Source organism: Marininema halotolerans, assembly GCF_900116235.1.
GTDB classification, from domain to species: domain Bacteria; phylum Bacillota; class Bacilli; order Thermoactinomycetales; family DSM-45169; genus Marininema; species Marininema halotolerans.
In genome coordinates this window covers 173,015-230,685 of record NZ_FPAA01000004.1, presented here as the reverse complement: position 1 = coordinate 230,685, position 57,671 = coordinate 173,015, and the positions used below count along the sequence as shown (strand labels likewise).

Sequence of the window (57,671 nt, the reverse complement as noted above, 5' to 3'; positions counted from 1 at the left end):
GGAGATTCCTTGTTGTAAAAGGTAACTGCCTCCCCTCGTCCATTTCCCTAGTTTATTGACTACAAATGAACGAGTAAGAGCAAAACTTTTAGGGTGTCTTGATAAAGCAACATCAATTTTAGCTCCTCGCTGATTCATACGTCGAATACCCATTCCTAAACTCTTGTTACTCGGTTTTAAATACAGACTCGCATGACGAAGAAATAATTGATTCATCGCAGGGACCGTTGCCCGCGCAGTTTCTGGTAAGTGCATGCGCATGATTGGATCACTATGCAACCAACGATAGACGTCCCATTTATCCAATCGATTATCCGCATTAAACAGAGTAACCCCTGGTAAATTGCTTAATCGGTACCATTCACCCATATCTTTTGATCGGGGTTTGACCCGGTTATGAATCAACGACGGTAAGGGAACACGGCTGCGTTCATATCCGCCCGATCGTTTACTCACCACTCCACGCACCGTATGATCGCGATAAGAAATATCTCTCAGCGTGAAGAAAACGGGTTCAATTCCAGCCTGCCGAGCATAGGTGTTATAAAGATCGAAGGATTCATTTGTTTGATGCCCACGCAAACATTCTTTAAAAAATGTACGACAGAATAAAACACCTACTTCATACGCCATCCGAGTCCCTCCTCTCTGCTTCACTTTATGCAAAGAAAAGATAGGGATCTCGACATTTGACCCTCTTCAAATAAAAAATGGACGAGAGTTTACCCTCGCCCAATCGATCGTAAAAAAAACGAATGGGAGGTTCCTCCTATTCGTCGATTAATTACTTTGATTTACCCAATTATAAAAAGAAAAGGATTCGGCACTCTCATCCGCACTTTCTCCTCCATCACCGTTCGCCTGATAGAGAATACCTTTTTGACGAAACCGGCGGGAAAACTCAACCGCTTCCTCTGGTGTACGAATATGATTTCGCTGCCATTCTAATAGAATGCGATCAATATAACGGACGTTGGGCTTACCGACAAATACAGCCTCCCGTAGTGCTGCTACAATCAACGATTCATCATGCCCATCGACATCCAACCACTGGGTAAGGGTTTCACACTCGACAGGTGATAACGGCCGACCACATTCCCTTTCAAACAGCTGAAATAGATTATCGTATGCCTCTTCCAGCCCTTCAACGACTGACTCCCCTTCTCGGTCAAGGGATGAAGCTGCTAGTTGTTGCAATAGCGGGGCAGTTGAGTACCGTTCACTTCGCAATCCCTTTTCGTCGACAGACTCTTCAATTGCCAAGAACCCCCTCTGAACCAGGGTTTGAAGCCAACGGACAATCTCGTTTCCAGAAACACTCATCCGACTTTCCAATTGACTAATGGTAGGGAAAAATACCCCCTCTTTCTCTTGGAAGGCCATGATATGGATAAGTAACATTACCTGCCCCTCGGTTAAACCCAGATGCTTATACTCTGTAAACAACATCACTGGGATCGCCGTTGCACCTTTGCTCAAACCATGAACGAGAGCCGCGTGGGGTGATAGCTTTCGATCCATGTCCATCCACCTCTCCTCCCCACTATATCAACCGTTTCTCTGAAAATATAGACTTGAATTTAAAGAGAGCACCGGGTTTCCCCAATGCTCTCTTTACTCCATCATCCCTATCGCATCCTCTTAGGGGTAAAGACGATTTAACATGCGCGGGAAGGGTATGGTTTCTCTCACATGATCCAACCCACAAATCCAAGCAACTGTACGTTCTAACCCCAGACCAAACCCTGAATGGGGAACCGTACCATATTTTCTTAAATCAAGATACCAAGCATAGTCGTCTTGGGATAGTTGATGCTCATCAAATCGTTCGGACATCAAACTTGGATCATCAATCCGTTGACTCCCCCCGATAATTTCTCCATAGCCCTCAGGCGCAATTAAATCTGCACAGAGAGCAACTTCCGGGCGTTTGGGATCGGGCTTCATATAAAAAGCTTTAATTTCGGTTGGATAGTGAGTAATAAAGACTGGTTGATCAAAACTCTCAGCAATTTTCGTTTCATGGGGTGCGCCAAAATCTTCTCCCCATGTAAACTCCATTCCTTCACGATTCAGTAATTCAACCGCTTCATCATAAGTAATCCGTGGGAAAGAGCCTGTCACTTTTTCAAGTTTAGACGTATCCCTTTCCAAAATCGCTAGCTCACTTTTACAGTGATCCAACACATGTCGAACAACATGAGCAAGCATCGACTCTTGAATCCGCAAACTCTCTTCATGTTCAACAAAAGCCATTTCCGGTTCAATCATCCAAAATTCAATCAGATGACGACGCGTTTTCGATTTCTCCGCACGGAAAGTTGGGCCAAAGGAGTAGACGCGACCCAATGCCATTGCTGCCGCTTCCATATATAACTGACCACTTTGGGTCAGGTAAGCATCTTCATCAAAGTACTTCGTATGAAAAAGATTGGTAGTCCCCTCACAGGAAGAAGGGGTTAACACGGGAGGATCGACTAAGGTAAATCCTTCTCCATTCAGCCAATTTTGGATGGCAGAGATAATCTCCGAACGCACTCGTAGAATCGCTGCCTGACGACGAGAACGAATCCACAAATGGCGTTGGTCCATCAAAAACTCCACGCCATGTTCTTTCAAAGAGATGGGATACTCGTCGGCTTGTTGGATGACCTCAATTCCGGTGACATCCATCTCAAAACCACTCGGTGCACGGTCATCTGCACGAATGGTTCCTTCAACATATAACGAACTCTCTTGCGTCAGGTTCGTCGCTTGTTCCCACACCTCAGGACTTACTTGTTTCTTCAATAAAACTCCTTGTATGTACCCGGTTCCATCTCGCAATTGTAGGAATTGGATTTTTCCACTGGAACGTTTATTGTATAGCCATGCCCCTAGTCTCACAGACTCTCCGACATGGTCAGCTACTTTATTGATATGGGTTAGCACGTCGAATTCCTCCATCCCATTATTGACCTGTCCATTATATCCCTCTGCCCTATGACAGTCAATCAAGTTCGACAATTGATGAAAGGGTTTGTGGAAGTTTGTCGCAACAATTATTAAAAGGGTATACTCTAAAGAAGAATGTATTCTCTTTTGTATTAAGAAAGGGGAACCTCCGATGCAAGCGAAGAAGATACAAACAAGTGTCGTCCTTATCTTATTGTCACTGTTCCTATTAACAACCGGTTGCGCCCCTTTTACTGAAGTCGAGGGGATGGAAAACAACAACCAACCGACGACTAAACCCACTTCCAAACCCAAGGACAAAGCTACACCAAAACATCTTCGTTTAGCGATTGTTGGCGATCTCATGTTGCATGACTCACAAATTCGAGCCGGCAAAACTAAACAAGGGGACTATGATTATCACTCATTTTTCAGTGAAGTAACACCCTGGCTAGAGCAAGCGGATTGGGCCCTTGGTAATCTAGAGACGACCCTCCCTGGCGAAAAGCTCCCCTACTCAGGGTATCCTCGTTTTCATGCACCCGACGCTTTTGGAAAAGCCCTTGCGGATGCCGGTTTTGATTTTTTATCCACCGCCAATAATCATTCCATGGATGCGGGAGTCGCAGGGGTGCTACGTACTCATCGCAAATTAAAAGAGCTTGGGATTCAACCGATTGGGACCTCCATCACATCAAACCGACAAAAACCGGTCATTGCAGAGAAAAATGGAATGCGTGTCTCCTTCGCTTCCTACACCTATGGTACAAATGGGATTCCTGTACCTAAAGAAAACAAAAATATCCTCAATCAAATTGACCTCCATCACATACGACAAGATCTTCGCTATAGTCAATCCAAGGGGACTGATTTTAAGGTCGTTATCCTTCACTTTGGTCAAGAATACCAACGTTCCCCCAACCAACAACAAAGGGAACTGGTTCAAACTTTTTTAAAGAGTGGTGCGGACATCGTTCTGGGTAGTCACCCCCACGTCCTTCAACCGATGGAACGATTGCAACAAGACGGAGATGAGAAATTTGTCATCTATTCGCTTGGAAATTTTGTCTCCGATCAGTTGAAACCCTATACCAATGATGGACTTATCCTTTACCTTGACCTCTTAAAAGAGAAGAATAAGACCCAATTAGATCATGTTTCCTACATTCCAACCTATGTACATAAATATAATCAACATGGCATTCGACAGTTTAAAGTGCTACCGTTGCTAAAAGACCCTGCTAAATTCCCTCCCTCAGTCACACCTGCGCCTCCGACTAACAATCTCGTTCAATCCTGGAAAAACACACGTCAATTGATGAACTCAGAAGAAGATTTTCCAGTATTCTCAACGAAGGAATGACAAGCACAAAATCAACAGCTTACGATAAGAAAAAACGCCCTTCCCACACGGAATTCATAACCCGTCGTTTATCGATGGGTTCTTTTTTTTATATAATTAGTTTGTGTAACAAACTTGTTTACATTCAATTCTTCGGAGTTTTTCACAATGAAAAAGAGACGCTTTTGATTAAAGGCGTCCCCCTTTTTAACTACGCTTATGATTGATGATTCATTTCCTTCTTCTCACTACGTATTGGCAGTCGTTCTTGTATAGGTCGCCGTTACCTTAAGATAGGCTAATGCAGGAGCCTCTGCTCTCACAGGTGCATATACCGCCACAGTCCCCGTCTCTAATGTTTCCTGTCGAACAGATACCTTCCTTTGGCTAATCCCTGCTCCTGCTCCTCCTCCTATCGTGAATGCAACGGTTACGCCTGGGCGCAACATAAACTCTTGTTTTGCGGTTACTCCTCTCCTGCCGCCTTTTCTTTGCTGTTTTGCACTAGCTGCCCCTACTTGTGCAGCTGGTATGATGGTAAGGATTACAGGAACGACCCTATCCGTCGGATTATTAATGGTAAACATCGAATGATAAGTCCCTCGCCCCAATGCCCCAACAGGCGCCTCTACCGTTCCCGCATGATAAGGAGCAGAGTAAACAAATTGCGCCTTGGCCCCTCCAGCAGCCCCTAATCGTAATGGACTCACTGTTTCTACATCAATTGTCATCCTATCCTCTCCTTTCTTCTTTCAGGCTCTACACCCTATTCACCTGGATTCAAAGGGAAACGGCACGTTAGCATGCATCTCACCGCTGTCCCCTCAATTTTTATGGGTGAAACGTCCTACTTGACAGCCTCCTTTTAATTTGATAAATATCTAATTAGATTCATATCGAATTGTTAGACAGCAGATCCCCACCCTGCCATTGGAGGTCCTCCTTATGCAATTAAATCGATTAATTGATTTTCACAAAGCCTTGGCCGACCCTACCCGACTCCGTATCCTGATCTTGCTTTCCCACTCTCCCCTTCACGGGCAAGCTATCGCTGGAAAATTAGGACTAAAACCCCCTACCATCACTCACCACATGACGAAACTACGGGAAGCCGGATTGGTTAAGGAACGTCGCGAGGGAAATACCATCTACTTTCAACTCGAACGACGCGTGTTAGAACAAAAGTCCTTCGCCTTTTGCTCGCTACTCAAAGAGGAGGAAACGGATATGTCCAAAACAAAGGGCACCCTTAGAACAGAAGCCATTTGGCGCAACTTTTTCACCCCAGATAATCGCTTAAAAACGATCCCTGCCCAACGCAAAAAACGAATTGTTGTTCTGCATCGAATCGCCTCTTCCTTCAACCATGGTCAAAAATATGAAGAAAAAGAGATCAATCAAATCATTCAACGTTTTCATGATGATTTCGCTACACTGAGGCGAGAATTGATCATCCATCAGTTTATGTATCGTGAGAAAGGAATCTATGAGTTAAACCCAGCCGAGATGTGGCCGGCTTCCGAGGAGCGTGAAATCTAATGCCATTTGAAACCAGGCGCCTTCAGATTGATAAGGTGGACACTCCTGATCTAGTTACACTCCTCCCGATTTACCAGAGTAATCCCACCTATGTGAATTGGACAGAAGGATCTCTAGACGAGCATGGTCATCTAGCGATCCTTCAACGAGATTGGCAAATCGCTGCTTCCACATCAGGTCAACATCTAGCCGCCATCCGAGAGAAAAAAGAGGACAAGGTAATCGGTATATTAGAGTGGTATGATGAAAATCCAACCGATCATTACCCTTGGTTAGGCCTCTTAATCATCCATGGTGATGAGCAAAGAAAAGGACTGGGAAGAGAGGCAACAGAGGGGTTTATTTCTTATATCAAAGACACAACCACTTGGCGGGCTCTTCGCATTGGAGTATTAGAAGAAAACCATCTCGCTCAAACCTTCTGGCAATCCCTTGGGTTTATCCCCTTTGAGGTCGTTGAAAAGCAGTTTCCTGCTGGTTTAAAGCGTGTCATCAAGATGGAGCGGCAAATAATCAGCTAATCCGCGCACCCACTGCCTTTAGAGGACGACTTTTTCACATGGAGGCTTATGTATAGAAAAGAGAACTACTCAGGCGTGTTGTTTAACCTATTTTTGAAGTGCAAAGGAGCCTGTGAGGGGCAAGAAGAGCTTTGCCATTAACCTTGCGGAGGGTTTGATGAGGTTAACGTTCAGGGGCAATATTTATGATCAGGGGACTCACGAATAATTATAGAGAATGTATGTGATTAGGACTAATACAGGAATGGCTACTCCCACATAAATAGATACTTTCTTAATCAAAGTCTTTTTGTCGGTTTTTTTAGATGCTTGGTAAATGGATACACCCACAAAAAACAAAGGCATAATCACAAGCCAATATGCTTTCCAGAACTCCCACATATTAAATCCTCCTTCATTTGCTAAAGATCATCGCTTGTTCTATTGTAGGATACGAGCCACATTAAGCGCTTTATGGCATAAGTTCATCTCCCGTATACTTAATTATATACAGGGATCGTCAGCTAAAGAAAACTCCCCTCCATCACATGACCTGCTCGTCCTCAAATAATATGAAGCAGACAGTTCCCTCGCCATCGGTCTCTTGTGCTCACACGCGTCCTCCATCATCCAACTTAAGGATAATCAACACGCCTGAAATTATTTTTTGTTTTATTGAACTAATCTTCCTGTCGATTCCATAGTTTGTCGAAATAATCAAGATAATCAATTTTATTAACTGATTATCTTTATATTCACCATTAAATCGTTCATGTTGATACAGTATTTTTGTTTTTCGAAATCCACATTTTTCGTAACTTCGAATGGCTCTGATATTCCATGTTTGAGGGTCGATAAAAATCTCTTTTATCCCTTGCTCAAACAAATGCCGAAGGATGAGCTTAAGAGCCCCTGTTCCAATCCCCATATTCCAATATCTTGTCTCTCCTATAACTATATCCAGCCCATATGGTGGAAGTTCAAGCCTAGCACCGTATTTCTGAATTTCATCTTCTTGCAACAGATAAAACTGCAAATAACCAATCGGTGAATCATTATAGTTAACGATACAAGGAGTAACATAGTGCTTTCCTTTTGCTCTTGGTCCATATTTACTTACAATCTCCTCATAGGTATAACAGGAAGCCGGACCTTCAATGTAACTTAGGACTTCTTTATCATTAAACCACTTAAACAACAAAGAAAAGTCATTTTGACAATGAGTCATTTTCCTTATTGATATCGAGCCATTTGATATCATAAACTCCCTACTCCTTTAACATTTATTTCACTTGTCTTCAACGCCCCAATTATAGGATAACAATTGAACAGTCGCTCCGTTTTTGATGGTCATCTCTTCAGATTCACCGGAACGCATATCAACTACTATGAATAGTTATATAGCGTATTTTTAAACCGTATCGATAAGTCGAACATCCCATGGGTCGAACATGCGGAATCCAGACACTCCTCATGCCTGATGACACCAAGGTGTCTTCTGTTAAGCGCAGAGGATTCTTAAGAGATCCCGTTCATTGACAAAGGATATCTATAACAGAAGATTTCATCGTTTGCATAAGGCGAACTTAAGGAGAAGAAACGATGGAAAATCGATTCAAAAGACACTCCTTTATTAAACATAATAATAAAAAGAAAATACTAAATGAAGTACATGTGCACTGCGGTAGAATCTATACCCCTTCATTGCCGACTCATTTATCTAACACGGATCCACCAATTCCTTTAACGAGTGTTGAAATTCGATCACTCAAAAAAATCAAGAATCCAATTGTCAAGATAAACTATTCTTGCGTGATTCCGTTGACACAAAGAAGAAGGATCAAGCGATTTAAATTTATTTTCAGATTAGTACGAAAGGAAAAGAACAAAAACCCCGTCAACCTAAATGAATGGGAACTTAGTCAATTATTTATTGAAGTACTTAACTTAAATGAATATGTCCGTGTTCCCTTTGTTATTCAATATTGTGATGAAAGTCACACCTTTAATGACACAAAGGTAATCTATGAAATACAACTGGCCGAGGTTTCCCTACGTAATGCAAGCTACAAAATTATCGATAAAGGCTTCAGCGCCCTGGTATCTTCTAATGTGAATCACTTTTAATGGTTAGGAGAAGTGTCCCTTGAATGCATACAATCGTAACACGAAACATTCTTCCTTAAACTGCGGCACCCTATTTAAACCAAAACTACCCACGCTTTTAAAACCTTCTAACCCCCCCATTGTACTTGCAGAAGTTACAGTGCAAGCTGCCGCAGGAAAAGCTAGGGTTTTTATAAATTACTCAAGCATCATTGTATTGAGTCAAATGGGTTCTAATGTTCAATTTGCTAATCAATATCGATTAGTAAGAAAGGGGATCACCATTAAAATACTAAAAGGATGGACCGTTTCTCAATTCGTTTCTAGAGAATTACCCTTTGAAGGTATTGAAGTCAATTCTAGTAGTGTTCCTTTTGTCGTTCAATATTGTGATTCACTACGCATCGATAAAGAGAGACCCCTTATTTATCAATTGCAGTTAGTGAGAGTGCTTGTGAACAATACGAAGTACAAGATAACAAATAAGAATTTAACCGGTTTATACACTAGCAATCAAGTGTGTTGATAAGCGGGAAGATGTTGGGAGCGTGTGGGGATTCAAGCAGATTCTCGGTTGACCCAATGGCAGGTTCGCGATGGATAGCCCCTCCGATAGGAAAGGATCGATGAACATGACCGCTAAGAGTGTTCACTCAACCATTGCTTGTGGTCAAGTATTTAACCCTTCGTTGCCTGCCTCCCTTAGAAAAGTAGATCCTCCTATTCCATTAGCTGAGTTAATCATCCATCAAGATTATATGCCTAAAAAAAAACTATAAATTTACAATTCTCTTCCTTTATATTTTCAGAACGTTCGATATCCAAAGCAGGTACTGGAAATATCACCTTATGTTTTAGGTTAACTAAACGTTTTCTTTATACTAAACAGGTATATCATTTACAGAACTACTTTTTTAATCGCAGAGTTATAACCGATGCTCTCATCAATCCCCTTCGCCTGATCGTCAACGAACCCGTCGACTATCAATTTTGTGATATCGTAATGCCTCATAAAAATAAACCATGTCCCATTAAGTATTGCTTTGAATTAGCCCAAGTCAGGCTTATATCCGCTTCCTATACGATATCCAATAAAGCCTTTACTGCAATCGTGTCCAAGAGCTAAATCGTATCATTAACGCAAGAATCACACACCATCAACAGACAAACGTTACTAACCACTCGCCCTCCTCCCCTTCAACTTGCAGTAAAGTTCAACTTAACTATTCAATGATTGAACGAACGCTGTGTAGCGCTCATACCAAACTTTCCATTCTTCTTTGGGAAAATCCATCACACGCCCCTCCAGTACTTCATAAAAAAGATCAAGGCATACATGCCATCCCGCAAGATCTTTTGGCGTATGGTTACTGAGGCTAGGAATCAATTCGTTTAAGGTTAAGTAGCACCCTTCATCCTTTGGATGCAACTCAAACCTCACCCAGCCTTCACCCCATTCATACTGAAGGTATGAAAACGCTTTGTAATCCAATATTCTCAGATCAAAAGAGTTACCTGTACCATCATTCATATTAAATTGAATCCTTCCATCTGGCTGCAACGCTTTGATTTCAAGATTAGGCATCCAGTTTTTCAATTCTTCATTCTGGGTCAGTGTCGTCCAAACCTTTTCGACAGGGTGATTTAGCAAACGATCGTACTTGGCGATATAACCGCGATCGACTTTCTCTACGACTGCTAACATGGATGAATCCTCCTCATCGAATCCAGTCCTTTCGTTTTAACTAGCAGGAACAATTGGTACACTATGAGAACCTTAATTAATTCCTGACGTAGGTTATAATGAAGCTCATTCTGACCATGGCTTCACTATATCACAGTACAGATTACCGTTAACACCTTCTACAATGCTGGGGATCTCTTACTATTACACATAAGAAAGAACCCTCAACACCAAGGGTGTCAAGGGTTCTTCGTTATTAGTAGAGAGACATATATTGTTCACGTTCCCAAGGATGAACTTGTGTCCGGAACATATCCCATTCGATCTCTTTTGCTTCAATGAAGTGTTCAACAGCATGCTCACCAAGGGCTTCGCGAATCACTTTGTTTTTCGCTAGCTCTTCAAGGGCTTCTTTCAGTGAAGATGGCAAGCTCTCAATTCCTGCTGCTTCGCGCTCATCTTCGTCCATGACGTAAATGTTGCGATCCGTTTCCTTCGGTACATTCAGCTGGTTCTTGATTCCATCAAGACCCGCCTTCAACATCACTGCCAAAGCAAGGTAAGGGTTGGCTGCTGGGTCTGGACTGCGAACCTCAATCCGAGTGGATACCCCACGAGAAGCTGGAACACGAACCAATGGACTACGGTTTTTCGGGGACCAAGCCACATAACATGGTGCCTCGTAACCCGGTACCAAGCGCTTGTAGGAGTTCACAAGTGGGTTCGTCAAAGCAGTAAAGGCCTTAGCATGTTTCAAGATCCCGGCAAGATATTGACGAGCGGTTTCGGAAAGACCCAACTCATCATGATCATCAAAGAACGCATTTTCATTTCCCCGGAATAGCGATTGGTGACAGTGCATACCCGAACCGTTCACACCAAAGAGTGGCTTTGGCATAAAGGTCGCGTGCAAACCGTAACGGCGTGCAATGTTTTTCACCACTAATTTGAAGGTTTGAATGTTATCCGCAGCGGTTAGCGCATTGGCATACTTAAAGTCAATCTCATGTTGACCCGGTGCCACTTCGTGGTGAGAAGCTTCCATTTCAAAGCCCATCCGCTCAAGGGTAACCACGATATCACGGCGACAGTTTTCACCGAGATCGAGTGGCGCCAAATCAAAGTAGCCACCTTTATCATTTAAATCCAGGGTAGGCTCGCCCTGTGCATCGGTTTTAAAGAGGAAAAATTCCGGCTCAGGACCTACATTGAAAGAAGTAAAGCCCATCTCTTCTGCTTCTTTCAATACTTTTTTCAAGATGCCCCGAGGATCCCCTGCGAAGGGTTGACCATCCGTATCATAAACATCACAGATTAATCCAGCCACACGAGAATCCTCTGTCCCGCCCCAAGGATAAACAATCCAGCTGTCCAAGTCAGGGTAGAGATACATGTCTGATTCTTCGATCCGCACAAAACCTTCGATGGAGGATCCGTCAAACATCATCTTGTTGTCCAACGCTTTAGAGAGTTGACCCTTTGGAATCTCCACGTTTTTGATCGTACCAAGCAGATCGGTAAACTGCAGGCGGATATACTCTACATTTTGTTCTTCGACCTGTTTTAAGATGTCTTCTTTAGTGAATTTTGACATGGACTTCTATCTCCCTTCGAGTTCGTGCATTCCGCAGTTTTTCCCACCTACGTCATCAATGAAAGAAACGAGATAATTCCCCTCGTAGTAGGTGACTTTGATTAGGACGAGCAGATAACTCCGAGAGTTGGCGCTTTAGTAATTTGTGCAATTCCGCCTCTGAAATCTCTGGTTTTTTTACCGTTTGAGGTGGAGTTGCTTCTGTAACAACGCCTTCCTTCTGCTCTTCTTTTTGTAACATCTCTTTTACGCCAGCGATGTTAACACCCTTCTCCATCAAATTTTTGATATGGAGGAGACGATCAACATCGTTGAACGAAAACAGCCGCTGATTGCCGTTTGTGCGAGCAGGACGAATCAACCCTTGCTGTTCGTAATATCGGACTTGCCTTGGGGTGAGTTCAGTCAATTTCTGCACGGTGCCCATCGAAAAAAGAGGCATATTCCGGCGAGTATCATCACGCATCAGCAGTGCCTCCTTCATCCAATCACATTCACGTTCTGTCCTCATTGTATTCATGTCAGGTTTCATTGTCAACGGGTGTAAGGAAATTTGACAAAATAAATGATGCCACCTTATAGATATACCCTACCGAAAGCGTTTTCACACCAGCCATTGCCTTGTTGAATTCATCATGATCAAAAGAAAAAAGCCACCTTAACGGTGGCACATGAACCAATCTCTTACGAAAATCATGAGACATCCCCATGACAATCTATCTACAACACCAACACAAGGAACCAGATGATCAATCCGGTCATTAACACTCCTTTAAACAAGACGCCTCCTAAAAAGCCGATCAGGGTACCATAGCCAATTTTTAATGCTTCTTCTATGCTCTTTTTCTGTAGCAATTCGACAAGAACGACCGCTACAAAGGGACCAATAATCATACCGATCGGACCAATAACCAGCCCAACAATTGCACCCACAATCGCCGCCCAAGTAGCGGCACGAGATCCGCCATATTTCCGAGCGGCAATTCCCCCGGCTACATAATCGACCACCATGATTACCACGGTGATCACCCCTGCGGTAATCCAAAAGGACCAGGGGATCACCCCTTTCCCCAACACCACATCATAGAGAGCAAAGCCACCCAGTAATAACAATGCATCAGGAAGAATTGGCAAAAATAATCCCGCAAATCCTAAAACAAAAAGAAGGATGATCATCGACCACCATACAATATCCATTGAGATCTGTTCACCTACGCTTCATAAGAATGAGAACCAGATAGGGACTTTCGTCGTTCAACAACTCGATCTAAAGCGGTTAAGATTCCGATTTTTACATGAGAATAAGTCAATCCACCCTGCATATAAGCACGATAAGGTGAACGCAGAGGACCATCTGCGGATAATTCAATACTAGCGCCCTGGACAAAGGTTCCTGCCGCCATAATGACAGGATCTTCATAGCCCGGCATCTGAGAAGGCTCTGGGCGCACATGGGCATCGACAGGAGATGCCGCTTGAATCCCTTGGCAAAAGTCGATCAAAGGCTCAGGACGACCAAATTGAATTAATTGAATGATATCGGTACGAGGGTCTTCCCAACGGGGTGTACTCAAAAAGCCTGCCGCTTCCAACATCGCCGCTGCATAGACCGCCCCCTTTAATGCCTCACCGACCACATGGGGAGCAAGAAAAAATCCCTGATAAAAGTCACGTAAGTATCCATGACTGGCTCCACCTTCAGCAAGAATACCAGGCGCTACTAAACGCGATGCCGCTCGGTCCACCCAGTTCTTCTTTCCTGCAATATAACCGCCTGACTTCGCTAACCCTCCACCCGGATTTTTAATTAGCGAACCTGCGATAAGATCGGCACCTACATGTGTAGGCTCTCGATCCTCTACGAACTCTCCATAGCAATTATCAACAAAAATTGCAGCCTGTGGAGAAATCCTACGGGCCTGTGCAATCATCGCTTCAATTTGATCGATGGAAAAAGAAGCCCTCTCTGCATATCCCCGTGAACGTTGAATCGCTATACAACGTGTCCGAGGCGTCACCGCCTGTTGGACTGCAGGCCAATCTACCTCACCATTCGATGTAAGGGAAATCGCTTGATAGGAAATCCCATAATCCGCAAGCGATCCTGAACCATCAGACTCTTGACCGATCACTTGATGCAGCGTGTCATAAGGGGCCCCTGTTATGTAGAGAAGTTCATCTCCAGGTCGAAGGATACCAAATAAACTAGCGGCTATTGCATGCGTTCCAGATGTGATATGGGATCGAAATAAGCATGTTTCTGCTCCAAACACCTCTGCCACAATGGTCTCGAGCGCCTCTCGCCCAAGATCGTCATAACCATAACCTGTCGAAGCAGCCAAATGGGCTTCAGAAACCCCCGCCCGTCGATACGCGGAAAGTAGCCGCCATTGATGCTCATCGACTTGCCTTTCAATGCGACGGAGTATGGGTGCAATTTTCCGCTCCGCTTCTTCTCCCCATGGTTGCAAAACATCTTCGTTCTGAAAAAATCGATACACGTTGACAACACCATTTCTACGATTAGTTTTTCTCTCTTACTTCACGAATACAAGCCTTGATCTCCGGTGACATCCGTTCATATCTTTTGCGTGGAAGACGAAATTGAAGGGTCATCGTCAAATCATTCACTTCCGAATGAAGGACTTCAGCAACTTCGTAGAGTTGAGAAATCATTTCTCCTCTATCCACTGGAATTTCTGCAGATCCAGCAATTTGTGCATCATAGAGAACCTGTGAAATTTTCTCTTTCAGTTTGATTAAATCATTTTCCTCGAAGGCGGAAATATGAACGGTTTCACCTTCAGCAGTAAGAAGTTCCTTGCTTTCCCGATCTCGCTTATTAAACACAGTGACCATGGGAACTTGCTCTGCAGAGAGATCCTTCAATACTTGGTGAACAGCGGTCATTTGCGATGCCGCTTCGGGATGACTCTGATCCACCACATGCAAGAGTAAGTCGGCTTCTTGTACCTGTTCTAAGGTGGACCGAAAGGCTGCGACTAAATGATGGGGCAGGTTGCGAATAAAACCAACGGTATCGGTCAAGAGAATCTTCTCTCCAGATGGCAACTCTAAAAAACGCGAGGTAGGATCCAATGTAGCAAATAACTGATCCTCCTCAAGAACCTCTGATCCAGTCAACCGATTTAACAAGGTAGATTTACCGGCGTTGGTATATCCCACTAAGGCCACTTGCACAATCTCCATCTTGCGCCGTCGGGATTGATGAAGTTGACGATGCTTACGAACTTGTTCCAAATCCCTTTTCAAATCATGGATACGACCCCGAATATGTCGACGATCCGTTTCAAGCTTTTTCTCCCCGGGACCACGCGTACCAATCCCTCCCCCTAAGCGAGAGAGTTGGGTTCCCTTACCGACAAGGCGAGGGTACATGTATTCCAATTGGGCCAGCTCGACTTGGAGGCTTCCCTCTTTGGTTTGTGCACGCATGGCGAAAATATCTAAAATCAACTGCGTCCGATCAATAATTTTACAGGGAATTCTTTCTTCCAAGCGAATTAACTGCCTAGGGGAGAGTTCCTGGTCAAAAACCACCAAATCAATCCCTTGATCCTCAACCAATGCGGAAATTTCATCCACTTTTCCTTTGCCGATCAGCCATGTAGCATCGTAATGATCGCGAACCTGAGTCACCCTTGCCATTGGAGTCGCCTTTGCAGTCTCTACCAAGCGTGCCAATTCATCAAGGGAAGAGTCCAGGTCCACATCGTCAGTTTTCAGCGAACAACCGACGAGCACCGCCCGTTCAATCGGATCCATCTCTTCGATAATGATTCATCCTCCTTGGAACATTTCCTTGCATTATTTAATTCCATTATACCACGAATAGGCAGCAGAATTCCCAGACGTACTCGCAGGGAAACGAATATCCTCAGAGGTTAAGGTCATCAAGTCTTCCCGAGAAATATACCGTGAATCAAGAAGTCGAACTGCCTGGTGACGAATCGCCTGCTCCACGATATTGCGTACATAGCGAGCATTCCCGAAGGAATCCTTAGAGGAACGACTGGCTTCTGCCAAATGATTGGCCAATTTTTCGCGTGCGGGAACGGAAAATCGATACTGTCTTGCTTTCACCATCCCATCAGCAATTTGAGTTAGCTCGTTTAGCGAGAAATCCGAAAAACTTAACCGAATGGGAAAGCGCGAAGGAAGTCCTGGATTGGAACGGATAAATCGCTCCATTTCGGCTGGATAACCCGCCAAAATGAGCACAAACCCATTCTTATGATCTTCCATCGATTTGACAAGGGTATCGATTGCCTCCTTGCCAAAATCCTTGTCACCTCCACGGGATAAGGCATACGCTTCATCAATAAAGAGAATTCCGCCTAGGGCCTGCTTAACATGTTCCCTCGTTTTCTGGGCTGTATGACCAATGTACTCCCCAACTAAGTCCGCCCTTTCCACTTCAACAAGATGGCCCTTCTCCAGGACATTCATCTCTTTGAGCATCCGCCCCATAATTCGTGCCACCGTGGTCTTTCCTGTACCCGGATTCCCCTCGAAAATCATATGGAGCACCTGACTATCTGTCGTTAAGCCCGCCGCTGTTCTCCGCCGGCTAACAGCCAGCCATGCATAAATTTCATGAATAAAGGATTTCACCTTGGAAAGACCCACTAAACTTTCTAGCTCATTAAGACACCGCTTAAGAGGCAGGTGTTCTTCTTCTCTCATGGGATCTGTCTGTTGCCCACTCGTATCCCAATTTCGTTTTTTACGCGGGCTATGATCGAGCACCACTTGAATCCGACGCGTTTCCTGGGTAATTACGCGGTTGGCCATATCAGTCACCTCTTCGCGAAATCGCTGCCCTATGTATACGCAGGAGCCCAGGTTTTGGTGAAGACATGGAAAAACCAAGTGGTGTCCACTTGGTTTTAGCCTTCTTTATTGGATTCTTCGTTAGACATCAAAGATACTGCCCTCGCCGGAGTGAATGTGGAGATCGCATGTTTATAGACCATTTGTTGTTTTCCATCACTGTCGATCACGATCGTAAAATTATCAAAGCCCCGCACAACACCACGTAACTGAAAACCGTTAACGAGATAAATGGTGACGGGAACCGATTCTTTACGAATCTGATTGAGGAACGTATCTTGGATGTTGATCGATTGCTTCAACGTTTCGTACCTCCTATGTACATTTTGGCATTAGTTTACTCTATTCTTTGTAGAGAGGGAACTTTCCTGCTACGTGTCGATGAATTTCTCTGGCAAAGCCCTTCTCCGATACATCCACCCAATGAATTTCCGGTAAGCGCCGAAACCAGGAGAGTTGTCGTTTCGCATACTTTCGAGTCCCCTGCTGAATCAAATCCACCGCTTTTTCAAGACGACATTCACCCTCTAAATATAGCATTAACTCCTTGTAGCCTAAAGCCTGCATTGAAGTATGTTCCCGTGTATATCCCATTTCACGTAGGCGCATCACTTCTTCAAGTAACCCTTCCTCCATCATCTGCTCCACCCGTTGATTAATTCGATCATAGAGTCGTTCACGGGGCATGGTAAGTCCAATCCAGATCATTCGATATGGGGATGGTCCACGTTGTTGGACTTCTGCCAAGGTTTTTCCTGACTCCTTGATGATCTCCAAGGCACGAATGACGCGCCTGCGATCATTGGGATGAAGTCGGGCTGCAGCTTGTTCATCCTTTCTTGCCAGGAGTTGATGAAGTGCTTCATGCCCCTTCTCATCTGCCCATTGATTCATCTCGGCTCGAAAGACAGGATCTTCTTTCACATCGGGAAGTTGATACCCGTGGGTCACCGATTGAATATAAAGACCCGTCCCTCCAACAATCATCGGTAAGTGGTCCTTCCCTTGAACCTGGGTAATCGTCTGACGTGCTAACCGCTGAAATTCATCCACAGAAAACGCCTCATCCGGATCCTTTAAATCAATGAGATGATGAGGAACCTGAGCGCGTTCCTCTGGCGTCGCCTTCGCTGTTCCGATATCCATGTAACGATAGACCTGCATTGAATCCCCCGAGATGATCTCACCAGCAAATTCATGGGCTAGCTCAAGACTCAGTGCGGTTTTTCCTACCGAAGTGGGACCGACAATAACAAGGAGGTCACCCCCCACATTCTTTGATGCCAAAGGCATGATTGGAGGCCTCCTTTTCAATCTGAAATCCGAGCCGCTCAAATTCCCCGCTCATCTTCCGCTCTTTAAGAACAACTCGTCGTTTCGCCACACGACAAGCCTCATTTACAGCCACTGGATCAAGGGGCGCTGGATTGGCAAGTGTTTTTAAAGCCTGAACACCCGAGGAGCGGGTAACGGTTTGGCGAAACATCGGATCAAAGAGGACAATATCAAAACTGTTCTCCTCCGCATCATGTAAAAACTGACGATAGTCCGCCTGACATACCTCGACGCGATGCATCGCCTCCAGTAAACGTGGAGATTCTAGCGGATAATTTGTTAACCCATAAGAGACTAAGGAGGCGATCACTGACTGACTCTCGAGTCCCGTCACTTCACCGTGCTTTCCCACCACATGGGCGGCAACAATTGCATCCGAACCGAGGCCCAATGTGCAATCGAGCACCCGATCTCCCTTTTGAATCCCACTCGCTTCAATCAAAGCATCTTTGCCCCCACGTGCGAGCGCCTTCACCCGCACCGCCGCCATATTGGGATGGAAGAAAAAATGCCTACCGGATTGGTCTTGCCACTTGGCTCCTTCTGGACCCACAATCACCGCTTCATTCAGACCACTCTCTTGAAACATCCGTTCCAAAGATAATCCATCCCGTGGAAGATAAGGAGCCGAAAGTGTTTCAGCAAACACCTTTGCCGATTTCTCCACTTCTTCCTTCCCCTTACGGGATGTCGTTACAAATACCATTACATCACCCGTTTAAACATTTTCTCTATCTCATAGGTAGAAAAGTGAATGGAAATGGGACGCCCATGTGGACAAGTATAGGGCGTTTCACAATCCCGTAATTGATTGATTAGGCTTTCCATCTCTTCCCGCCGCAGATGACGATTGGCTTTGATCGCTGCTTTACAAGCCATCATCTTCGCCCCATCATCCAATAAATTCGCCCGATCGACTCGCTTCCCAGACTTCATCCAATCCACCATTTCGCGAATGAAGGACTCTTCCTCTCCTTCAGGAAGCCACCGAGGATGGGAGCGAATCAAAAAGGTCGTGGTCCCAAAGGGGGAAATCTCCACCCCTAGGTCCTCCAACTCTGGCATTCGTTGACGAATGCTCTCGGCTTCCCCTGGCGTACATTCAATGGTAATCGGTAGTAATAGCGGCTGTTGTTCCTGATCCTTCTCCTGTAATCGACGAAAAAACATTTCATAATAGATTCGCTCATGGGCGGCGTGCTGATCCATAATATAAAATCCATCCTCGGCTTGAGCCAGGATATAAGTCCCATGAACCTGCGCCAAAGGGACAAGATCAGAGGGAATCCCTGACCCTTGATTCTTCTTCCCAGAATCAGGGATGGGAGGTTGAAAAGACCGAGAGGGTTGGTCCTGGTCAATCACCGATTCCCCTCGGAGGGCCTTTCGTCTCAAATCACTCGGCTCATCCGCCGTCGATTCCTTAGGTGAAGGCGTCGGGGAAGAATGTGAACCCATTGTTGCTTGATCTCTCGGGTTCCCATAAACACGTGGCGTCTCATGGACAGAAGGCTTCCCCCCTCGATCAACATCGCTTTCCCAAGACCAAGAAGGCTTTTTTCTTTCCGGTTCAGAAACCACCGTCTTTTCCAACGCAAGGCGATCTTGAATCGGCCTTGTAACCGATCGTTCACGGGGGGCCTTCGCCTCAGGAATTAATACCTGTTGACGAAAGAGTTGTTTCATCTCCTCCTCGATTAAACGACACAACTCCTTCTCCTTCGATAAACGGACTTCTAACTTCGCAGGATGAACATTCACATCGACTAACTTCGGGTCCATTTCAATCGAGAGAGTGGCAATGGGATAACGCCCGATCGGAAGCAAGGTATCGTATGCACGTAACACGGATTGTACAAGTGGGATGCTACGAATAAAACGTCCGTTAATCACGGTCGAGATATAGGATCGATTGGCACGGGTGATCTCAGGCCGGATAATCATCCCTTTCACTGAGAAGTCCATATCCTCAGCTGTAACATTTAATGCTTGGCGAGCCACCTGCTTACCATAGAGCGCATGAATCACATGCAGCAATTTTCCATCGCCTGGTGCACGAAATAGTTCTCTCCCATTATGGATGAGGAGAAAAGAGACATCGGGATGAGCCAATGCTATGCGTCCGATACTGTCAGCAACATGGCTAACCTCAGTGTTGACGGTTTTTAAATACTTCAAACGAGCAGGCGTATTAAAGAATAACTCCTCGACTCGAACTTCCGTTCCTTGGGAACGTACCGTATCCTCAATCGAAAGGGACTTTCCCCCTTCCATCCGAACACAAGTCGCAGCTTCTCCCTCTTCCGTTGAAGTGGTTAGGGTCAAGCGAGAGACAGAGGCGATACTCGGAAGGGCTTCTCCGCGAAATCCGAGAGAGCGAATCGAAAATAAATCTCGCTCCCGTCTAATTTTACTCGTAGCATGTCGTTCAAAGGCGCGCACTGCATCCTCCCGATCCATTCCATGCCCATTATCCGACACATTGATGGAGCGAATCCCCCCCTCTTCGATCGCCACTTGAATCCGATCAGCCCCTGCATCGAGGGAATTTTCCACCAGTTCCTTTACAACGGAAGCCGGTCGTTCTACAACTTCCCCCGCGGCGATCTGATTGGCCAGGTTATCGTCGAGAATCCGAATCTTCCCCATTCATACCGCCTCCTCAGGATTACCCCTTTAAGCTTCGTTGTAACTCCTGCAGGAACTGAAGGGATTCCAACGGAGTGTGATTCATAACATCCCAATCGCGTAGGGATGTCATCGCTTTTCGTTCCCCTTCCGAATATGAATCCTCTTTGGTGACTGCCGCCTCATATTGGAAGAGATTTAGTTGATGCGAAGTGGGCAACCCCATTTCTTCATCACGGGTTGTTGATTCTAATCCATGTAGAATCTCTTGTGCACGTTGGATCACCTCACGAGGCAATCCTGCCAGTTGAGCAACATGAATTCCGTAACTTCGATCAGCCCCACCCTCTTCAATCTTGTGCAAAAAGACGACTTCTCCATCTTTTTCCACACAACGAGCATTGACATTCACAACACGATCGAGATCTCCAGCGAGTGCAGTTAATTCATGGTAGTGGGTCGAAAAGAGAGTTTTTGCCCCTACATGATCATGGATGTACTCAACAATCGCCTGGGCCAATGCCATCCCATCGTAGGTGGAAGTACCTCTTCCCACCTCATCTAACAAAATTAAACTACGGGAGGTAGCTTGTCCTAAGGCTTGCCGAGTCTCATCCATCTCCACCATAAAGGTACTTCGTCCGCCTACCAGATCATCGGCGGCACCGATGCGGGTAAAGATGCGATCAACAATTCCAATAACCGCTTGTTTCACCGGGACAAATGATCCCATTTGAGCCATCAAGGTAATCAGTGCTGATTGACGCATGTAGGTACTTTTCCCAGCCATATTGGGGCCAGTAATTAACAATACCTGGCGGTGCTTCTGATCTAACAAGAGGTCATTTGAAATAAAACGCTCACCCACTGCTGCTTCAACGACAGGATGACGACCCCCTTCAATGAATAGCGTATCATCGCTTTGAATTCGGGGACGAACGTAATGATAACGATCCGCAACCACGGCCAAGGAGTGAAGAACATCCACCTGCGCCACCTGTTCAGCCAAACGTTGAATCCTTGCAATTTCTTTGGCAATGGATTCCCTTACTTCCACGAAAAGTCGATACTCCATCTCAACCGACTTCTCCTCTGCTGTGAGAATTTGCCGCTCCCTCTCTTTCAACTCAGGAGTCACAAATCGCTCGGCGTTCGCAAGCGTTTGTTTCCGCTGATATCGGTCCTCTGGAATCAGCTTCAAGTTCGCCCGTGTCACTTCGATATAGTAGCCAAAAATTTTGTTAAACCCAACCTTAAGGGAGCGGACTCCTGTCGCTTGCCGTTCCCTTTGCTCGAGCTGGGAGATCCATGAGCGTCCTTCCTGTTGAATGGTACGCAATTCATCTAAGGAATGATCATAGCCCTCTTGAATCATGCTCCCTTCTTTAATGGAGAGGGGAGGTTCTTCAACGATCGAGGACGAGATTTGTTCGACGATATCATCGCAGCCATCCATCCCAAAGGCCAATTGGCTCAAGAAAGGAGATGCTGTCATCGCAAGTTTCTCCTTCAATGCGGGTACTGCCTCTAACGACTTCCGCAATGCATGAAGATCCCGTCCATTTGCAGAACCATAGGCGATCCGAGCGCAGAGTCGCTCTAAATCATATACACCCCGCAATCCATCACGAATCTCCTCTAGAGCGAGGAGATCCTCTACAAACGCTTGGATCGCTCCTTGGCGATCTTCTATACGCTTTTGATCTAATAAGGGCTTGTCTAACCATTTTTTAAGCAGTCGACTTCCCATCGCCGTCGCCGTTTGATCCAACAACCATAGAAGCGACCCTTTCTTTTGCCCTTCTCGCAAGGTGGTCGTCAACTCTAAATTCTGCCGCGCCGCCGTATCCAAAATCATGTATTGCCCTGCATCATATCGTTCCAACCGATTCATGTGAGCCATCGCTCGTTTTTGCGTCTGTTGAAGATAGGTATGAAGAAGACCGGCTACTTCAAGCAACACCGGCGACGCATAAGCTTCTTCACATCCTGGAAACTGTTGATCCAACGCTGCTGCCATCTCAGCCGCAGATGGGAGCCCCTCCGTCTGTAAACTGGTTAAAATCGAGCCCAGTCGGTCTTGTACTTCCTTGACAAAGGATTCGTTCTCCCCTAACGGTGAAGGAACCAACACTTCTTTTGGTGAAAAAGCAGCCAGTTCATCAATCACCGCCATGGTAGAACCTGACCGTTCTGTAAGATAGAATTCCCCAGTCGAAAGGTCAGCGGTAGCAATTGCATAATGGTCTTCACGCTTAGTCACGGCTGCTAAAAAATTATTTTCCTTCTCGGCAAGCATCTTTTCTTCCATGACCGTACCCGGCGTGATCACCCTTACAACTTCCCGTTTAACAACCCCTTTAGCCTGGGAAGGATCCTCTACTTGTTCGCATAAAGCCACTTTATGTCCTTTTTCAATTAGCCGACCGATGTATACATCCGCCGCATGATGCGGAACCCCACACATCGGGATTCGTTCCTTCGCACCACCATCACGACCCGTCAGTGTCAGTTCTAAGACTTCCGAGGCGCGTTTTGCATCTTCAAAAAAAAGTTCGTAAAAATCACCTAAACGAAAAAATAAAAAGGCATCTTCATATTCTGCCTTAATCGATAGATACTGCTGTATCATCGGAGTGTAATTGGACACGGTTCCAGCCCCTCCGAGTTCTTTTTTTCTTTTTCAAACCATCGTTTAACATTCTACCATGGCCCCGAAAAGGGAACAAGCCGCCCCACCGTTATTTAACGGCGATAGGGCGGCAATTTCCATGAGATTCGAAAATCTTTTGATTCGTCCCAGGTCGTTCCCGAAAAAAGGTAACTTGCTAAGGAATCTAAGTAGTTTTTATAAGTCTTATATTCAGGAAGAAGCGTCAGTTCCTCCCACAGTCGAACCGCACGATCCTGCAATTCTTCCTTTTGACCTTCGTAATAGGCTTTCTGTACCGATACATCAACCAAATCCGTTGCAGTAAGCTCTGGATAGCGTGCGGCAATTAATTGCCCCGCCGCTAACACCCCTTTGCTTAACGTCGGTGATATCAGCCAACTGGGTAATGTCCGGTATTCAAATCCACCGTGAAATTGCGGACGAAAATCCCCAAGAAATCCGTATTTAGGGCGGCGACCAATTCCTCGCCGATCTTCAACCAGCACCATCGGAAGTGCTAGATAATGGTCCAATGCACGCAGTAGTTTAAAGTTAAGGGTAATTCCACTGAAATGAATATGACCGCCTAAAGGAAATTGATGATGGGGAAGAGCGCCGGCCAACCATTGAATATTGGATTCACTTACCCTGCGCGTAGCCATCATCATCCCTCGATAGAGACGGATTACGAGCTCTCGCGGATCAGTTGTGGGCTCTGGACGTAATTCCACCAATGGTTTTTTCATGCGATTCTGCCCATGCCAGATTGCATCACAACCCACACGGCCACGCCTTGGAAAGTATTTAGACGCCATGACAAGTCGACCATTACTATGTCGCATCATAAATTCCGGATCTGCCCCTAGGGTGACTCGCTTTAAATCCACCGCCGCATGAGGAATTTGGCACACATACTCTCGCACTGCTTGGATATAAGCCGACTCCATCTCTTTGTTTAATTTTGGAGCTGGATTGACATCCATAATGGCGAGTTGATTCCCTTCCTGCACCGCCACCCTCACTAGACCATAGTCCAAGCCAAGTGCATATAACGCTCGAATGGCTAACGTGCGTACGCGACGCACTTCTCTTCCCTGCTCCTCGGAAGCCACTCGAATCACTTGATTGGATGCGTTTTTCTGTCCCCGTGCAAGCCATGCCTTTCGAGAACGCGTCCGATACGTGAGTAACACATGGGTTTGAAAAATACAGATCAGATATTGTTTAAGATAATTAGATTTATCAGTTGTTTTGATCCCATGAACCGCTAAACATTCACACATTTTTTCACGTGAAGTCGTATTAGCAACCGCTTTTTCGTCATTTAGGACCCGCATCGGAGTTGCAATGGAGGATGGGGTACCCTCAAGGTGGATGGACGGGGCAAGGGTCTGCTCCGGGGTAACCACCTGATCACTGACGTCCCGGCTGTTCGCGGTTGTGTCGAAGATCAGGTCGTAGGATTCCATATCAATCCCCTTCCCGTGTAATTTTCAACTTTGATATGATATGTTGCTCATCCCAAGAGGGTACACGCGGAAAAAGAAAAAGGAGGCGTTGGGCCTCCGTTCTTTACCGCTTTAAAATTGTAATGCAATCAGTCATCCAGATCGTCAATGACCATGTTGGGGTCTAAGTCCTCAAAGTCGATATCATCGGTTTCGTAATCATCCGAACCCGCCTTATCCGCCCAATCATCCCCATCCCCCGGTGCGACAAGGATATTTACCTTGGTTTCCCCAACCATCTCCACATAAAATTCCTTTTCGACTCGCACCAATACCGTACCGTTTTCCGATATGGTGGCTTCAATGCAATTCGGTGGTTGAGTCGCCACCGCATGCACCTCTGCCGTCCCTTCCCTTACGTTACTGTCAAAATAACTGAGCTCAACAGGTACATTGTATCGGACCGTTTGGTTCGAGACTTCAGTCTTCGTATTGCGATTTTGCGAAAACCAGATATTGATGTCATAGCTACCTGTCACTTCCATGGCGTCACCGATGCGTGTAGCGTCATATTGATGATTGATGATCCAGCAACCTAAAATACTGGAAATATTATCGGGTGGCTGGATGGAGTGCGTTGTCTGGGAGAACTTACGGCCTTTGCCGGTGACTGCTTTCGTGATAATTTGGCGGGTTTGTATACCGCTATCTGTAATTGACACGAGGCTCCCTCCTCCAAACAGATCGTTCACTCAAGTGTATGCAGGGCAGGAGTCCAGGGTGTCAAAAAAACTACGAGATTTACAGGGTTTTTTCTAGCGAGGGTAAACCCGCCTCAATTACAGCCACAAGCGCCGCCACTTCCACAACCGCCACCTGTTTCTCCACCCGTTTCAATCTCTAGTTTTTCAGAAACGACATCGGCTACAATCTTTTGAATGGTTTGTAAGAGGTCATTCACTTCCACTTGGGACTGTTGATACTCACGAACAATCGGCAATGACTCCATCCGATTTTGCAGTGTATCCAACTCCTCTTCCAGTTGGCGAATATATTCAGTTTTATGATACGCCTTCGCATGAACCAGTTCTTTTTGTTTTCGTTTAATCTCATCAATCAAGCCATTTACGGTGTCGCTTTTTTGAACCTGGCTCTCTGCTAAGCGAAATCGTATGATTTCCTCCGTCGCTAACAATTTTTCACCAAACAGCGTCGCATGTTGGAGAACTGGGTGACTACTTTGCAATTCCATCGCCATATTAACCTCCCACTTGTCCTACCTGTACCTCTCCTACAAGGGTACCAGACAACGTCCAAGTTTTTGGCTCATCGATTCGCACCTGAACAAATTGACCGATCAAGTGCTTTGGTGCACGGAAATTCACCAGTTTATTCGCTCGTGTCCGTCCGGATAGAACCTCAGGATTTTTCTTGCTCTCCCCTTCAACCAGCACTTCAATAATTTGTCCTCGTAATTCTTCATTTTTACGACGACTGATGGTCTCTTGAAGACGGTTCAAGCGTTGGAGACGCTCTTTCTTCACTTCCATCGGTACATCATCCTTCATTTTTGCTGCAGGTGTACCTTCCCGTGGAGAGTAAATAAAGGTGAAAGCCGCGTCATATTCTATTTCTTCCATCAAGGATAAGGTGTCTTTGAACTGTTCTTCCGTCTCACCAGGGTAACCGACAATAATGTCCGTTGTGAGTGCCACATCAGGAATTTTGTTTTTGATTCGACGCACTAGATCACTATATTGTTCACGCGTATACTTACGCGCCATAATCTTCAAGATATCACTATTACCTGATTGGGCCGGCAAATGAATATGCTCCACTAGATTTCCTTTATGAGCGAGCACATCAATCAAATGGTCGTCAAAGTCACGAGGATGACTCGTTGTAAAACGAATGCGTGGAATGCCAATTTGCCGAACATCATCCATTAAATCTCCAAAACGATACTCACGTTCAGCAAAGTCTTTACCATAGGCATTTACATTCTGTCCGAGAAGCGTCACCTCTTGATAGCCTTTTCGCGCCAATTCACGCACTTCCGCTAACACATCTTCCGGTCGACGACTTCTCTCCTTCCCTCGTGTATAAGGCACGATGCAATAGGTACAAAATTTATCGCATCCATACATAATGTTGACCCATGCTTTAAGACCGTCTTCCCTCACCTTCGGCAAGTTTTCAACGATGTCTCCCTCTTTCGACCATACCTCTACCACCATCTCTTTCCCCATTAACGCTTCAAAAAGTAATTGGGGCAGACGATGGATATTGTGTGTTCCAAAAATTAGATCCACATGCTGATGCTTTGTTAGAATGCGGTTCACAACACTTTCCTCTTGGGACATACACCCGCACATCCCGAGGACAACTTCTGGTTTTTCCGTCTTTAGCGCCTTAAGACGGCCGACTTCCCCATAAACTTTATCCTCCGCATTCTCCCGAATCGCGCAGGTATTGATTAGAATGACAGCCGCTTCTTCATCCTTATCGGTTGCCTCGTAACCCATCTGTTCCAATATCCCTGCCATCGTCTCACTATCGTGAACATTCATCTGGCAGCCAAAGGTTCGAATTAAATATTTTTTCCCGGCCCCGATTCCCTTCATTTCAGGAGGGATCGTATCAAACTCCAATACTGAAATTTCTTCCTTCCCCCGCTTTTTCGCCGCTTTTAAATCCGGTGGATTAAAATATTTACGCATGCTTTCATCCATCTATAATTCATCCCTTTCTGCTCAGGGTATCGATTGATCATCCATAATTCTTTATTATAAACGATGGGTGCATCCCGTTCAATGAGATCCATCCCCTTCATTCATGATGTATGCACCTAAAACAAAAGAAAAACCCCTTGAGTAGACAATAACGACTCAAGGGAAAGACGAATGTTCCGATCCGATATGCTTATAAAATACCTAATTTTTGCCCTGCTCGACCAAAGGCTTCTAGTGCGGTTTCCAGATCCTCCATCGAATGAGCAGCGGTGACAATCGTCCGAACACGTGCTTGATTACGTTGCACTGTGGGGAAAGCAATCCCCTGTGCATAGACCCCTTCTTTCAGGAGCTCATCAGAAAACTTCATGGCTAATGCATCTTGACCGACGATCACAGGCGTAATCGGTGTATCGCTTTTTCCCGTATTAAAACCCAGTTTAGTCAATCCTTCTTTAAACATGCGCGTATTGCTCCATAACTTCTCGATTAACGCTGGCTCTTCTTTCAATACTTGGATCGCCGCTTGACAAGCTGCTGTAACCGCTGGAGGGTGTGAGGTACTAAACAAGAAGGGACGAGCGCGATGGATGAGGTAATCACGAAGAACAGCAGGTCCAGCAACATAACCACCCAGCACGCCAACAGCCTTGGATAGTGTACCGACTTGGATATGGACACGGCCGTTTAAATCAAAATGATCAACGGTTCCTCGTCCGTTCCGACCCATCACCCCACTGGCATGGGCATCGTCCACCATCACTAAGGCATCGTATTTTTCTGCAAGTTCTACAATCTCAGGTAACAGCGCGACATCTCCGTCCATACTAAAGACGCCATCCGTCACAACTAAACGCGTACGAGCATTTTGCGTCTCCTTTAATGCCGCCTCCAAATCCTCCATATCGCTATGCTGATAAATCCGACGACCCGCCTTTGTAAGACGAATCCCATCAATGATGCTTGCATGATTGAGGGCGTCACTAATGACGACATCTTCTTCGGTCAAAATAGTTGCAAGAACTCCGACGTTAGCAGTAAAACCCGATTGGAAAACCAACGCCGCTTCCGTATGTTTAAATTCTGCCAGCTCCCGTTCAAAAGCTTCATGCATAGAAAAGGTCCCGGCAATCGTCCGTACGGAACCTGTTCCCGCACCAAAACGTTCGACGGCTTCGAGTGCTGCACGCTTTACACGAGGATGGGTGGTTAATCCTAAGTAGTTGTTTGAAGAGAGCTGAATCACTTCTCTCCCATCAATTACCACCCGAGCGCCTTGATCCGATTCAAGTTCTGTCAACGGTCGGTAAGCACCCGCATTTTTCCATTCCTGAATTTCATTTTCTAGATACTCAAAACCCTTCATAGCCTTTCCCCCTATAAAGATATCAGCCATGGATCACGGATAGAGAACCACTTTACCCGATTGTCCACTCATCATCTGGTCAAATCCTTGGGCAAAATCCTCTAAGGAATACCGGTGAGTAATCATCGGCGCCAAATCCACTTGACCTGAGGTTAAGAAACCTGCGGTTTGTTGCCAGGTTTGATACATCCTTCTACCCACGATGCCATGAACCTGCGCGCCTTTAAATACGATATCATTGGTAATATCTAACGCAACGGACTGAGTAGGAAGTCCCAACATGGAAATCCGCCCACCGAAGGTTAACATGGAAAATCCTTGCTGAATGGCTGTTGGGTTTCCGGACATCTCCAACACCACATCAACACCCTCACCATCGGTCAACTTCTTCGCCACAGCGACAGGATCTTCCTCTTTAGAATGAACGAGATGAGTCGCCCCCATCGTTTTGGCTAAATGAAGCCGATACTCATTAATATCACAAGCAATGACAGCGGAAGCGCCAGAAGCCTTCGCCACAGCGACTGCCATGACCCCAATTGGACCACAGCCAATTACCGCCACAGTGCGCCCAGCAATCGGCCCAGACAGAGCAGTATGCACAGCATTACCCATCGGTTCCATTGCCGATGCCACTTCAGGTGGTAATTCCGCATCATTTTTCCATAGATTTTCCGCCGGCATCACAGCATATTCCGCAAAGCATCCTTGGGTATCGACCCCGATAATTTTTGTATTGGCGCAAACATGGGCTTCACCTCGTCGACATTGCGAGCAATGTCCACACACAATATGGGTTTCTGCAGAAACGTGATCGCCCTCTTGCAAATGAGTGACACCCGCACCTCGCTCAACCACAATCCCAGAAAACTCATGACCAAACACCATCGGTGTTTGTACACGGCTTGCTGCCCAATCATCCCAAGTATAAATATGGACATCGGTTCCACAAATGGTGGTTGCCTGAACTTTCACCAGCACTTCACCTGGACCAACCTGCGGGATCGGTACTTCACGCAGTTCAGCACCAAATCCAGCATGATGTTTAACAAGCGCACGCATCTTTCCGTCCACAGCGGACACCTCTTCCTACAAACGTTCTAATATTGTCTATGATTTCCGGGGTTATTATACCATTACCCCGAATAAAAACAAAACTGTCCTTTGATTGCAGACATTTTCAGAAAAATAAATTGAAAATAATTTGACAGAATCCCGTCATAAAGTTAGTATTCCGATAGACGAAATTCGTCGAAAAATATACCGAGGAGATGGGCGCTAATATGCTCGGTAAATGGCTCACCCGTGCAAAACGATGGCTTTTACCCACATCCCCCCCTAGCGTTAAACAACCACCTAGGGAAAAGAAATCGGAAGAACACAATACGATCTCTTCCGAACCGGCAATAGAGGCAACCACTACATCCGCTACGAAAACCGCCTCTGTACATAATCCACCGTCATTATCAGTCACCCAGGAAGAAACAAGTGCGACACGCATAGAGGAGGTCAAGGTCCTTTCTTCTAAAATGTCAGCAGAAGAAGAACCCGCCTCTATGCAGGAACCACCGTCTCAGACAATGGAAGACGCAAACTGGCTTCACTTTGAAGAGCAAGGTTTCCAATTTTCAATGCCCTTAGACGATGAAGAGCAGCAGGTGTTAACGACTGCAGAGGCACGCTTTACTGCCGCTAAGAAACAGATTGAAGGAGCCAATACCAAGAATAAACAACGCTTCTTAGAACATCAACGAGCAATGAAGTATTGGAGCTTACAAATTTTTTATCGTGATCAAGCGCAAGCTCACTACAAGCGTCGTGCAGAAGATCCCACTGCTTTAGAGAAGACCATTTATTATTGTGAAAAACAAATCCAGTATGCTCCCATGGCAATCGCTGCGAATCGAATGGATCATCAAGCAAAGGAATTACCCCAGCACTACGGTTATAAGCAACTTGCAATTATCTATGAAAAACAAGGTGAGATCGATAAAGCGATCGATCTATGTAAGCAAGCTGAGCAGCAAGGATGGAAAGGTGATTGGTCTGCTCGGATTGAACGGTATAAAAAACGTGTTTCCCTTGCACAGTAATACCAAAAAACGAGCAGCCCCTGGGCTGTTCGTTTTTTATCGTTTACGAATCTGATCTTCAAGGTTTCGAATGCAGACATCCCAATTTCCCTTCCAACCTGCTTTCCGGGCATCCTTAGCAAGGCGAAGCGCTTCTGTCCATTCACTGGCTTCTTCATATAACATCACCAAATAATGATAGCCAGGATGGACAGGCAAGCCATATTGATAGGGATCCATCTCATATGCCCTTTGCGCAACAGGAGCATATTCAATCTGTCGTTCGCAATACCGGATGACTCGATTCAGAGCAATCGGATTTTCATTTCGTTCAGGGAAGTAAGCTACGATTTGCTCACTAAAATGATCATGGAGACTCAGGTACTTCTTCGCCTCCCACTGTTTCAGTATACGTGGGTCTGACTGGACCTGCTCCAAATCCTTTAATTTGCGCCTTGCTTTGCTATAAATATGCGCTTCTTCTGCTGAAATCAACATTCTAAAATCCAATTCTTCATCTTTATAACGAAATTCTGCCTCATAATCCTCCGAATAGGCAAGATCTCGTTCCCTACGAGCTCGCTCTTCTTTCATGTTTTGGATCGCTTTGTTAAGTTCACTCTTTCCTGTTTGGTAACTTTGACTCAACAGGCGCTTCGCTTCCCCCATCACTTTCTTACTATCTACGTTGTTAAAAAAGCCTAATAAATTTTTGGGCACGGCTTTCCCCTCCTTTTACTGACGGATACCCGCACCATTTCTTCACGGACCAATCGGATCTCTTTAAGTATAACACGATTTTACAAACCCCGGAGAAGCTGATATGAAATGGATACTAGCTCCATCAGAAAAAGGGCTGTCCCACAGAAAGCAATGGCTTTCCTCAGGATCAACCCTGTTTCAATTTCACGCCAACCCGTTCTTTTATGCAAACTCGGTGACGAGCTGATCAAAGTCTGCTTGAGAAATCTTCATGTCTTGTTTGACAAGGGGAGTTTCTTCAAACCCAGCAACTAAATCTTCATATGGCTGTCGCTCTTTATTTTGATAAATCAATCCCGTAATCAGACCCTGGCTCTCCATTAATTTTTGCATAGCCAGCATGCGATTGCTTGGATCGTACCCTTCTTCGTCTTCGAGGTTGACTAGATTCTCTTTAAACCAATCATAGGTATTGATTTTATTATAGGTGACACAAGGACTGTATACATTGATCAAAGAAAATCCTTTATGTTTTAATCCCGCTTCGATCAGATGAGTCATCTGTTTTAAGTCACTGGAGAATGCTTGAGCAACAAACCCAGCCCCTGCTGTCAATGCCATCTCCAAGGGAGCGATGGTCGCTTCAATGGCCCCTTTGGGGGTGCTTTTCGTTTTAAAGCCCATCTCACTGCGAGGAGATGTCTGTCCCTTTGTTAACCCATAAACCTGGTTATCCATCACAATATAGGTAATATCGACATTGCGTCGAATGGCATGGATGGTATGACTCATACCAATTGCAAAACCATCACCATCTCCCCCCGCAGCTACAACAGTCAAATCACGATTGGCAAGCTTTAATCCTTGAGCAATCGGCAATGACCGCCCATGAATTCCATGAAATCCATAAGCATTCGTATAACCCGAAATACGTCCTGAGCAACCAATCCCTGAAACAATCGCGACATCTTCAGGTTCTTTACCCAAGTTAGCAAACGCGCGTTGCATTGCTGCCAACACGGAGAAGTCCCCACAACCAGGACACCAGTTTGGCTTTACTTTATTGCGAAAATCCTTAAACGTGGCCATGGGCAAACAGCTCCTTGCATTCATGATAGATTTCTGCCGGGAGGAAGGGGTTTCCATCGTACTTACCAACATGCTGAATTTTATCCAACATGCCGATGTGTAATCGTAGCTGATCAGTTAACTGGCCAGTCGCATTGTTTTCAACAACAATGACTTTCTTGGCTTTCTCCACAAAGGGCTTTACTTGTTCGGTAGGGAATGGAAGCAACTGACGAATGTGAAGGTGATTCACTTTCATTCCATCCTTCTCTAAGCGCTCCATTCCTTCTTGAATGACTCCCCGTGTAGAGTTAATTCCCACAATCAAAATATCCGCTTCTTCGTGCTTAGCATTGAGGTATACAGGATCTTTAAAATCAATTGGACCTGCTAACTTTTGCAAACGTTTCTCCATCATTTGTTTGCGATTGCGTGGGTTCTCCGAGGGGCGACCCACTTCATCATGCTCAACCCCTGTGACATGATGCAATCCATTTTTCACACCCGGAATGATCCGTGGAGAGATCCCGTCCTCAGTTAGTTCATAGCGTTTGAAGAGTTCAGAGTTTGCTAATTCTTTCAAACCATCGGATTCGGTAATTAATTGCCCACGATCAATGTGGATGCGATGATAATCCAGTGGTTCAACGGATTGCTTTCCGAGAGATAGGGCTAGATCCGAGACAATAATCACAGGGCATTGGTATTTATCTGCGAGATTAAAAGCCTGGATGGTGTCATAAAAACATTCCTCCACTGTACTCGGGGCAATAACAATTTTCGGAATCTCCCCATGCGTACTATAAATCATCGCATTAAGGTCTGACTGCTCTTGCTTCGTTGGTAAACCAGTGGATGGACCTCCCCGCTGTGTATCAACAATGACGGCTGGGGTCTCCGTCATACCTGCAAGCCCAATGGCTTCTGTCATCAGGGATAACCCTGGGCCTGCTGAAGCGGTCAAAGATCGTACCCCACCATAGTTCGCACCAATCACCATCGAGATGGCGGCAATTTCATCCTCCGTCTGAACCACGGTTCCCCCAAATTTGGGTAATGTCTTAATAAGGTATTCCATAATTTCTGAAGAGGGTGTAATCGGATAGGCTGCCATAAGGCGTGCACCAGCAGCCACTGCTCCTAGAGCGATGGCGTCGTTACCGATCATGTATAACCGCTTTTTCCCATCAGAGGGTTCTAACCTTAGTTCGGACAGAGGCTCACCCGTCACTTTAAGAATATAGTCGGCCCCTTCTTTAATGGCCTGCATATTTTTATCCACCACTTGCTGACCTTTACGAGAAAACTTCTCTTCGATCACGCTTTGGAAGGCCTCAAGGGGCAGGCCAAGCAACGCACTCGATGCGCCAACAGCAACCATGTTTTTCATTTGTGCCAAACCGACATCCTGAGCGATTTTAATAAACGGCACGGAAAATAAGCGTGCCGAAATTTCATCAGGAACTTTTGGGTTAAATTTCTCGTCCGCTAGGATTACTCCATTCGCGTGTAGTTCATGGGCATTCAGATCAATGGTCTCTTGATCAAAAGCCACCAAGACATCGAGATCATCTGAAACGGCCCCCACTGGTTGGGTACTGATCCGGATCTTCGTGTTGGAATGCCCCCCCTTAATCCGGGAAGAAAAATGCCGATATCCATATAGATGATATCCCAATCGATTCAACGCAGTGGAGAAAATCTCTCCGGTACTGTCAATCCCTTCTCCCTGTTGGCCGCCCACTTTCCACGAAAGCTGCTTGATCAAGTTCCATTCATCTCCTTTGTATCTACCCTGCGACTTGAAAACCATAGATAAAATCCGCGAAAGGCTGGAACACACCTTCATACGAGACAATCCGAAGCATTCGGCTATCTCTGTCAATCGTTTGAAAAGTTTGTTAACGACTAACCACTACCAGGGACTCCGCTCCCAATTTTTTATGGAGAGCCCTTTGCAGAATAGGTTTTTAGCAATCACTTTTTCGACTTCAATTCTAGACCCCTTGGCCGTAAAAATCAACCGGATACCCAAGCTGATTAGGGAAAGTTCCCCGTTGAATCCTTTTTCTTCTTCTCTTCCCTAATCCATCTCTTATTTTAATGCAGCAAACGAAACCCTTGTTATCACGAGGGTTTTCGCACCTTTACAAGGCTTCTCAATCCATCTTCATTTTCTTATGATAACGCTTACATTTATTCATTAAATTCCATCCGGTTTTCTTTGAATTAACCCTTTACAGCAGGAAGGAAACGCTCATAGAATTGGATCGCATTCCCAAATGCCCATTGATATACCAATGATTCAGGATAACGTTTAATTAATGCATTCCACCAATGATCCCAATGTCCTGCATGCTCTAAACCGGGAATTTTATGATCGATTCCGTCAAAATCAGAGCCGAAGGTTAAGATACCTTCACCACCAAGGGAACATACACGTTCAACATGGCCCAATAGATCATCCACCGTCGCTTTTTGCGGATCATTATGAACAAATTGAGGAACAAAGGTTACTCCCATTAATCCTTGACGTTGAATGAGTGCTTGGATTTGTTCATCCGTTAAATTGCGTACATGAGAACACAATGCACGGCAATTGGAATGGGAAGCCATTACAGGTGTTCTTGCCTGTTGAATCACCTCCCAAAATCCACGAACAGACAGGTGGGACACATCAAGGATCATAGAGAGGCGTTCCATCTCTTTTACCAGCTGCCACCCAAAGTTGCTCAATCCTCCGTTTCTTCCTTCTAGTACACCATCTGCTGCTTCGTTGGCGTAGTTCCAGGTAAGACCGACTTGCCTTAATCCCAAGTGGTGAAGAATTCGCAAATAGGCAAGCTCACCTTGCAGAGCATCCACTCCTTCTAAGGCGAGTAGGGCAGCCGGTATCCCCCGACCGATTTGTAAAAGATCATGTTGGGATTGCACATGGAAAAGCGGCCCATTCTTTCGCACGATTCGTTCATAAAAATAATCAACTTGCCGCAAGGCAACCTCCCATGTTCCACTTCTGGGAACCCTTTGCGGAATATAAATCGCAAAAACTTGCAAGCTCACTCTTGACTGTTTTATCCGTGGCCATGTAACGTCCAAAGCACTTTGTTCACTTGTAAAGGAATGGTTGATTGGATCTTTCCACATTTTGAACAGGACATCACAATGACCATCCACCCAATTCACAAGATCCCCTCCATTCAAAATTCGGACCCATAACCAAAAGAAAACCTGTCTATACAATGATAAACAGGTTTATCGTCCATATTCTAGGCACATGTTTCTTATCGAGGTTCAACAATCAGTTTGATGGCCGTACGTTCCTCACCATCGATAACAATATCAGTAAATGCTGGGATACAAATGAGATCCATTCCGCTCGGTGCAACAAATCCTCTTGCAATCGCAACCGCCTTTACAGACTGGTTAAGTGCCCCTGCACCGATGGCTTGAATCTCTGCATTCCCTCGTTCGCGCAGGACACCTGCCAGTGCACCAGCGACGGAGTTCGGGTTCGACTTTGCTGAAACTTTTAATACATCCATGTCAGCTACCTCCTCGATGGTTTGGACTGTATCCACTCGTAATATATTCGGCAAACTTTTATAAATTCCTGCTAATCCAAGCTGATTGACGCGAACCTCTTTGTCACTAAAGGTTTTCTCTATCAGGACAGGTTTTTATTGCCGATACTTATCCTTTTCCACCAAGGAGACACTCTTAACCCTCTCATTTTCTCATCATTTTAATAGAGAATTATTCAAACCATGGCTGATCATCATCAATTCGTATCCGCTTAATCCCCTGCGCTATACCGCTGGTAACGTTGATGTCTAAGAGAACCCCATTCAGTTGAGATCGACCTCTAGCAACCTCAAACCGAACAGGTAATTGCGTAAGAAAACGTTTGAGTACAACCTCTTTTTCCATTCCTAATATCGAGTCATAGGGCCCTGTCATCCCCACATCACTGAGAAAAGCAGTTCCATTGGGAAGGATCCGTTCATCCCCTGTCTGTACATGCGTATGGGTACCGATGACCGCCGATACGCGCCCATCAACGTACCAAGCAAGCGCTTGTTTTTCAGAGGTTGTTTCCGCATGAAAATCGACGAGTATCGGTCCTTTTCCTTTGATGGAGGTTAGAAGCTCATCCACTTTGCGGAAGGGGCAGTCAAGGTTATTCATAAAGGTACGTCCCATTAGGCTGATTACGGTCAGGGTCCCTTGCGATAGGGTAAGTCGAACTACACTGGCTCCTGGAGCACCTTCTGGGTAATTGGCAGGACGAATCAAACGCGGTTCATCATCAATGAAATCAAAAATTTCCCGCTTGTCCCATGTGTGGTTCCCTAATGTGATTCCATCCACACCGGCCCCAAAAAATTCCCGGGCAATCCCACGTGTAATCCCCCGCCCATCGTCTGCGGCATTCTCCCCGTTCACAATGATTGCGTCCGGTTGATAAGTACGTTTGAGGCGGGGTAAATAGGTAGAGAGTGTGGTTCTCCCGCTCTCCCCCACAATATCTCCAATCATTAATACGCGCATAATTTATCCTCCAAGCCCTTTTAGAAAAAATAAAAGTGGCAGTTAAGCCACTTTTATTTTGCGTATTCAACCGCTCGCGTCTCACGAATGACGGTCACTTTGATATGTCCTGGATAATCTAGCTGGTTTTCTATCTGCTTTTTAATTTCACGAGAGAGTCGTACGGATTCGCTATCACTGATTTCATCAGGGCGAACCATGATGCGAACTTCCCGTCCAGCTTGAATGGCATAGGATTTTTCTACACCATCGAAGGATTCGCAAATCTCCTCAAGCTTCTCCAACCGTTTGATATAGGCTTCGAGTGTTTCACGCCGTGCTCCTGGACGAGCTGCAGATAGGGCATCCGCAGCACCTACCAACACAGCGATGACACTGGTTGCTTCTACATCACCATGGTGTGAAGCAATCCCGTTGATCACAACCGGATGCTCATTATACTTTTTGCCCAATTCTACGCCAATTTCCACATGGGAGCCTTCTACCTCATGGTCTATCGCTTTCCCAATATCATGCAATAAACCTGCACGTTTTGCCAAGTGGACATCTTCACCCAATTCGGCTGCAAGCAATCCTGTTAGATGAGCCACTTCCATTGAATGCTTCAAGACATTCTGTCCATAACTCGTCCGGAAGCGCAGTCTACCAAGAATCTTGATCAAATCGGGATGGAGACCATGCACGCCCGTTTCAAATGTGGCTTGTTCTCCATATTCACGGATCCGTTCATCCACTTCTTTACGGGATTTTTCAACCATCTCTTCAATGCGTGCAGGATGGATCCGTCCATCAGCCACCAATTTTTCCAATGCCACACGAGCCACTTCGCGTCGAATGGGATCAAAACCAGAGAGAATCACCGCTTCGGGTGTATCGTCAATGATTAGATCGATACCAGTCAACGTTTCTAAAGCACGGATGTTACGACCCTCACGGCCAATGATCCGCCCTTTCATCTCATCATTTGGCAGTGTGACAACCGAGACCGTGGTTTCTGCGACGTGATCCGCAGCACAGCGTTGAATTGCAAGGGATAGGATGCTCCGACCCCTTTTATCCGCTTCTTCTAGGGCTTGATTCTCCATCTCTTTGATCAATTGCGCCGTTTCATGCCGCATTTCCTGCTCTACACGGGAGAGGATCAACTGCCGAGCTTCTTCCGATGTCAAGCCTGACAAACGTTCTAGCTCAGCGGCCTGCTCTTGATATAATTCTTCAATGCACCGTTCCCGCTCTTGTACTTTGCTCTCTTTTCGTCCAATGGTCTCTTCTCGTTTTTCCAGAGACTCTTGTTTTCGATCCAGCGTTTCTTCCTTTTGCACCAATCGACGTTCTAAACGAGTCAGGTCATTTCGTTGTTCACGAAGTTCTCTTTCTGCTTCGGTCCGCAAACGGTGCGCTTCATCCCGCGCTTCCAATACCTGCTCTCGTTTCATCGTCTCTGCGTCGCGTTGCGCTTTATCGATGATCTGCTCTGCCTCTTGCTCAGCACCGCCAATACGACCTTCAGCTGTTACCTGACGCATACGGTAACCAACATATGTACCAACAATGCCACCGAGGAGAAACAGGAGAGGCCATACTACATATTCCACAACTATATCTACCCACCTCCTCCCTTCTCCATGTATAAAACAAGACCGATGATTTCGGTCTATCTAAGGTCCACGCATGTAAATCAATGGGCAAACGAAGGTAGAGATAGGTCTCCCTAACAGAAGCTTTCAGACCCTTTACTGGGTAATACACATGTCATTTCTCTCAAAAAAATCATGTTTACAACTGTTAACTACCATAATTAAGGGGTTTATCAGTTGCACACCAATTGTATTATTTACCCTGTCCCATTGTCAAGCAAGCGCATAGGTCTAATAGCGGATGCACCGCCTTTCATCCCTACTTCAAAGGCCTGATCCGCTCCCTCTGTGAGGTGGGGGTCATGGGTGACTAAGAGAATTTGCCGGTCAAACACTTCCCCTGTTGATTTTAAAAATTCGAGCATGGGAAGGATATACTCACGGCTGACATGTTTTCCTGGTTCATCTAAAATCAGTGGCCCTGTGGGTCGGGGACGAAAGGTTTCAATCAAGGCAATGCGTAACGCTAAGGATGTGATATCAACAATTCCGCCTCCACGCGCTTCTTGGGGTTTTGTTTTGACAGAGGTTCCTTCCCAGTCTGTAATCACATAAAACTCTGCAACAGGCTTTCCTCCATGCTCTGTTAGTTCAATTTCAAAGCGAAACAACGGACCAAAGACATATTGTAGTGCCTTGGTAACCAATGTCTCCATTTGCGCTTTTGCTTGTGAACGAGCATGTTCAGCAGACTGCTGTAGCAGGACACGTACTTTGTCATAGATCTCCCGTTTTTTGTTCTGTTCGGCAAGGCGCGCGTCGACTTCACCTAACAACCTTGTTAATTCGTCCCGCTTCGCTCTTCTTACTAAGGCCTCTTCTCGTGCACCCACTAACTGCTTATGGAGGGTTGCTAAGTCCTGATGTTCATCCATTATTGCGCGCCAACTCTCGGGGTAGCATCGCCCATGCCTCTTCGATCTTTTGCGCAATTTCCTGTTGGAGTTTCTCAATCTCCTCTTCCAAACGCTCAGGCTCAACTCCCAATTCCTTTAATTCCTGGAGGATTTCCTGTTCTTGGCGCTCCAAATCTTCCAGGCGAATTTCTGCTTTATAACGTAAATTTTTCGCTTCCTCTAATCGTTCCTTGATCTCTTTAATTTGCTCTTCTTGTTTCACCACGCATACCTCCTTGATACTCCTTCACAATATGTTCGACCACTGACCCATCTACCTCGGAACCACAAGTCGGACAACGCCCCAACTCTGCCAACACCCCGGATAATCCTTCAATATATTCGTTAATGTGTTGCTCCTGCTTGGTCTTATAAGCGATTCCCTGAGCGATTCGGGATCGCCGATCCTGTAGGTCCTGTGCTCGTTGCCGGAGGGATTTAAGCCGCCGATAACCTTCAACCAACTCGACCATTTCGCTCTCAGGAAGTGCCCTTGTCTGACGAAGATGCTGTTGCAATTGTCTCTTCTCCCCTTGGAGCTGTCGAAGCCGTGGAAGTAGACGCACTAATTGCATTTGGTGTTGTTCTTTTCCTTCCAGTGTAACAAGATCAATCTGTTGACTGGCTTCCGTCAGATGTAACCAGTTTTGTACGCGTTTTTTCTCGAGATAATGAAACTCCCTTCGTTGCAGCACTTTTTCCATCCGACCTTTCTGATGAGCCAGTTTCTCCAAGGTCATCAGTTTCCTTTCGAGTAACTCACATTGGGCTGTCTCTTGTAACACCCGCTGCCAATCACGAATTTCTGTGAGGGTGCGTGGATAGATTTGCGCCATACGCTCCATGTGCTTCACACGCTCATGATTCTGTGTAAAGCTTGCCACCATGGATTCCACAGCAGACAGCTGACGAAATGTTTTCAATCGCGTGCGCTCGCTTTCAATTCGTTTTTGACAAGCAAGCAAGCGCTGCCTAAGAGATTGTAATCCTTCCAAACGTTGTTGTAATTCGGATGCTTGCCTGTAACACTGCTCCGTTTTTTCTAACTGATCTATTTGATGCGGTAAATCATCATAGGCTGTTAGCGACTCTTTTAAGCGATTGGCTTCCTCTAGATCATGTTTCATTTCAGAAGAAAGGCTCCGCATATCCCGGACCGTTCCTTGAAGCGCAATATCTATCAGATGCGCGCCCGATACTCTACCAATCGATTTGGCTTTAACCCCCCCTGTTTCAGAAAGAAGAAAGGGAGCTTCCAACTGTGTCCCAAACTGGGCCGGCATGTTCCAGTCCGTATCGAGTTTAAGTGGGTGCATCCCATGAGCTTCCATCACTTCTAAGGGGACTTGTCCACCAAATCCCTCAAATACCATGGCTTCTTCCCCTTGGGGAGTCACTGTATATCGATTAATGGAAGCCGATCGCTCCCGTACAATCAACGTACCATCCATCAAGGTCAACGACACACGACAACGCTCTTTCCCAACTCGGATGTAATCCTTTCCTTTTGGCTGATTATACAACAGCCAACGAAGAGCCCGCAGAATCGCGCTTTTCCCACTGTCGGATGGTCCTACAAACACATTGAGGCCCTTAGCAAAGTCGATTTCCGTCCGTTCATGGGATTGAAAATTTTCGATGAGCAAATGTTTAAACCCCTTCAATCCCCCCACTCCCCTTCTGAACCCAACCGTTCATGAACCACAGCAATTCGGCGTAATGCTTCATACTTTACTTCTTCGTCAATTCCTTCCATGCGGGCAATATCTTCAACAATATCCCGTGCCCCCATCCCACGAAATTCGCCAGCTGCTTGAACTTCCTGTACAAATGAAACCATCTTCTCTTCTCGATAAGCAGCCTGTTCAAGGTACGAGCGATCCAATACACTCTCTCCCGGAGCCGCTGATCGCAAACGCCGAAAAGTGACCGTTACCTTCTCATCAAATTCCAGTATGGCGATCTGGGGCATCCGGCGCATCTCTGAAGGGTGGTTATTAATTCGGGCGATGGCACCTGGGTTCACAATATAACGCCCTTCCTTCTCTTGTAAAGGAAATCCTGCATGATAATGACCTGTGAGGAGGACATCCGCTTCTCCCCCCCACAGGTCGTGTACCATCGTATGAGGAACACCCTCTGGTAAAGCGCGTTCCACCGCCATTCCATGGACCATATGAACAGCAAAATCCATACCCTCATCCTTGGAAACAGTGTAATCTAGCTCAGGATCTCTTTTATCCAGTTCATAGTGAAAAGGTTGACCCGTCAATTGTAGGCTCGTCCCGTTTTTTTCGATGACGACCTTTTCTTTCTCCCGCAATAGGTGAACGGTACCAAAGGCATCAAGCAACCCCAACATCGAACGATCCACTGTTCCAGGATTATGCCCGTAGATATCATGATTTCCAGCAATTGTATAAACCGGCACCTGCAAACCGCGGAAAATCCCCGCAAAATCACGGACAACAGCAGGGGAGATATCTGGGCGGTCAAACAGATCCCCTCCATGAAGGACCGCATCGACACTTTCCTGTTCAGCCAACGCGACAACTTCCTCCATTTTTGCACGGAGAGTGGCCACAAAGTCATCCAACCGACTGCGAGGCGTCGTACCGCGAATATGTGTATCAGTCACATATAGTAAACGTAGCATTGGAGAAATCACTCCCCTTCTTGGTGCCGCCTCTTAAAATCCAACAACAAACGACGAACCAGTGATGAATGAAATCCGCGGCGCAATAGATATTGTCCCAACCGCCGCTCCACAACCTTCCATGGATGAAGCGACAACCGCCGATAGCGCTTTTCTGCCGTCGCCATGGCAATCGTCGCTTCATCTTCTTCTTTTACATGACTGATTGCCTCTTCCACAACCGTTGAAGAAACTCCTTTTTGCAGCAATTCCTGGCGAAGCACGGCAACGCCGTACCCCTTGGTACGGCGTCGCTCCTCTACCCAGTTGCCAGCATAACGCCGGTCATCGAGGTATCCCTTTGTCTCCATATCCGCTATCACGTGAGTGATATGTTCCTCAGCAAATCCTTTACTAATGAGATGCCGTTTGGTTTCGTAAAGCGTGCGCGGTTTATATCCCACGTAGCGAAGAGCCGCCTGACGAACTTTGTTGCGCTCCTCTTCTTGGAGGATTCCCTCCATCTTCTCGGTGTCCACGATCATTCCTTTAGCTAAGGACCATTTGATCAAAACATCCTCATGAACAGCAAAGCGATAAGTACCATCGATATGGATATTATAGCGGGGCGCTCCACTCTTTTGGCGTTCAATACGTGTGATTTCGCCCGATGTACTCATAAACAATCACTCGCCTTTATCAGAAGAAGGCGCTTGTGCATCCGCAAGAAGTTCATCTTTCGCCTTCGCTGTCTTCTTATTCTTCGCCATCACATCGTCATCGGAAACTGGAGTCACGCTGAGATCGAAGTGTTCGCGAATCCGATTTTCAATCTGGAGAGCGATCTGACTATTTTCCTTCAAAAATTGTTTTGAGTTTTCCCGACCTTGTCCCAACCGGTCACCATCGAAGGAATACCAAGCACCTGATTTATTTACGATATCTAACTCACTACCAATATCTAAGATACTACCCTCACGGGAAATTCCTTCCCCATACATAATATCCACTTCTGCCTGCTTAAACGGAGGTGCCACTTTATTTTTTACAACCTTGATTCGTGCCCGGTTTCCGACCATATCATTGCCTTGCTTAATTGTTTCCGCACGGCGAACTTCCAAACGAACGCTTGAATAAAATTTAAGAGCTCGACCACCGGGGGTCGTTTCGGGATTACCAAACATCACGCCCACTTTTTCGCGAATCTGGTTAATAAAAATCGCAATGGTATTGGATTTGCTAATCGCACCGGAAAGCTTACGTAACGCCTGGGACATCAGACGGGCTTGAAGTCCTACATGAGAATCTCCCATCTCCCCTTCGATTTCCGCTTTGGGTACCAGGGCGGCCACCGAATCAATCACAATGATATCCACCGCACCACTCCGTACCAAAGCCTCTGCGATCTCCAGCGCTTGCTCCCCTGTATCTGGTTGGGAAAGAAGCAATTCATCCACATTCACACCGAGCTTCCGTGCATAAACAGGATCCAAAGCATGCTCTGCATCGATGAATGCAGCTTGACCCCCTTTGCGTTGGGATTCAGCAATCGCATGAAGAGCCACTGTCGTCTTCCCTGATGACTCCGGTCCATAAACTTCAATCACCCGACCACGAGGAAATCCACCCACACCAAGAGCAATATCCAGGGCGAGCGCTCCGCTGGAAACCGTCTCAATTTGGCGAATCTCGGATTCGCCCATTTTCATGATCGAACCCTTACCAAATTGCTTTTCTATCTGTCGCAAAGCCATATCCAAAGCCTGACGGCGATCTGACATTGATAACCCACTCCTTCGAATCCAGTAGATACATTCATCATACATCCTTTTTCCCTTCGTGCCAAGATCATTTGCGAACATTCATTCGTATTTTTTTCGCATTCCTATATTTTGTCAGAACGTGCCGTCATGGAAGGAAAAGAGCCGATCTTTTCACAACAAGGATACCTTCCCCCTTTGATGCATGAGAGCGGTTATGGTACCCTTACTTCAGCCCCTCTGATTGATGCATGTAGGGGTTTACTCTACCGTAATGATATAATAAAAACTAGATCCATCGGAAAGGAGTCATCCATAAATGAACAAAGAACAAATGGAAGAAGAAATCATGGAAGCCCTCGAGACCGTTGAGGATCCTGAGCTCCATATCGATATTGTAAACCTAGGCCTTGTCTATGGCGTCGATATTGACGATGAAGGAAAAGCTAAGGTGACTATGACCTTGACCGCAATGGGTTGCCCCCTTGCTGGTACGATTAATGAAATGGTAACCACCGCTGTCAAATCCGTCGATGGTGTCAACGACGTCGAAGTAGATATCGTGTGGAACCCACCATGGTCGAAGGAACGCATGTCTCGCTATGCAAAAATGGCGCTGGGAATTCACTAAGGTGATTCGTTACAAATAAAACCTCTTATTTGATTCTACCTCTCCAATGTCAATGACAAACGAAGTCCCTGATTCCTTTCCAGCAAAGTGGAACTGAATCAGGGACTCTTTGAATGCAAATTTTCTCATCGGCTGCACGCTTGTTATAACGAGGTGCAAATCTGTTCATTAACCGATTTTAGAAAGTGAAAAGGAAGGTAAAAACGGGAGTATCCCCGGCTCAATTAAGATAAAAAGACTGACGCCATTACCTCAGACGTCAGTCTTTTTATCTATCACTTTATAGCCACACCTTTAAAACGTTTCCTTTCATACAAAAACAATCCATTCGACGCTCGTTAGTGTTGACTATGCCATTACGACCGATTACGCGGACGTGCAGGTTCTAGATTTACCCGTGCACCATTAATCTTCGTTTGTCGTAGCGCTTCAAAAACAAAGGGAGCTGCTTCCTCTGGTACTTCCACAAAGGAAAAGCGATCATAAATATTAATACGCCCCACATTCCGTGCATTAATCCCAGCTTGTTCAGCAATCGCTTTAACCAGCTCTTTGGGCTTAATGTCTGCATTGCGACCGACATTGATGAAAAAGCGTACCATCCCTGGAGATGCGCCTGTTTCACCAAAATCGTAAACTGCATCGTGTCCTGCTGTGAAGCGATCCGCAAAGGCAAGGTGAAGGGCTGCAACCGCTACTTTTACGGGATCATGTTGATCAACCAAATCGCGAACCATCTCTTCAAAGAGCGGCATTGCTTCCGACGAATTTAATGTCTCCTCCAGCTGTTCAACCAATACTTTTTGTTGACGCTCAGCCACTTCCTCTAACGTTGGCAACTCCCGAGGAGTAAGGTGTCCATGAATCTCCTGTTCAATCGAACGAAGTTGCTTCATTTCTCGGGGAGTTACTAAGGTAAGGGCTAGCCCCGTACGGCCAGCACGACCTGTACGGCCAATGCGGTGAACATAACTTTCAGCATCTTGTGGAATGTCATAGTTAATAACATGAGAGATCGTTCCAATATCAATCCCACGTGCTGCGACATCCGTAGCAACAAGCAATTCAATATCTCCACGTCGAAATGCATTCATTACGCGATCGCGTTGTTGTTGCGCCAAGTCTCCATGAAGCCCTCCAGAGAGGTATCCACGAGCTTGTAACGCTTCTGAAAGATCATCGACCCCTTTTTTCGTTCGACAAAAGAGAATTCCTTGATCCACATCTTCGCTATCTAAAATACGACAAAGGGATTCTAACTTTCCATTTTCTAACACCTTATAATAGACCTGTTCAATAACGGGAGCCGTCACTTCCCCTCGGCTCACCGTAATGTACTTCGGCTTGTTCATATACTTGTGGGCTAACCGCCGAATCCCTGGTGGCATGGTAGCAGAGAACAACAATAATTGACGTTGTTCAGGCAAAAATTTCATGACTGCTTCAATGTCATCGATAAAGCCCATATCCAACATCTCATCGGCTTCATCTAACACAAAAATTTCAACTGCATCCAAGTTTAGAGTACCCCGACGAAGGTGATCCAGCATACGTCCAGGTGTTCCAATAACCACATGAACTCCTTGTTTTAAGGCCTTAATCTGCCGACCAATGGATTGACCCCCATAAATGGGAAGGGTACTCACTCTCTTGGAGCGACCAATTTTACGTAACTCCTCCGACACCTGGATCGCTAGTTCCCGTGTGGGTGCCAAAGCGACTGCTTGTACTTGACGGCGACTCGTATCCACATGATCCAACAGTGGGATTCCAAAAGCAGCCGTTTTACCTGTACCTGTCTGTGCCTGGCCAATCACATCTTCGCCGCGGAGAACGGCTGGAATACATTCTTCCTGGATGGGGGAGGGTTCCTCAAAACCCATATCCCGTACCCCTTTTAAAATAAGCGGATCTAATTGAAAAGAATCAAATTGCGTCATTGTGTTGCTTCACCTTTCTTTGAACGTTCCAGTAATGTAAAAAGCGCATGTTTCGCCGCTCGAATCTGGATCTTTTGTCGAGAACCACCCAGATCAAGACGGAAGGAACGAGGCGGCTTCCCCCGTTCTGCGATACCAATATAAACAAGGCCGATCGGCTTTCCCTCGACAGAATCTGGACCCGCCACACCGGTTGTACTCAATGCATAGTCTGTATCCAATCGTTTCCGGATTCCTTCCGCCATTGCGAGGGATGTTTCCATACTAATGGTGCCATGTTCTTCAATGAGTGGGTTAGGCACATCGGCCAATTTATGTTTGGTGGCTGCACTATAAGCGACCACTCCACCCTGAAGAACGGCACTGGCACCAGGGACCGAAGTCACCATTTCCGTCAGTAATCCGCCTGTACAACTCTCTACAAAGGCAACGGTCTTTTTCTTCTCTCTTAATCCCTTGACAAGAGCTACTTCCAACGTATCATCGTCCTCTGCATAGAGGAAACGTCCAGCAATTGCAATAATCTTCTCCTTCACAGGTGCAATCAATCGTCGAGCTTCTTCTTCATCCTGCGCTTTTGCTGTCAATCGAAGGGTTACCTCCCCTTCCTTGGCAAGAGGCGCAATCGTTGGATTGGTTTGTTCACGGATCAAGGATTCCATCTGTGCGACCAAATGAGATTCACCAATCCCATAGAAACGTAAAACATTGGACACAACGATTTCTCCCGGACTGATCTCTTCCAAAAAAGGGCGGGCTTCATTAGTAAACATCGGATAAAGCTCCGTTGGAGGGCCTGGAAGTAAGATAAACGTTGTTCCTGCATGAGTCACTGCGACCCCAGGAGCCGTCCCATTCGGATTAGAAAAAACACGCCCCCCTGGAAAAACAAGCGCTTGCTTATAATTCGAAGGGGGAACAGACAATCCTCTCTCGGTAAACATGTCCTCCATAAACTTTCTAGACGGAGAATGCTCCACCAACTCGAATCCCAACACCTCAGCAACCACTTCTTTGGTTAAATCATCTTCAGTTGGACCTAGACCACCGGAGAAGATCACCACATCTGACCGGCTAGCAGCAAGTTTCACCACTTCTTTCAACCGATCCCAATTATCACCAACAGAAGTGTGATAATAGACACCAATCCCCAGTTTCGATAGTTCGCTAGACAGATAAGCAGAATGCGTATCCACGATTTGGCCTAGAAGAATTTCCGTCCCAACGGCCACTAATTCTGCACGCATCGAATGACGCCCTTTCTTCGAACCGGTCTGTTACCGGGGCTTTGTAAAACGAATGACTCGCTTATTTTTTACAAAGTAATCCACCCCAGAGATGACGGTAATAATCACAGCAAGCCAAATGAAAATTTCCGAGAAGGGAAAAGCAACGGAAGAGAATGGGAAATTATTCAAGATCAGTGCTGCCACGGCGATAATTTGAATAATTGTTTTCAGCTTCCCCATTGGGCTTGCCGCAATTACTTGACCTTCTGCTGCAGCAACCAATCGCAAACCGGTAACCGCAAATTCACGACTGATGATCACAACAGCAATCCATGCATCAAGCCGTTGCATTTCTACCAATGAAATCAGTGCGGCAGAAATCAACAGTTTATCTGCCAAAGGATCCAAAAACTTTCCAAGATTGGTCACGAGCTTCCGCTTTCGTGCAATGTAGCCATCTAAACCGTCCGTGATCGCAGCAACAATAAAAATAAGCGTTGCAATCATTTCACTAACGGTAATGCTCCCTGCACCCAAATGGAATTGACCCAGGTCATATTTGACCAACAAAAAGATCATTAAGACCGGAACAAGAAATATCCGGACCAAGGTGATTTTATTCGCTAGATTCACCTTTTGCGAACCTCCCCCCGCGAGTTCGCCTCCGCGACGTTTTCCAAACAGTAACCGCCCCGGCATTCTTCCTCGCAAAGCTCTGGTTTTGTCGATACAGTCATCCATATACATGACTGTGTTTGACACTCCAATCGTCTTTTATGAATGAACGAATTGAATGATCTTCATCCATCCACTCACACGGGATGAATCGATACATATCGATAAATGCGGTAATAGGAACATCATGTCTCCGCCCATCAGAGGGCATCCGCAGACGGAATATGTATCCCTCCTATGGCTTTTAAGCCTCCAATTGCAACCCACCCGCCAAGGCCAGCGACTGATAGGAGGGGAAATCGGCAAAACGAGCCCTGGCGGAAAAGGGCTCGATCCAACGTTCACGTTCCCATTCTCGCAATTCTTCCGTAAGTATAATACACGCGCTTCCCCCATGTCAAAGCAGGCAAACGCCTATCATGGACTCATAACCACCCTGCATTATGGTTTTCGCTGAATTTGGTAATGGTGATCTTTAGCGTCATGGGAAGTATCAATCTCATGACCATTCACGATTAATTTCACATGGCTAGGCGTACCCACTTCGAGGGAAATCCACTTGTCATGGTGAAACGATTTTTTTTCCCCTGCTTTTATCTTTCCTTTTTCAGCGATCTTTTCTGTGGGTCCCCCTTTTCGATAAATAAAAGAGGTCTCCTTTTCCACTTGCAAAGTCACCATGATCTCATCCGCCTTTGATACCTTAAATAAGTCACCATATTTATATGTCTCTGAAGGCTTAATCAGCTCAACCACGGATGAATCTCCTTGGATCGGTGATGAATGTGAAGAATTCTTCTCAGAGGATGTCTTTTGCTTCTGTGTGGCAGTCTCCTCACCAATGAATTCCTTCACCACCCATACCGTACCCAATCCAAGTAGAAGTACCCCAACAAGTATGATGACAAGGTTCAAAGGGATTCCTTTTTTCAAGGGAGCTTGGATCATTTCCAAAAACTCTCCCACTGCACTTTTTTTCCTTCTCCTTCTCCCTCGCTGCTCCTTCTGACGACCCCTGATTCGAGAAGTTTCGTTTTCCGCTCGAGTTTCAGTCCGTTCCTTCCGACTTCGACTTCGTGAAGGCAATTTTGCCGATGGATCAGGAGTTTTGTCTACTGGAGCTGGAACCGAATACGAAGATTCAATTGACGAGGAATGACTTCCCTCGATTTGCCTCATCATGCGTGCAGAATCGAGGCCAAGTACGTTACAGTATGCCTCGACAGTTCGACGTACAGCAAATTTGCCAGGTAATAATGAGTAATCGCCTGTTTCTATCCCTCGTAAGTATTCCAAACGGATACGCGTTTGTCGTTGAATATCCTCTAATGTTAGACCTGCCTGTTCCCGGCGCAAGCGAAGCTGATCCGTCGGTCGTGGCATAGGGTCATCCTCCTCTTGATGTCGCATCCTATTCGATGAGTATTGTTCCACTCATTATCCACTCAGTGAAAAGGCTTCCGCCTATTATCTGCGGAAGCGTTCACTGAAGACGAATTACGCGAAATTTCCTCTTTTTACCATAGGAGGTTTTCACGCCCAACCCATTTACTGTCATTTCAATTTCTTGTGGGCGACCCAATTCAATCCATAACTCCATTCCTTTGTCGTAGGAATACGAGAAGGTTTGTCCTTTTTTTAACACAGCCTCTTTCAAAGAATCTCCCACTTCTTGGTCACTGAGCTGGATCCAGCATTCGTCCTTCGCTTTTAACTTTAGTTCAATCTTACCTGCATTACTCAGTTCATATTGATCAACATTCCCCTTACCAATGTCAATCGGATTCAAATTTGGTTTACCTACATCATCAGAATTCTGATCCCCTGAATCCTTTGGTGCTTCATGGCTAGGTTGTTCCTGTTTTGCTGGAGGAACAGGTGGATCAGCGCGATAATAATCATAGACTACATAGCCTGTCGCTGGGATCAATAACATCGCACCCACAATTAAAAATCGAGTATACCACTTCCCAAAGGAAGAGGACTTTTTCTTATTTTTTAAATTAGGGGCTTCACTTCGCCGCTGAAGTGTATATTTCCCTTTTCGTTGTCGTAGACCCTCTGTTGCAACAGGAGCCAGCGAAGAATGCTCTTCTTCCGTAGCAGCAACCTCAGAAGAGGGATTGAGGCCTAACTCATACGGGTCAGGCAGATCCTTGGGTAATGTAACTCGACGTGGTAATTCCCCTGTCCCCTCATCGCTCAAAGAATCTTCGCCTGGCAACGTTCCTCTACCCTCATCCAAGGGTTGTCTTGAAAGACGCTGTTCGCGACGAGGAAAGCGAGCTCCACTCCCTGGCTGTCCAGCGGAAGGATCATTCGCTTTCAACCCCTCCCGCTCAGAACGTCGCATAGACATGCGGTTCCTTCGATCTTGATTAGATAGCCTGTCAGACGAGGACATCGAGTCAGAAGCGTTCATCCAAGTACCTGCTCCACCAATGAACGTCCCATCCGCACGATAGGATTGGCGATACTGATTAAGGATACTTCGAGAATCCAGCCCAATCGCAATGGAATAGGTCCGAAGGGAAACACGTGCATAATAAGGGCTAGGAAAATCACTGAAGTCTCCATCTTCCATCGCAGTCAGGTGCGCCTGTGGAATCCCAGTTCGTTGTTCCAACTCCTGGAGATTCATCCCTTGAGACTCTCTGGCTTGCCTGAGGCGGTGACCGATTTCAGCGGACAAACGGCCCACCTCCAAAAGTTAGTGAAATTTGAGTGCGTTTATTTGCTTAATTTAATTCGATAACTTTTTGGAACATCTTGAGCCGTCGTGTCGATCTCCTCACCGTTCACCTTGATCTCAGTATTTGAAGGTTTAAAGAGACGGAACCAAATAAATTTGTCACCATCAATCGAGCGTTTATCCCCCACCTTCAGGGTGAAATTCTCCTTTTGATTATTGGTTTTTGTCCCGTAGGTGAGACCCGATTCCCCTTTAATCGCCTTGATTTCGATCTCCACTTTTTTAGCACCTTTTAGGGTATATAAATCCCCTTCAATATCCTTACCCGTTTCTACTTTGGTTATCGTGGTTGAATCGGGCGTCTTCGCACTAACCGTCGAATTGGATGCTGACTCCGCAACCACCTCTTTGTTCTTCCCTTTGGGTGCCGGTTGATCAGCTGAACCGCCATATAAAGAAGTTAAAGCCCCCGCGGTTACTAATAGCAAAGCGCCCACCGCTGCTACTCGAACCATCCATGTATTTCGCTTTTTATTTTTCTTCTTAGTGGGATCCCCATCCCCTTGTAATATGCCTCGCTTCACTTCTTGTTGTACACGGCGAGGCACCATGGTTGCTTGGCTAACAGCCGGGACGGAACTGGTGGATTGGTTCACTTCACCAGCCGGCTGTGATTGTTGTGCCAATGTAGGCATTTTTTGGGTAGATTGCATCGTTTGTTGATCCGTCGTTACTGCACGAAATTGTCCAGTCGCCTGCTGTGGTTGTTGCGTTCCCATACGAGGTTGCGATCCTCGACGCTCTTGATTTGGGGGTAGGTTTGAACTACTTGCAAAGGATTGTTGTTGCTGCGTTGACTGCTGCAACTCTGCCTGATTTGGAACATTTGGCTGTTGCTGAGGAAGGGGGCGATGGTTCTGGGTGTTCATCATTCCTTCCCTTTGTGGTTGCGTCATCCTTTGGGAGCGAGGAGCATAGGTTCGCCCAATACGAGGTTGAGGGCGTAAATCACGAGAAGCTTGTCCATGCGAAGGTCCCCCTTGCACTGAACGCCCCTGTGGCTGGATTCCCCGCCGAGGCATACGAGACGACGTTGCAGAACGTTCATAATAATCCAATAGCGGCTGGGCATCCAAACCTAAACTATGGGCATACGTACGGAGAAAAGCCCGTACATAAAATGGGCTGGGTAACGTATCAAACTGATCATTCTCCAATGCACGTAGATACTCCATATGAATCTTTGTGCTTTCCTGCACCATTTCTAGCGTATAACCCTTTGACTCTCTCGTCTGTTTTAGTTGCGAACCAATACCTTGCATCAAACGACACCTCCTGAATAACTTCCGAATCACCTTATATCAAATGCTGCCATATCCGTATCCAGCACTTCATAAGAGATTACTTCATCCGGTTCATTGCGTAATTCAATAATATAATTAAAGTCATCCAGCGAATACTCGGTTTCTCTGACGAAAATATCAGGGTGTTCAATCACTTTAGTTGCATCCATCCGCATAATCTCCTGAACAAGCATGTGATGCCGTTCCGTTGAACGTAACGTCGATACGATCCCATCAATAATGTAAACATTATTGGGTGTCATCTCATCCTCGGCTAATTGCTTACGAACCGTTTGTCGTAAGAGAGTAGAGGATACAAACGTCCATCGTTTGTTAGCGCATACACTGGAAGCAACTATGGATTCTGTTTTTCCCACGCGTGGCATTCCGCGAACGCCAATCACTTGGTTCCCTTCTTTTTGAAACAATTTCGCCATAAAATCAACCAATAAACCAAGTTCTTCTCTGGTAAAACGATAGGTTCGTTTATCTTCTAAACATCGATCCAGATATCTACCATGTCGTACTGCCATACGATCCATTAAAGTCGGCGGTCGTATCGCAGTGACCGTTATATTATCCACACGATTCAGAATGTGTTTTAGAGCGTGGATCTTTTCTCGATCGTCCGTGTTAAGAAGCATTCCACGGCGTTTATTCTCAACACCGTTAATTGTGAGAATATTAATAGAAAGCATTCCCAAAAGTGATGCAATGTCACCTAGAAGCCCCGGTCGATTTCTGTGGATTTGGTATTCCAAATACCAATCGTGGCCACCCATCTCAACACACCTTTCACAACCATCCTGTTAAAGTGTTCGATCGAACTGGAAGACCATATAATTTTGATTAGAGTATATCATAAGTTGCCGATAAAGCGAACCCGCATCGTAAGAAAATCGCCCTCATAAAAAATGACAGCCCCCTTCGAGTAAAAATAAAAACACTCTTCCCCAACAGGAAAAAGTGTTTTTAACTTCCATTGAATCGGTGTCAAAGTGAACCATTAATGTTGTTTTCCGTCTGATACCATCTTCACCATTAAATTTGCCATCGTACGCTGTTCCTGCTCATCTGCACAATCCCATAATTCTTTTAGTAGTCGTTCTTCGTTATTCTTGGGATCAATGCTCTGAGAGAGGTAATCCCCTAGTTCATAAGCCACATTACTCATGGAATCTTGATCCATACCCATCGTTTGCGCTTGGTTAACACGATCGCTAAGGAAATTTTTCCATCCATCAAAGTCATTTAGGACTGACATATATAACCCTCCTAGTAAAGAAGATATCCTCTCTCGATAATATGGACAATCCTTCCTTTGCTTATGCAATCTCAAGAGAAAACCTCTTTCTCATGGATACCATCCGCCATTCACATGAAGAATTTGCCCGGTTAGATAGGCACTCTCCTTCCTACATACATGTGCGACTAAATGAGCCACTTCCGCGGGTTTCCCCACTCTGCCTATTGGAATGGACTCTGTCAACTCTTCGATTTCTTCCTTAGATAATTGGTCTAACAACATATCCGTTTCAATTGCCCCGGGTGCAATCGCATTCACTGTAATTCCAGAGGGTGCTAATTCCTTTGCAAGCGCACGGGTCAAGCCATTCATCGCCCCTTTGGCTGCGGAGTAAAGCACTTCCCCTGCACCTCCAGCCTCCCCCCAAATGGATGAAATTAAAATGATTCTCCCTTGTTGACGGCGAATCATCCCAGGCATTCCTCCTTGGACGAGATGCATTGCTCCACGTACATGGGTATTAAAGAGAAGGTCCATCTCCTCATCTACCACATCTTGAAAGAGCAAACTTTTACCGGTCACTCCTGCACTATGGATAAGAAGGGATACCTCTCCAAATTCTTTTTCTACTTGGGTAAGCATGGCATTCACTTCCTGACGATTTCCCACATCTGCCGGATATGCCTTTGCGGACACCCCTTCTCTTTGACATGCTTTGGCGACCCTTTCTGCTTCAACGGAGCGCTCCAAATAATTGATTGCCACATCAGCCCCATTGCTGGCCAATTCAAGGGCAATCGCCGCCCCGATTCCTCGGCTCCCCCCTGAAACAAGTGCCGTTTCTCCTTGTAACCATTTTTTCACGTAGAATCGCCTCCTTTCAATAAAATACGCCCCCTGTGGGGGCGTCTATATTCATTCTGCAAGTAGTTTAATGGGATCGAACAATGGACGCAGAGAAATAATCCCACTGAACATGATCACGTAAACGGTTGTTCACTTCCTCAACCGATAATTCTTCGAGGATGGGCACTACCTGAAAGAGATCCGTATCGTTAAAACGATAGCGGGTGAATTGATTTGCCATCCACTCTGGGGAGTTAAATGAACGCAGATAGCCACCTAATTTCTTTTTCCGAATGCGTTCCACAACGTCTTCAGGGATCCCTTTTTCAACGATCGGTGGAATTTCCGTTTGAATGCGGCTTAACAAGGCATCAGGATCCGCAGTATCTCCGCCTACGACTGAGAAGCCATAACCCTTCTCCAAGCTGTAGTCATAGCTAAAGTGATCATCGATCAAGCCATCATCGTACAAAGCCTGATATAAATCAGATCCCTGACCAAACAATGCTTCTAACATCAATTCTGTCGCTAATTCTTGTCTGACCAGTGCGTCTCCACTCAACCCCACCTTTTGCTCTTTAAAGCCAAAGAGGCATTTGGGAATTCCCACTGATAACTGAATTTCTTTTTTCTTTTCAGCTACGCGATCAGCCTCTTTCGGAAAGAAACGCTTGATATCCCCTTGTTTTCCGTATTCCTTGCTTGCTTGATTTTCCCGTACTAACTGCATGATCTTCTCCTGATCAATGGGTCCAACAACAAACAATAGCATATTACTCGGGTGATAAAAGGTTTCATAGCAGGTGTATAAGGTATCCTTCGTGATCTTAGCAATTGAATCAACCGTCCCTGCAATATCGATCTTGACAGGGTGTTGATTATACATGGCTTCAATCAAACCAAAATAAGAGCGCCAATCAGGATTATCATCATACATTTGAATTTCCTGACCGATGATCCCCTTTTCTTTTTCCACCGTTTCTTTGGTGAAATAGGGATTCTGCACAAAATTAATTAAGGTCGTCAGATTTTCCTCCACCTTCTCCGTACAAGAAAAGAGATAAGCGGTACGATCAAAGCTGGTAAAAGCGTTGGCAGAAGCTCCATGATTCGAAAACTTAGCAAAGACATCCCCATCTTCTTCCTCAAACATTTTATGTTCAAGAAAGTGGGCAATCCCATCGGGTACACGTACCTCATTGTCCCCAGGTTTTTGAAAATGGTTATCAATCGATCCATACTTGGTCGTAAACGTAGCGTAGGTCTTATTAAAACCTGGCTTCGGTAGTAGATAAACCTGAAGCCCATTGGGTAATTGTTCATGATAAAGCGTTTCGTTTAATTGCTGATGCTCAATGCGCTCCACCCTGGGCTCCCCCTTTCTTATCCCGTAAAAAGTAGATGGTATCAATCTGAACTTTTTCTGCAACACGTACCACATCATCCTTGGAGACTTGCTGTACCCCTTCAATCAGTTCATTCAGGGGACGATCCACTCCACTCAACACACTGTGATAATGGGAATCGATTAAATCATGGGATCGATCTTGCCGTTCGCGTAACTGATTCACCAACATCGCTTTCGTCTGGGAAATTTCCGAATCCGTAATGTTCCCAGACCGCATCAAATCAAATTGTTCTCGAATGATATCAACAGCCTGTTGATAATTCTCGATTTCAATCCCTGATTGTACAGTGAGAATTCCTTTATGACTTTCTAAACGCGAGGCAGCATAATAGGCTAAGCTACTCTTTTCACGTACATTAATAAATAGTTTGGAATGAGGATAACCCCCGAGTATTCCGTTATACATCAACAACGGAATATAATCGTCATCCTGAAGAGCAATTTGGGTACGTGCCCCCATGTTTAGCTTCCCTTGCTTCACATCTAGACGATCAACCACTTCTTTGACGTCACGGACAGCATGGTGAACATCGGGTGTTGAAATGGGATTGCGTTGTCGTCCTTCTGTTGGGAAAAATTGATCCACCAAGGTGCAGACACGATCCACGGATAGGTTGCCCACAAAATAAAGGTCAAGTGGACGGGTCTGTATCAATTCCTGGTAGTATGTATAAAGATCTTGGGCCGTGATGGAATCAAGGTCTTGCATACGACCATGATTAAACAAACTAAAGGGCTCATCACTACACATTTCCGAAACACAACGTTGCGCAGCATAGCGGATCTTGTCATCCATTAAACTCTCGATCTTTTGTTTCAGATTTTTCTTTTCCGCCTTAACATAAGTTTCTTTAAACGCATTCCCTTCAGTTGCAGGGGCCATTAAAATTTCCCCAAGAAAGGCTGCTCCCTGATCAAGAAGAGATTCTGCTTCGGTTAAATACGTTTCATTCGGGATCTCCATACCCAACTGCATAATATGGCGCTCTCCGCGTTTATACACATCACCAAACAGCGTCGCTCCATATAAATCATCCAATTTCCTTTTCAATTGTAACGTGGTTGGATACGAACGAGTGCCTCGTTGTAAAACAGCAGGCAATAGCGCATGACGAGTCACCGTCTCTGGTGAAAGCGACTGTTGAACGAGCGCCGATATCATGTTCGTTTTAAATTTTTCTGTGGAGCAAATATGGACACGTAAATTCCCCATCTGCACCGTTTCAAATTGGACAGAAGACACGTCAACACCTCTTTCTTTGGTCTATCATTCCATTATAGTTCATGAGACCAGGATTCGAAAGAACACAGTAGCTTATGATCCATAGTATGACCGAAGGGATGGAAAATATTGCACCGAAAGAATGCTTCCACCGCTTTCTCTCCCACCTGATTTGATTTTCGGCACAAAAAAACTCCCCAATAATATGGAGAGTTTTTTTATTTAGCGTCCCCCTGTTTCAAAGGGTTTACCAATCGCTGCTGGCGCTTCCGCCCGACCTACAAATCCTGCGAGGGCTAGGATCGTTAAAATATAAGGAAGCATACTCAAGGCTTCACTTGGCACATAGTTCGTAAGTCCAATTAGTTGTCCTTTTAATGCCAGGGCAACAGCAAAGCCGAAA

57 protein-coding genes (2 of these 57 running past the window's edge) are annotated in these 57,671 nt (G+C 45.7%); 8 read left to right on the top strand and 49 right to left on the bottom strand.

The genetic code is table 11. From position 1 onward, the window contains the following. The 3 genes from CHX35_RS06910 to asnS all read right to left on the bottom strand — a co-directional run. On the bottom strand, positions 1-633 hold the 5' end (the start) of the coding sequence (locus CHX35_RS06910) for a YheC/YheD family protein (RefSeq protein ID WP_091835953.1). The gene continues 1,590 nt to the left of window position 1, outside the view; the window shows 633 of its 2,223 coding nt (coding positions 1-633); it begins with the start codon at positions 631-633; its stop codon lies off the left edge, out of view. A gap of 147 nt (positions 634-780) precedes the next feature. After that, the gene (locus CHX35_RS06905) at positions 781-1,521 is read right to left on the bottom strand and encodes a DnaD domain protein (protein ID WP_176391944.1); all 741 of its coding nucleotides are present in this window, start codon (positions 1,519-1,521) and stop codon (positions 781-783) included. A gap of 120 nt (positions 1,522-1,641) precedes the next feature. After that, positions 1,642-2,946 (bottom strand): asparagine--tRNA ligase, encoded by a 1,305-nt coding sequence (gene asnS, locus CHX35_RS06900; protein WP_176391943.1) that lies wholly within the window; start codon positions 2,944-2,946, stop codon positions 1,642-1,644. Positions 2,947-3,106: 160 nt separating this feature from the next. Here asnS and CHX35_RS06895 point away from each other — a divergent pair, with 160 nt between their 5' ends. Beyond that, entirely contained in the window at positions 3,107-4,297 is a 1,191-nt protein-coding gene (locus tag CHX35_RS06895; protein WP_091835944.1) for a CapA family protein, read from the top strand. 227 nt (positions 4,298-4,524) lie between these two features. Here CHX35_RS06895 and CHX35_RS06890 read toward each other — a convergent pair whose 3' ends face one another. Next, the gene (locus CHX35_RS06890) at positions 4,525-5,007 is read right to left on the bottom strand and encodes a hypothetical protein (RefSeq protein ID WP_091835941.1); all 483 of its coding nucleotides are present in this window, start codon (positions 5,005-5,007) and stop codon (positions 4,525-4,527) included. A 214-nt stretch (positions 5,008-5,221) separates the two neighbouring features. Here CHX35_RS06890 and CHX35_RS06885 point away from each other — a divergent pair, with 214 nt between their 5' ends. Both CHX35_RS06885 and CHX35_RS06880 read left to right on the top strand, forming a co-directional pair. After that, positions 5,222-5,815, top strand: coding sequence for a DUF2087 domain-containing protein (locus tag CHX35_RS06885; protein WP_091835938.1), 594 nt, complete (start codon positions 5,222-5,224; stop codon positions 5,813-5,815). After that, on the top strand, positions 5,815-6,336 hold the full coding sequence (locus tag CHX35_RS06880) for a GNAT family N-acetyltransferase (protein ID WP_091835936.1): 522 nt from the start codon (positions 5,815-5,817) through the stop codon (positions 6,334-6,336). The genes CHX35_RS06885 and CHX35_RS06880 overlap by 1 nt, the downstream gene beginning before the upstream one ends. Positions 6,337-6,534: 198 nt before the next feature. Here the strand turns inward: CHX35_RS06880 and CHX35_RS06875 are convergent, their stop codons facing one another. Together CHX35_RS06875 and CHX35_RS06870 are read right to left on the bottom strand one after the other, a co-directional pair. Beyond that, positions 6,535-6,717 (bottom strand): hypothetical protein, encoded by a 183-nt coding sequence (locus CHX35_RS06875; RefSeq protein ID WP_091835933.1) that lies wholly within the window; start codon positions 6,715-6,717, stop codon positions 6,535-6,537. A 208-nt stretch (positions 6,718-6,925) separates the two neighbouring features. Further along, entirely contained in the window at positions 6,926-7,576 is a 651-nt protein-coding gene (locus CHX35_RS06870; protein WP_091835931.1) for a GNAT family N-acetyltransferase, read from the bottom strand. A 341-nt stretch (positions 7,577-7,917) separates the two neighbouring features. Here CHX35_RS06870 and CHX35_RS06865 point away from each other — a divergent pair, with 341 nt between their 5' ends. The 3 genes from CHX35_RS06865 (at position 7,918) to CHX35_RS17470 (ending at position 9,200) form a co-directional block, all read left to right on the top strand. Continuing rightward, positions 7,918-8,442, top strand: coding sequence for a DUF4489 domain-containing protein (locus CHX35_RS06865; protein ID WP_091835928.1), 525 nt, complete (start codon positions 7,918-7,920; stop codon positions 8,440-8,442). A gap of 19 nt (positions 8,443-8,461) precedes the next feature. After that, positions 8,462-8,947, top strand: a complete 486-nt coding sequence (locus CHX35_RS06860) for a hypothetical protein (protein ID WP_091835926.1) — start codon at positions 8,462-8,464, stop codon at positions 8,945-8,947. A 106-nt stretch (positions 8,948-9,053) separates the two neighbouring features. Beyond that, on the top strand, positions 9,054-9,200 hold the full coding sequence (locus CHX35_RS17470) for a hypothetical protein (RefSeq protein WP_176391942.1): 147 nt from the start codon (positions 9,054-9,056) through the stop codon (positions 9,198-9,200). Between the two features lie 440 nt (positions 9,201-9,640). On the opposite strand, the gene CHX35_RS06855 is transcribed toward CHX35_RS17470, so the two are convergent. From CHX35_RS06855 to tdh, 18 genes are all read right to left on the bottom strand, one after another. Beyond that, a complete protein-coding gene (locus tag CHX35_RS06855; protein WP_091835923.1) occupies positions 9,641-10,126 on the bottom strand; it encodes an SRPBCC family protein in 486 nt (161 codons plus the stop codon). 235 nt (positions 10,127-10,361) lie between these two features. After that, positions 10,362-11,699 carry a type I glutamate--ammonia ligase gene (gene glnA, locus CHX35_RS06850; RefSeq protein ID WP_091835920.1) on the bottom strand — a complete coding sequence of 446 codons (1,338 nt, stop codon included), beginning with the start codon at positions 11,697-11,699 and terminating at the stop codon, positions 10,362-10,364. Between the two features lie 55 nt (positions 11,700-11,754). After that, on the bottom strand, positions 11,755-12,165 hold the full coding sequence (locus CHX35_RS06845) for a MerR family transcriptional regulator (RefSeq protein ID WP_091835917.1): 411 nt from the start codon (positions 12,163-12,165) through the stop codon (positions 11,755-11,757). Positions 12,166-12,419: 254 nt separating this feature from the next. Next, positions 12,420-12,896, bottom strand: coding sequence for a DUF456 domain-containing protein (locus tag CHX35_RS06840; protein WP_091835914.1), 477 nt, complete (start codon positions 12,894-12,896; stop codon positions 12,420-12,422). A 14-nt stretch (positions 12,897-12,910) separates the two neighbouring features. After that, positions 12,911-14,200, bottom strand: coding sequence for a methionine gamma-lyase family protein (locus CHX35_RS06835; protein ID WP_091835911.1), 1,290 nt, complete (start codon positions 14,198-14,200; stop codon positions 12,911-12,913). 22 nt (positions 14,201-14,222) lie between these two features. Beyond that, positions 14,223-15,485, bottom strand: coding sequence for a GTPase HflX (hflX, locus tag CHX35_RS06830; protein WP_091835909.1), 1,263 nt, complete (start codon positions 15,483-15,485; stop codon positions 14,223-14,225). Positions 15,486-15,527: 42 nt separating this feature from the next. Further along, the gene (locus CHX35_RS06825) at positions 15,528-16,514 is read right to left on the bottom strand and encodes an AAA family ATPase (RefSeq protein ID WP_091835905.1); all 987 of its coding nucleotides are present in this window, start codon (positions 16,512-16,514) and stop codon (positions 15,528-15,530) included. 95 nt (positions 16,515-16,609) lie between these two features. Next, on the bottom strand, positions 16,610-16,855 hold the full coding sequence (gene hfq, locus CHX35_RS06820; RefSeq protein WP_091835901.1) for an RNA chaperone Hfq: 246 nt from the start codon (positions 16,853-16,855) through the stop codon (positions 16,610-16,612). A 40-nt stretch (positions 16,856-16,895) separates the two neighbouring features. Next, positions 16,896-17,846 carry a tRNA (adenosine(37)-N6)-dimethylallyltransferase MiaA gene (gene miaA / locus CHX35_RS06815; protein ID WP_091835898.1) on the bottom strand — a complete coding sequence of 317 codons (951 nt, stop codon included), beginning with the start codon at positions 17,844-17,846 and terminating at the stop codon, positions 16,896-16,898. Next, positions 17,815-18,594, bottom strand: coding sequence for a class I SAM-dependent methyltransferase (locus CHX35_RS06810; protein WP_091835895.1), 780 nt, complete (start codon positions 18,592-18,594; stop codon positions 17,815-17,817). Before CHX35_RS06810 ends, miaA begins: the two co-directional genes overlap by 32 nt. Beyond that, positions 18,594-20,537 (bottom strand): DNA mismatch repair endonuclease MutL, encoded by a 1,944-nt coding sequence (gene mutL / locus CHX35_RS06805; RefSeq protein ID WP_091835893.1) that lies wholly within the window; start codon positions 20,535-20,537, stop codon positions 18,594-18,596. The genes CHX35_RS06810 and mutL overlap by 1 nt, the downstream gene beginning before the upstream one ends. A 19-nt stretch (positions 20,538-20,556) precedes the next feature. Then, the gene (gene mutS, locus CHX35_RS06800; RefSeq protein ID WP_091835890.1) at positions 20,557-23,166 is read right to left on the bottom strand and encodes a DNA mismatch repair protein MutS; all 2,610 of its coding nucleotides are present in this window, start codon (positions 23,164-23,166) and stop codon (positions 20,557-20,559) included. A 95-nt stretch (positions 23,167-23,261) separates the two neighbouring features. Next, the gene (locus CHX35_RS06795) at positions 23,262-24,638 is read right to left on the bottom strand and encodes a putative amidoligase domain-containing protein (RefSeq protein WP_091835887.1); all 1,377 of its coding nucleotides are present in this window, start codon (positions 24,636-24,638) and stop codon (positions 23,262-23,264) included. Between the two features lie 128 nt (positions 24,639-24,766). Further along, complete coding sequence (cotE, locus tag CHX35_RS06790) at positions 24,767-25,339, bottom strand: outer spore coat protein CotE (RefSeq protein WP_091835884.1); 573 nt, start codon at positions 25,337-25,339, stop codon at positions 24,767-24,769. Positions 25,340-25,452: 113 nt separating this feature from the next. Beyond that, positions 25,453-25,875, bottom strand: a complete 423-nt coding sequence (locus CHX35_RS06785; RefSeq protein ID WP_091835881.1) for a YlbF family regulator — start codon at positions 25,873-25,875, stop codon at positions 25,453-25,455. Position 25,876: 1 nt separating this feature from the next. Next, a complete protein-coding gene (gene miaB / locus CHX35_RS06780; RefSeq protein ID WP_091835878.1) occupies positions 25,877-27,349 on the bottom strand; it encodes a tRNA (N6-isopentenyl adenosine(37)-C2)-methylthiotransferase MiaB in 1,473 nt (490 codons plus the stop codon). Positions 27,350-27,539: 190 nt separating this feature from the next. Further along, a complete protein-coding gene (locus CHX35_RS06775; protein WP_091835875.1) occupies positions 27,540-28,715 on the bottom strand; it encodes a glycine C-acetyltransferase in 1,176 nt (391 codons plus the stop codon). 33 nt (positions 28,716-28,748) lie between these two features. Next, positions 28,749-29,789 (bottom strand): L-threonine 3-dehydrogenase, encoded by a 1,041-nt coding sequence (tdh, locus tag CHX35_RS06770; RefSeq protein ID WP_176391941.1) that lies wholly within the window; start codon positions 29,787-29,789, stop codon positions 28,749-28,751. A gap of 209 nt (positions 29,790-29,998) precedes the next feature. Here tdh and CHX35_RS06765 point away from each other — a divergent pair, with 209 nt between their 5' ends. Then, entirely contained in the window at positions 29,999-30,808 is an 810-nt protein-coding gene (locus tag CHX35_RS06765) for a tetratricopeptide repeat protein (protein WP_091835872.1), read from the top strand. 36 nt (positions 30,809-30,844) lie between these two features. Here CHX35_RS06765 and CHX35_RS06760 read toward each other — a convergent pair whose 3' ends face one another. The 13 genes from CHX35_RS06760 to recA form a co-directional block, all read right to left on the bottom strand. Further along, positions 30,845-31,507: a hypothetical protein gene (locus CHX35_RS06760; protein WP_091835869.1), complete on the bottom strand. Its 663-nt coding sequence runs from the start codon at positions 31,505-31,507 to the stop codon at positions 30,845-30,847. 204 nt (positions 31,508-31,711) lie between these two features. Continuing rightward, positions 31,712-32,578 (bottom strand): 2-oxoacid:ferredoxin oxidoreductase subunit beta, encoded by an 867-nt coding sequence (locus CHX35_RS06755; RefSeq protein WP_091835866.1) that lies wholly within the window; start codon positions 32,576-32,578, stop codon positions 31,712-31,714. Continuing rightward, a complete protein-coding gene (locus CHX35_RS06750; RefSeq protein WP_091835863.1) occupies positions 32,565-34,325 on the bottom strand; it encodes a 2-oxoacid:acceptor oxidoreductase subunit alpha in 1,761 nt (586 codons plus the stop codon). The genes CHX35_RS06755 and CHX35_RS06750 overlap by 14 nt, the downstream gene beginning before the upstream one ends. Before the next feature lie 461 nt (positions 34,326-34,786). Continuing rightward, positions 34,787-35,743 (bottom strand): dipeptidase, encoded by a 957-nt coding sequence (locus tag CHX35_RS06745; protein WP_091835860.1) that lies wholly within the window; start codon positions 35,741-35,743, stop codon positions 34,787-34,789. A gap of 98 nt (positions 35,744-35,841) precedes the next feature. Beyond that, positions 35,842-36,102 (bottom strand): stage V sporulation protein S, encoded by a 261-nt coding sequence (locus tag CHX35_RS06740; RefSeq protein WP_091835857.1) that lies wholly within the window; start codon positions 36,100-36,102, stop codon positions 35,842-35,844. A gap of 211 nt (positions 36,103-36,313) precedes the next feature. Further along, entirely contained in the window at positions 36,314-37,108 is a 795-nt protein-coding gene (locus CHX35_RS06735) for a TIGR00282 family metallophosphoesterase (protein ID WP_091835853.1), read from the bottom strand. 53 nt (positions 37,109-37,161) lie between these two features. After that, positions 37,162-38,703: a ribonuclease Y gene (gene rny, locus CHX35_RS06730; RefSeq protein ID WP_091835850.1), complete on the bottom strand. Its 1,542-nt coding sequence runs from the start codon at positions 38,701-38,703 to the stop codon at positions 37,162-37,164. A gap of 239 nt (positions 38,704-38,942) precedes the next feature. Continuing rightward, on the bottom strand, positions 38,943-39,620 hold the full coding sequence (locus tag CHX35_RS06725) for an ATPase (protein WP_091835848.1): 678 nt from the start codon (positions 39,618-39,620) through the stop codon (positions 38,943-38,945). Continuing rightward, complete coding sequence (locus CHX35_RS06720) at positions 39,613-39,864, bottom strand: hypothetical protein (RefSeq protein WP_245838684.1); 252 nt, start codon at positions 39,862-39,864, stop codon at positions 39,613-39,615. The genes CHX35_RS06725 and CHX35_RS06720 overlap by 8 nt, the downstream gene beginning before the upstream one ends. Further along, a complete protein-coding gene (locus tag CHX35_RS06715) occupies positions 39,842-41,305 on the bottom strand; it encodes an AAA family ATPase (RefSeq protein WP_176391940.1) in 1,464 nt (487 codons plus the stop codon). The genes CHX35_RS06720 and CHX35_RS06715 overlap by 23 nt, the downstream gene beginning before the upstream one ends. Further along, complete coding sequence (locus CHX35_RS06710) at positions 41,302-42,297, bottom strand: metallophosphoesterase family protein (RefSeq protein ID WP_091835841.1); 996 nt, start codon at positions 42,295-42,297, stop codon at positions 41,302-41,304. Before CHX35_RS06710 ends, CHX35_RS06715 begins: the two co-directional genes overlap by 4 nt. Before the next feature lie 8 nt (positions 42,298-42,305). Beyond that, a complete protein-coding gene (locus tag CHX35_RS06705; protein WP_091835839.1) occupies positions 42,306-42,956 on the bottom strand; it encodes a RecX family transcriptional regulator in 651 nt (216 codons plus the stop codon). A gap of 6 nt (positions 42,957-42,962) precedes the next feature. Further along, a complete protein-coding gene (gene recA, locus CHX35_RS06700; RefSeq protein WP_091835836.1) occupies positions 42,963-44,057 on the bottom strand; it encodes a recombinase RecA in 1,095 nt (364 codons plus the stop codon). A 298-nt stretch (positions 44,058-44,355) separates the two neighbouring features. On the opposite strand from recA, the gene CHX35_RS06695 reads away from it, so the two are divergent. After that, positions 44,356-44,667, top strand: a complete 312-nt coding sequence (locus tag CHX35_RS06695; protein WP_091835833.1) for a metal-sulfur cluster assembly factor — start codon at positions 44,356-44,358, stop codon at positions 44,665-44,667. Positions 44,668-45,023: 356 nt separating this feature from the next. On the opposite strand, the gene CHX35_RS06690 is transcribed toward CHX35_RS06695, so the two are convergent. The 12 genes from CHX35_RS06690 to CHX35_RS06635 form a co-directional block, all read right to left on the bottom strand. Beyond that, positions 45,024-46,607 (bottom strand): DEAD/DEAH box helicase, encoded by a 1,584-nt coding sequence (locus CHX35_RS06690; RefSeq protein ID WP_091835830.1) that lies wholly within the window; start codon positions 46,605-46,607, stop codon positions 45,024-45,026. Next, the gene (locus CHX35_RS06685) at positions 46,604-47,854 is read right to left on the bottom strand and encodes a competence/damage-inducible protein A (RefSeq protein ID WP_091835827.1); all 1,251 of its coding nucleotides are present in this window, start codon (positions 47,852-47,854) and stop codon (positions 46,604-46,606) included. The genes CHX35_RS06690 and CHX35_RS06685 overlap by 4 nt, the downstream gene beginning before the upstream one ends. Positions 47,855-47,884: 30 nt before the next feature. Then, positions 47,885-48,469, bottom strand: a complete 585-nt coding sequence (pgsA, locus tag CHX35_RS06680; RefSeq protein ID WP_091836178.1) for a CDP-diacylglycerol--glycerol-3-phosphate 3-phosphatidyltransferase — start codon at positions 48,467-48,469, stop codon at positions 47,885-47,887. 483 nt (positions 48,470-48,952) lie between these two features. Further along, positions 48,953-49,894 carry a helix-turn-helix domain-containing protein gene (locus CHX35_RS06675; protein WP_176391939.1) on the bottom strand — a complete coding sequence of 314 codons (942 nt, stop codon included), beginning with the start codon at positions 49,892-49,894 and terminating at the stop codon, positions 48,953-48,955. A gap of 100 nt (positions 49,895-49,994) precedes the next feature. Next, positions 49,995-51,203, bottom strand: coding sequence for a helix-turn-helix domain-containing protein (locus CHX35_RS06670; protein WP_091835822.1), 1,209 nt, complete (start codon positions 51,201-51,203; stop codon positions 49,995-49,997). A gap of 38 nt (positions 51,204-51,241) precedes the next feature. Beyond that, on the bottom strand, positions 51,242-52,525 hold the full coding sequence (locus CHX35_RS06665; RefSeq protein WP_091835819.1) for a helix-turn-helix domain-containing protein: 1,284 nt from the start codon (positions 52,523-52,525) through the stop codon (positions 51,242-51,244). Between the two features lie 29 nt (positions 52,526-52,554). Next, positions 52,555-53,328 carry a DUF3388 domain-containing protein gene (locus CHX35_RS06660; protein ID WP_091835816.1) on the bottom strand — a complete coding sequence of 258 codons (774 nt, stop codon included), beginning with the start codon at positions 53,326-53,328 and terminating at the stop codon, positions 52,555-52,557. A gap of 224 nt (positions 53,329-53,552) precedes the next feature. After that, positions 53,553-53,810, bottom strand: coding sequence for a DUF3243 domain-containing protein (locus CHX35_RS06655; protein WP_091835813.1), 258 nt, complete (start codon positions 53,808-53,810; stop codon positions 53,553-53,555). A 90-nt stretch (positions 53,811-53,900) separates the two neighbouring features. Next, the gene (gene ymfI / locus CHX35_RS06650; protein ID WP_176391938.1) at positions 53,901-54,656 is read right to left on the bottom strand and encodes an elongation factor P 5-aminopentanone reductase; all 756 of its coding nucleotides are present in this window, start codon (positions 54,654-54,656) and stop codon (positions 53,901-53,903) included. Positions 54,657-54,723: 67 nt separating this feature from the next. Continuing rightward, positions 54,724-56,004: an EF-P 5-aminopentanol modification-associated protein YfmH gene (yfmH, locus tag CHX35_RS06645; RefSeq protein WP_091835807.1), complete on the bottom strand. Its 1,281-nt coding sequence runs from the start codon at positions 56,002-56,004 to the stop codon at positions 54,724-54,726. Next, positions 55,991-57,289 carry an EF-P 5-aminopentanol modification-associated protein YfmF gene (gene yfmF, locus CHX35_RS06640; protein ID WP_091835803.1) on the bottom strand — a complete coding sequence of 433 codons (1,299 nt, stop codon included), beginning with the start codon at positions 57,287-57,289 and terminating at the stop codon, positions 55,991-55,993. The genes yfmH and yfmF overlap by 14 nt, the downstream gene beginning before the upstream one ends. A gap of 201 nt (positions 57,290-57,490) precedes the next feature. Beyond that, positions 57,491-57,671: the final stretch of an ABC transporter permease gene (locus tag CHX35_RS06635; protein ID WP_091835800.1), read on the bottom strand. 755 nt of this gene lie beyond the right edge of the window; 181 of the gene's 936 nt are visible here — the last part of the coding sequence; the start codon falls outside the window, past its right edge — the gene reads right to left on this strand; its stop codon occupies positions 57,491-57,493.

Coding starts and splice junctions, on each gene's coding strand:
- CHX35_RS06870 (WP_091835931.1), bottom strand. CDS start 7,576: ATGATATCAAATGGCTCGATATCAATAAGGAAAATGACTCATTGTCAA.
- CHX35_RS06685 (WP_091835827.1), bottom strand. CDS start 47,854: ATGCGTGCAGAATTAGTGGCCGTTGGGACGGAAATTCTTCTAGGCCAA.
- CHX35_RS06845 (WP_091835917.1), bottom strand. CDS start 12,165: ATGCGTGATGATACTCGCCGGAATATGCCTCTTTTTTCGATGGGCACC.
- CHX35_RS06855 (WP_091835923.1), bottom strand. CDS start 10,126: ATGTTAGCAGTCGTAGAGAAAGTCGATCGCGGTTATATCGCCAAGTAC.
- CHX35_RS06905 (WP_176391944.1), bottom strand. CDS start 1,521: ATGGATCGAAAGCTATCACCCCACGCGGCTCTCGTTCATGGTTTGAGC.
- CHX35_RS06880 (WP_091835936.1), top strand. CDS start 5,815: ATGCCATTTGAAACCAGGCGCCTTCAGATTGATAAGGTGGACACTCCT.
- CHX35_RS06890 (WP_091835941.1), bottom strand. CDS start 5,007: ATGACAATTGATGTAGAAACAGTGAGTCCATTACGATTAGGGGCTGCT.
- hflX (WP_091835909.1), bottom strand. CDS start 15,485: ATGGATCCGATTGAACGGGCGGTGCTCGTCGGTTGTTCGCTGAAAACT.
- miaA (WP_091835898.1), bottom strand. CDS start 17,846: ATGCCTTTGGCATCAAAGAATGTGGGGGGTGACCTCCTTGTTATTGTC.
- CHX35_RS06660 (WP_091835816.1), bottom strand. CDS start 53,328: ATGGGTGGCCACGATTGGTATTTGGAATACCAAATCCACAGAAATCGA.
- CHX35_RS06705 (WP_091835839.1), bottom strand. CDS start 42,956: ATGAGTACATCGGGCGAAATCACACGTATTGAACGCCAAAAGAGTGGA.
- CHX35_RS06795 (WP_091835887.1), bottom strand. CDS start 24,638: ATGGAATCCTACGACCTGATCTTCGACACAACCGCGAACAGCCGGGAC.
- CHX35_RS06740 (WP_091835857.1), bottom strand. CDS start 36,102: ATGGATGTATTAAAAGTTTCAGCAAAGTCGAACCCGAACTCCGTCGCT.
- CHX35_RS06885 (WP_091835938.1), top strand. CDS start 5,222: ATGCAATTAAATCGATTAATTGATTTTCACAAAGCCTTGGCCGACCCT.
- CHX35_RS06825 (WP_091835905.1), bottom strand. CDS start 16,514: ATGGCCAACCGCGTAATTACCCAGGAAACGCGTCGGATTCAAGTGGTG.
- CHX35_RS06810 (WP_091835895.1), bottom strand. CDS start 18,594: ATGGTATTTGTAACGACATCCCGTAAGGGGAAGGAAGAAGTGGAGAAA.
- CHX35_RS06675 (WP_176391939.1), bottom strand. CDS start 49,894: ATGCCACGACCGACGGATCAGCTTCGCTTGCGCCGGGAACAGGCAGGT.
- CHX35_RS06725 (WP_091835848.1), bottom strand. CDS start 39,620: ATGGATGAACATCAGGACTTAGCAACCCTCCATAAGCAGTTAGTGGGT.
- CHX35_RS06875 (WP_091835933.1), bottom strand. CDS start 6,717: ATGTGGGAGTTCTGGAAAGCATATTGGCTTGTGATTATGCCTTTGTTT.
- CHX35_RS06655 (WP_091835813.1), bottom strand. CDS start 53,810: ATGTCAGTCCTAAATGACTTTGATGGATGGAAAAATTTCCTTAGCGAT.
- CHX35_RS06895 (WP_091835944.1), top strand. CDS start 3,107: ATGCAAGCGAAGAAGATACAAACAAGTGTCGTCCTTATCTTATTGTCA.
- CHX35_RS06695 (WP_091835833.1), top strand. CDS start 44,356: ATGAACAAAGAACAAATGGAAGAAGAAATCATGGAAGCCCTCGAGACC.
- asnS (WP_176391943.1), bottom strand. CDS start 2,946: ATGGAGGAATTCGACGTGCTAACCCATATCAATAAAGTAGCTGACCAT.
- CHX35_RS06840 (WP_091835914.1), bottom strand. CDS start 12,896: ATGGATATTGTATGGTGGTCGATGATCATCCTTCTTTTTGTTTTAGGA.
- CHX35_RS17470 (WP_176391942.1), top strand. CDS start 9,054: ATGACCGCTAAGAGTGTTCACTCAACCATTGCTTGTGGTCAAGTATTT.
- CHX35_RS06865 (WP_091835928.1), top strand. CDS start 7,918: ATGGAAAATCGATTCAAAAGACACTCCTTTATTAAACATAATAATAAA.
- CHX35_RS06690 (WP_091835830.1), bottom strand. CDS start 46,607: ATGACGCAATTTGATTCTTTTCAATTAGATCCGCTTATTTTAAAAGGG.
- CHX35_RS06665 (WP_091835819.1), bottom strand. CDS start 52,525: ATGCAAGGTATTGGTTCGCAACTAAAACAGACGAGAGAGTCAAAGGGT.
- glnA (WP_091835920.1), bottom strand. CDS start 11,699: ATGTCAAAATTCACTAAAGAAGACATCTTAAAACAGGTCGAAGAACAA.
- CHX35_RS06785 (WP_091835881.1), bottom strand. CDS start 25,875: ATGGCGATGGAATTGCAAAGTAGTCACCCAGTTCTCCAACATGCGACG.
- CHX35_RS06735 (WP_091835853.1), bottom strand. CDS start 37,108: ATGCGCGTATTAATGATTGGAGATATTGTGGGGGAGAGCGGGAGAACC.
- recA (WP_091835836.1), bottom strand. CDS start 44,057: ATGTCAGATCGCCGTCAGGCTTTGGATATGGCTTTGCGACAGATAGAA.
- mutL (WP_091835893.1), bottom strand. CDS start 20,537: ATGGGGAAGATTCGGATTCTCGACGATAACCTGGCCAATCAGATCGCC.
- CHX35_RS06765 (WP_091835872.1), top strand. CDS start 29,999: ATGCTCGGTAAATGGCTCACCCGTGCAAAACGATGGCTTTTACCCACA.
- CHX35_RS06775 (WP_091835875.1), bottom strand. CDS start 28,715: ATGAAGGGTTTTGAGTATCTAGAAAATGAAATTCAGGAATGGAAAAAT.
- CHX35_RS06755 (WP_091835866.1), bottom strand. CDS start 32,578: ATGGCCACGTTTAAGGATTTTCGCAATAAAGTAAAGCCAAACTGGTGT.
- CHX35_RS06710 (WP_091835841.1), bottom strand. CDS start 42,297: ATGCTACGTTTACTATATGTGACTGATACACATATTCGCGGTACGACG.
- miaB (WP_091835878.1), bottom strand. CDS start 27,349: ATGGATGAAAGCATGCGTAAATATTTTAATCCACCGGATTTAAAAGCG.